Source organism: Nocardia nepalensis (assembly GCF_048910785.1).
In the GTDB taxonomy this organism is placed as follows: Bacteria; Actinomycetota; Actinomycetes; order Mycobacteriales; family Mycobacteriaceae; genus Nocardia; species Nocardia nepalensis.
In genome coordinates, this window is record NZ_JBKBET010000036.1 from 115343 (window position 1) to 173013 (window position 57671).

A 57671-nucleotide genomic window follows, 5' to 3' on the forward strand; every position below is an offset into this window, starting at 1 on the left:
AGACTGCCGTCTAACACGCCATTCGGTGCGTCATCCTCCCCTTGCGACGCAGCGAGCCTCTGTTTGCGAGCTTCGGTTGTAGGACCTTGCCGCGAGACACCCGTCCTGGGGCTAATCCTCCTGCACTGCAAAGCTTTTGGTGTGACTGACCGCTGTCGGCGCTCTCGCGATCGAGTTGGGGCGGCGTGTAGTGTGGCCAGCAGTCGGCGAAATGGGCGGGAGCGATTCGTGCGTGTCCACCACTTGAATGGCGGAGGAATGCGGCCCTTCGGGGGCCGTCTGATCGACGGTCGACCGGGGGTTTTTCGTCGGGCAGAGGTCGCGTGCCACTGCTTGTTGATCGAACATCCCACGGGACTGGTCTTGGTGGATACCAGCTATGGGGAGCAGGCAACCATCCAGCCCGAACTCTGGGTTGGGCAGAAGGTCATCCGACGCACCAACCCTGTTTTCGACCAGGTGATCGCCCGGCAAGTCGAAGCACTCGGATTCTCACGCTCCGATGTTCGCGACATCATCACCACACATCTGGACCTGGATCACGCGGGCGGACTCGCAGATTTTCCGGACGCGAATGTGCACGTCTACCAGGCCGAACTCGATGCCATGACCGGCCCGCACGGCCCCAAAGAACGATTCAGATATCGGCCAGTGCAGATCGCCCACGGCCCCAAATGGATCACCTACAGCGAGTCCGACAGCAGTGACGACCAGTGGTTCGGCTTCACAGCGGTGCGGGAACTGAAGGGCCTGTCCCCGGAGATCCTGATGGTTCCGCTGGCCGGACATACCCGCGGGCACGTCGGGGTCGCCGTCGACACCGGGAACGGTTGGCTGCTGCATGCCGGGGATGCGTACTCCTATCACGGCCAGATGGCACACCGACCGCGAATGCCATTGGGAGCACGCATCTTCGAGCAGTCGGTGGACACACTGCGCCCACAACGAGCAGAAAACCAGCGCCGGTTGCGCGAACTCGTGCACAATCACCGCGACACCGTGACGGTGTTTTCATCGCACTGCGCTACCGAGTTCCGACAGCTGCGTAACGGAAGACCGACGGCCCCCGACAGCACCGACTAGGGCTCGCCTGCACTGATCGAAAGCGCCACCGCCCACCACACGTCCGCTTGCCGGAACCCCACGTACGCACCCGCTTTCGGGACACAACAGCATGCTGTTGACCACGCCAGCTCATATCGGCTGGCCGCTGTTGTGAGTCGTCATCGGACTTAGGCCGCAGCAAGCGGACCATCGACCGGCGTCAGGTGGTAGGTCCACCACGGCCGGAACGGCACCTCGCTCACATCGATCGAGACCCACATCGGCCGCTCCTCGCCGGTGTCGATGTCCGTGATCACCGAGTACTCCAGGCTGCTATCCATCGACGCCCAACTCTGCGGGAAATCAGTGCCCCAAAGCTCATCCCAACCCTGTGCATGGCGGCACGCATCCACGACGGCGTCAACTTCGTGCTGCGCTACCAAACCGGGCGACATCAGTTTCAACGACTGCGTCAACAAGTGCACCTCGAGGCCCCAACCCCCCAGGACTTTTCGCGCTGCGGGCTCGTTCACCAACCACTCGATGATGTTTCGACCAGGAACCAACCCCGGAAAGGCCCTCAGGTACTTACTGTTCGCCGCCCGCACCTTGAACAGCGGCACTTCGTAGTAGCACGCAGGCCCTGGGTAGGCTTCCAAAATCCGCAGGTCACGGGTTCCGATCGGGTGATCGGCGGCAACGTGGGAAGGGATAAGGCTGGTACGCGTCAGAGCGAGGACCATCCGCCCCCACCAGGTCGGCAGTGCGAGCGCTCGGACGATCGCCTCGAATGATTCGATGCTCAGTGTGCGCGTGCCGTTCTCGGCCTTCTTGATCTGATCCGCACTCAGACCCACCAACCTGCCAAGATCCTCGGGCCTTTCCAGCCCGACCTCCATCCGACGCGTCCTCAACCACTGGCCGACAGCCTTGGTGATCTCTTCCAATGCTCGCCCCTTCCCTCCCCGGATCGCCGGGACACACTGTCCCCGAGTCGATCTTGACGATAACCGGCCAGTATATCGAGACTTTGTGCATACGCATTGTTGCGAACCCCAGGGCCATAAGCGATGTCATCGATCATCAGCAGTCGAAAGAAGCGCCAATGAATGCCGCGCAACACCCCCGCAACGCACGAACCGGCGACATCTCTACCCACCGGAACCAGCAGAGAAGGATAAACTTGGCGTGAACCGCAATACCCGCTCACACAGCGACCGCAGACGCAGACCTCAAGCCTGCATCCCGACCCTGCCCGACACACTGCGGCTGAACCGAGACCACCTGCGTCTATCACGAGTCGCGGCCTACAAACGCCACGGCGTCAGCCCGTCCTACCTGCGTCAACTCGAAGTCGGGGAGCGAGTCCCCAGCCCGGAGACCCTCGATAAGGTGATCACCGGCTACGGCCTCAGCCACGAACAAGCACGCCACATCCGCGAACTCCGTTATCCAGCAGAGGATCTCACCCCAACCGATAACCTCCGCCAGTCGGTACACGAGAACAACGCACTGAGGAACCACATCCAAGACCTCGAGGAACGGGGAGTGCTCGCGGCCTATGTGGACCCCATGTGGAACGTACTACTAGCCACCACGGAATTCCGTGCCGGTATGCCCGGACTCGAAGAGTCCGAATGCATTCCGGTATGGCTGTTCAGCCCGATCGCGAAAACGGTCGTCATCGACTGGCAACGCGAAGCAGCCCACTCCGTAGCCACCATCAAAGCCGTACTCGGCCGCTACCGCGACTCCGAACAAGCCCACCACATACTACGAAAGCTACGCCCCAACAACGCCTTTCACGACCTCTGGAGATCGAGCTGCAACGTCGCCTACGGCCGCGCCGCCAGCAACCCAGTCCACTGGATCCACCCCGCATCCGGCGCACCAACCTCCTACAGCCTCACAGTCGCCGATGTCACCCAGCCCCAACACATCCAGCTCATCACCGCGCTACCCAAACCGTACAGCGGACCACGGCCGCACTAACGCCGCCCGCAGTCATCGCGTTGGTGGCATCGTGGCCAACTATCTGTCCACCAAGTACCAACTGCTGCGAAAGATAACGGCCACCGTCACACCGGATGGTTCCACAGCATAGTCGCGAACGATTCGGCCGCATCAGGACAGGAGCAGTCAATCACCCAGCTCAGTCCGATGAGTTCTCCGCGTCCGGGACGCCTACCCAGGTATGAGGAAACTGATCTACTCGTTCGGCGTGTCCCTGGACGGCTATGTCAACGACCGCGACGGCAGCATCGACTGGACGCATCCGGACGAGGAGCTGCACCAGTTTCACAACGACAGGTACCGCGAGATCGAAATCTCGCTGCACGGTCGTCGCCTGTACGAGTTGATGGCCGAGTATTGGCCGCACGTGCCCGAGGACGCGCCGCGCATCGAGCGCGAGTTCGGCCGGCTCTGGACCGACAAGCCCAAGGTCGTCTTCTCCAGGACGCTCACCGAAGTCCACTGGAACAGCACCCTGATCAGCGAGAACGCGGTCGAGGAGGTCCGCAGGCTCAAGGCCGGGGGCGACGGCGTCATGGAGGTCGGTGGCGCGAGCCTCGCTGATGCCACACGGGCTCATCGACGAGTACTGGCTGTTCCTCTATCCGGTACTCGGCGGCGGCACGCCGCTGTTCCCGTTGCTGGACAAGCGAATCCAGCTCCAGCTGGCCGACACGAAGCACTTCAACAAGGTAATGATGCTGCTGCGCTACGTGGCCAACTAAGGCCGGTTCAACCGCCCAGCCCGTATTCAAGTGCGACCGTCTTAGAGTGCTTTCCACTCCCACGGCTTCGGGACGTACCCACGCAAGCAAGCAATTCGATGCTTCGCCTGTTGCGCCGCAACGACATTCGCTCCAGCGCGCTCCAGCGCGAATCCCACCCAACGTAGCTCTTGGATATCGGCGAAGAGTCTGAAGTCCGACCACCCCGTGATGTCCTGGCCGCCATAAGTGTTCACGAACGCCAGGTAGTCAGCCTCGGGAATCCGCGCGAAGTCCGTGTAGTCGACAGCGAGCTGAACAAGATCCCATTCCGGTCGGCCAACCGACACCTTGTCGAGATCCAGCACTGTCGGAACACCCGATGGCGGCACAGCCAGATTGCCTTGCCAGGCATCACCATGAATCACCGAGAGCCGTAGCGGATCCGGCAGCATGTCATACCGCTGGCGTAGCTCGTCGTAGCGCGTCAGCAACCACGTTCGGTCATCGTCGCTCACTGTGCCCGCGGTCGCCAACCGGGCGCGAAGATCACCGAACGGATCATATGTCGGCAGCTCCGGATCGGCCGGTGGCGCCAAGGAGTGGAGTGTTCGGAGCATGGCTCCGAGCTCAGCAGGCGTCGCTGGCCGATGGTCCGGGATGAGATGCCACCAGGTGACGGGTCGGTCGTTGACAACGATCGGTTGAGGTAGTTCCGATACCGCTGCCACGGTCTGGATCCCAGACCTGTTGAGCCACTGCGACACTCGCAGCTCCCGCTCGGCGTCCTTCAGGCTGCCGGGCCTCCCGATCCGCGCCACGATGTCACCAACCCGGTAAATGGCGTGGGATCCTTCGCGGATCACCTCTTGCTCATTCAGGGTGAGGTCGACTCGTTGGGCGGCCTTCGCCAGTATTTCCTCGGATGATGTTGCTGCGGTCATAACGCTGCTCTCGCCGCAGATCGGCGGGTGATGACTTCGCGCAGCTCCACGACGTCCCTCATTCGCCGGTGACGTGACGAGGCAACGGCCAATCGCTGCAGTTCGTTGTGGATGCGATGAGAGTCGAGCTGGCCGGCCTGCGTGGCGGCACGGATTCCAAGAGCCGCTGCTTCCTTGGGGTCGCCGAGCTGCATCGTAAGGGTGGCCAAGCGTGTCAGCGAAAACGTCTGGGAACGGGGGTATTCTGCGGCCTGAAGTTCGACGGCTCGCTGAATCCTGGGCGCCGCCAACTCGATTCGGCGTCGAGCTTGGGCGATTGGGATCAGGGCTTTGCCGGTGCTGCCGAGGTGCTCCGCCTCGTCGTAGAAGCACAGCCACGGGGCGTCAGTGGCAGGGGTGCGCTGGGTGAAGTATTCGTCGGCGCGTGCCACCTCAGCGAGTGCTTCGTCGGGTCGTGCCGTAGTGGCCAAGTATTGGGCGCGTAGGGCGCTGAGCATGGCGCGGGTTGTGGCGGAGAGTCGGTCGGATCGCACCTGGGCCAGCTCGATGAGCGACAATCCGCCATCAGCATTGCCGATATAGGCCATCTTGCGGGCCATGTCGGCGAGTGTGCTGGCGCGCAGTTCCCATGATCCGGCTGTGTCGGCGCACCATAGTGCGAGCCGGAACCTCCGTTCAGCCGCCGTGTGATCGCCGATGTCGAAGGCGGCGTATCCTGCGACGCTGCCGAAGTTGCCGATCGCTTCGAGCAGGGCCCGGCGGGTGCCCGGCGACGCTTTCGCATCGAGTAGTCGCGCGAAACGGCCTAGTTGTCTGCCCGCGACCAGGCTGATCGAGCCGCCGCCACGCAGGTTCTCCGCCGAAGCGATTGTGCGCGTGGCCGTTTGGACGTCGATGACCTCGGTCGTGCCGACACGGCGGATCGGCTTGTCGTCGGCGTTCGGGCCGAAATAGTGGGCAGGATCGATGCCCGGATCGAAAGGGCTGAATAGATTTATCGCGAGCAACCCGTCCGGCTGTGGCACCGCTTCGCGTCGCCGACGATTCGGTACGAAGCCCAGCTCACTGTCGGTGGCGTGCAGGATGGCGCGGAAGGCTTCCCGGTAGAGCTCGTTGGGCCACCGGACAGTGCCACGCTCATAGCGGGCGATGGTGCGGGCATCGAGTTCGCGCCGCTGACCGTGCTGACGCCAGATGTAGGCATTGACGGCCTCGGCCAGCTCGGCGCGGCCCATTACCTGACCAGGAGTCACCCGCGACGGTGTGGCCTCCCGTCGCCGCTGGAGTTGCACGTTCGGTTGCATGCGTCCCCTTACCGGTGTCCGTCGGTTGAGTCTATCCAGCCGCACCGACACCGAGCCGGGCGGATTATCTGCCCCGTAACTTGCCCTCTTTTGGAAGCGCCGCGTGCGTGAGGCTGGAACAACGGCTCCGATCTGGCGGAGGCGTCATGCACAACGTGATCAGTTGGGGGAACCAATGAGACCATGCGAATCGGCCCGAGGCGCTCTCGGTGCGGCACCAGCGTCGCGTATCGTCCGCCCGGATGTTGAATCTGGGTGGCGCGCAGCACGCAGTGTCGCTGACCGCAGCGCAACACTGCGTGCCGGTGTAGTGGGCCTCGGGCATCAGGCTGTCAACGATCACCTACCAGCGCTCGTAGCCTCGCATCACGTCGAGTTGGTCGCCGTCTGCGATGAGGACCCGAACGTCATGCGCGAGCAGCAAGCGTTGCATCAAGTGCCCGGCTTCGCTGATCACCGCAAAATGTTCGAGGCGGAGCCGCTCGACCTGGTGGTGGTCTGCGTGCCACACGACGCCGGTCGGGCGGTCATCGAGTCGGCCGCGGAGCACAAGGTCCACGTCCTCAAGGAAAAGCCGTTCGCCACCAGCCTGTTCGAGGCCATCGAACTGGCGCAGTTGTGCGAACGATCCGGCATCGAGCTGATGGTCACGCTGCAACGGCGATTCAATCCGATCTATACGAGCTTCCCGCAGCTCGCTGATCAGATCGGCGCACCGTTTCTGATCGACGCGCGCTACACCGTGCATGTCGATGACCCGTCCGAGGGCTGGCGCGGACAGACCGCCAAGGCGGGCGGCGGCTGCGTAATCGACATGGGCTACCACCTCATCGACCTGCTCCTGTGGTATTTCGGATTGCCTGACAGTATCGCCGCCGAGCTGTCGGTCGGTGCACGGCCGGACCGGCGTTACGACGCCGAAGACACTGCGCTCATTCACTTTTCGTACGAGAGTGGCCTCTACGGTTCGTTGCTCCTCTCGCGGTTCATCGGACCGAAGACCGAAGAGATCCGGCTCGTCGGATCTGACGGCGTCGTGCATCTGGAACGCGGCCGCATCCGCCGACTAACCAACAGCGGCGAGGTCATCGAGTCGCTGCATCGTGAACAAGCCTGGCCCTCGGCCGCGGCCTGCCAGATCGACTACTTCCACCGCGTCATCGACGGCACACGACCCAACCTCAGCGGTCCAGCCGAAAACCTCGCGCACATGGCCTTCGTCGCCGCCTGCTACGAAGCCGCACGCACCAACACCCACATCAATCCCAAGGAGCTCTTGTGACCTCACCACTCGCGCTGCTCGGCGGCCCACCCGTCATATCCGAAGCAGCACCGCACTTTTCATGGCCACCACTGACCGAGGCCACCAGCATCGCGATCCTCGGTCAGCTCGACGAGGGCATCTCGATCTACGACCGCTCCGGTGTCATCGCCCGACTCGAAGACGCACTCCAGCACTACTTCGGTGCCCGCTACGCCATCCTCACCAGCTCAGGCACAGCTGCGCTGTATTCGATGTACGCCGCCTGCGACATCGGGCCAGGCGATGAAGTGATCGTGCCCGCCTACACCTTCTTCGCCACCGCCACACCGCTGCTGCATTTGGGCGCGACCCCAGTCCTGGCCGATTGCGACACCAGCGGCAACCTCGATCCGGTCGACGTTCCGCGACGCATTACCGAACGCACCAAAGCCATTGTGGTAACGCATATGTGGGGGATGCCCGCACAAATCCAACGTCTGCGCACACTGGCCGACGCCCACGGCCTGCTACTGCTCGAGGACGCGTCCCACGCTCACGGGGCAAGCATCGGTGAGCAGAAGCTCGGCACGTTCGGGCGAGCCGCCGCCTTCAGCATGAACGGGCCAAAACCACTGTCCGCCGGGGAAGGCGGCTTCATCCTCACCGACGACGAGGAGGTGTATCACCGCGTCTTGCTGCATGGCCAATACAACAAGCGGTGTCGAAACGAAATACCAGCGCATTCGGACCTCAGTCGATACGCCGTAACGGGCATGGGACTCAAACACCGCATCCACCCACTAGCCGCAGCCATTGCACTGCAACAGCTTTCACATCTGGATGACTACCTCGCAGGCCGTCATCGCATCGCCGAGCACATCCACGACGAACTCCGACGAGAGCCGGGCCTGACCATCACCCGGCACGAACCGCACACCCAACCGGCCTGGTACGGACTCACGATCCTCTACGACAGTGAATTCTTCGATGACGTGCCGGTCGAGCGCTTCCACGCCGCGTTGCAGGCCGAGGGCTGCCACGAATTCGACCGACCAGGATCCACCTGCCCACTGAACCTGCTGCCTCTCTTCCAGGAGCCAGGTCCACTGTTCCCGGCCTTCACCGGCAAACTGGCCTACGCTCCTGGCGATTACCCACGAGCCGAAGAGCTCCACCACGCCACTCTCAAACTCCCCGTGTGGCATCGAGACGAGGACCTGCCTCTCGTCGACCGCTACATCGAAGCGCTCTACAAAGTCATCACCCACCACGCCGATTTGAAGGGATAGGACTCGATGATCGAGACCACACTGCTGGAGAAGTTGACGCGCGAAGCCGACCGGGATGAGGTGCAACAACTCGTCGTCGGCGCCGTCGTCCAACACGGCGGCAAAGTCCTACTGCTGCAACGCCCCGCCGACGACTTCATGGGTGGGATCTGGGAACTTCCTAGCGGCAAAGTCGATCCCGGCGAAACCATCGACCAAGCCCTGATCCGGGAAGTCAAAGAGGAGACCGGCCTCGATGTGACTGCCATCACGAACTACCTCGGCGACTTCGACTACCAATCCGGCAGCGGCAAGAAAAGCCGCCAATTCAACTTCACCGTCGACGTCGAGAGTGCCGAGCCCGTGGAACTGACAGAACACGACGCCTACACATGGACCAGTCTGGTGGACGAGCCACCGGTCACCGATGCCGTCAAGCAGGTCCTAGCGCGCTACCGGGAGAGCTGAACGGGCACACGCAATTCGGCCGCGCAGAGGGGTGAAACTGCAGTCTTCAAAAGCGCCAACAGCCCGCTCCTGAAACGGAGCGGGCTACGTTGATGGTGCATGGTCGAGCTACTGGTCATCTGCAGCGTCTTCGATCACCGGCATTACCTCGGTGTCGTCATCTTCGCTCCACCACCGCCGCGGCCTCGCCCGCGACGACGCACTCGTCGACACTTCGTCGCCGAGCTCGTTCTCGTCGGACTCCCACGGATCGACCCGCCTCAACACATTCCCTACCGCGTGCCGCCCCTGCAGCTCGGTTGTCTTCCGCCAGTAGCCCAGCAGGAAGCACAACACCGCTGTGAAGACGACTGAGCCGCCCCACGGGATGGCGACGAGCAGCGTTGGCATCCTTCAGGATTCGTCCTCGCAGACAAGCACATATGCCGCCTCGGCATGCACGACGCAGTCATCCGGATGGTGGTAGCGGTGGATCTTGAGGAGCTGCCGAGCACGCTCAGGGGTGAGTTCCATCAAGTGCACCTGGCACATGTACTCGGCCAGCACACCCTCGGCTTGAACGAATGTCCTATGGTCGAAGGAGTTTGTCATCAGCACTCTGCCTCGTCCGGCGATCTGTTCGCCAGCGGTGCGTCAACGTCTTCGGTGGCCGATCCCTCCGGCCGAATCGTCCTCGGTGGAAACCCCTCCCTCGCTGTCTCCGGCAGCCGCACCCGCCCGGCCCGTACGTCGGCGACCAGCTGGTCGAGCGCTTCGATTTGTCGATTCAGCTCCGCCGCATCATGTTCGGCGTGGGCGGATTGGTCCTGCCGCAGCGCCACCAGTAGGTACTTCCCGCCCAACCAGGCCACCATCTCGCCATACGACGACGGATTCGTGGGGGCGTTGGCGTCGACCGCAATCCCGCTAATGTGCCCACCCGCTTCACGGTCGATCAGCCACGTCAACAGTGAAAGGTGCTCCTCGGCCGGGGCACCCGTGTTGCGGCCATGCTCGTAGATGTAGCGCCAGATGCCGATGTACTGCCTGGCACAGCGCATGAGCACGGTGCCGGGTTCGTCTTCGCTCGTGAACACCCGCAGGAACGGCCCGGCATCCGGCAGTGGCTGGTCGGGCCGAGCCTCAACCGGTGGGGCTGAAAAGAGCGCCGATCTGTTCGGTGAGAGTCCGAATACAAAATGATCTGGTGGTTGATGGTCAGATGGCACAGTGGAGCGTCCCTTCACATTTCGCAGACAAATGGTGCTCGATGGTTGGCCGGTGCGGTCAGTCCCAAAGCTCGCCGCACGGCAAAGGCGGCAGATCGACGCGCACATCGTCATCGACCGTGACGACGAATTCGGGAAAACCCTGGGCCAGTTCATCGGCCACGTTCTGGGCTTGTTCGGCACTGGCTTGGTAATCCAAGTTCAGCGCTCCGGATTCGATGTGGATGTGGCGAATTCGGCGCGGCGGCGGTGCGACATGCGACTGCTGTGTCGTCACCACCATCACCGCAGTCTGTTCGGGCCCAGAACCATCCGACCGGCCTCGACCAGGATCTGCTGCGCGGCAGCCTTGCGCGGGCACTGCTTCGCACGGCAAGCAATATGGATCTGCATGATCTCGTGCGCTTGGGCAACCGTGAACGGCAGCATCGGCGCCTGATGGGCACCAGCGTCGCACAGGGCGATGAGTTGGTACATGGCAAGAGAATTCGTGGGCATCGCACATCCTTCTTCCGGTGCAATAAGCAGCAAGCTCAGGCGGTACCCGGCACCGGGGCTTTCGCCACCGGCCCCGGCTCACAGGGGCCAATGCGCCGCCCGAGGGGGTAACGGCGTCGGTCCGGTGCCGGGCACCGAAACCGACCGTAAAGCCGCTAAAACGCCAGCTGGGCGTGGAAATTTAGGTTTCCGTTTTATTTATACGAAAACCCATATATTCTGCGGGGGAACGGTTTTCAGCTAGACAGCTTGGGCAAATAAGCCGACAATCGGGGACGCTGGATATGTATATGACAACCGGCGAAGTCATCCGCCGGATCAGGAAATCTATCGGGATGACCCAGGCAGAGCTGGGAGATTTGCTCAACTTCTCTCAGCCCGCAATCTCGGGCTTGGAGCGCGGCGGCCCCGCCTCACACGACGTCCGTGTCCTGCGACTCGTCGCACGCGCGCTTCAGGTTCCGCTTGCCATACTGGTAGTGGAGTCGGACGAGGAGGCAGACGTGGACCGTCGCAACTTCTTCAGAGCAGGGGCACTCGGAGGCGCAGGCGCCGCCATGGTCGCGGCGAACGTGCCAGCCCACTCTGCATCATCCGGGATAAAGGTCGGTGCCAGCGACGTCGCTCAAATCACGGACAGTATCAACCAGATTCACGAGTTGGATCTGGTTGTCGGCGGTGACCGGCTCTGCCATCTAGCGGCTGGCCAGGCCCGCTACGTCCAGCAGCTGCTGGACAGCGGCAGCTACAACGAGGACACCGGCAAAGCGCTGGCCACAGCCACCGCAGAGATGATGACCGCCGCAGGATGGGTGCACTACGACGCGGACCGCCGAAACGCCGCCCGCCGCTATTACGCCGACGCAGCCCAGACGTCTGCCGCAGCAGGCGACGGGATCGCCACATCGCACGCGTTGCTCAACGCCAGCATTATCGACCTGGATACGGACGGGCTGGAAGGACTTCCCGGCCGTCAGCCACGTCCGCAGGACTCAGTACATCTGACACAGGCCGCGCAGGATGCCGCTCGTCGCAGCGGTGGCCCGAAGGTGCGCGCACTGACCACTCTTCGCGAGGCACAAGCTCTGGGTGCCGCTTCTGATATGCCAGCGATGGAGAAAGCACTTAGCCGGGCGCACCGCGCGTACGAGTCCGGACGAGGGTATGACCCCGACTGGGCATGGCTGCCCGAAGCGGAGTTCAACGGACTAGCTGGCATCTCCTACATGGAAGCTGGCGACTACGACAGGGCTGTGACTTACTTGCAGCAGGCTGTTGCCGGTACCGCGCAATGGCCCCGTGAGCGAAGCGTGTGGCAGCTCGACCTGGCACAGAGCTACATCAAGGCTGGCGATGCTGCCCACGGCTGTTCGCTGCTTACGGCGAACTTCAACAGCATCAGCGCGGTTGGGTCCGCTCGATTACAACGCAAGTTGGATGCAATCGCGAGTGCCGTACGGCCGCATGCCGCGGTCGCAGAGGTGAAGCAGTTCCTGGGGATGCGCGCAACACTCGCGTAATCCGGACGCACTGAGATCATTCCGACTTTGTCGGAGCGCCGACAGCTGCTACGTGTTCGCCTCCTTGTAGGACCTGATCGGTCTTCGTCTCAATTCGTGCGGGTTGCCGAGACAGTGGCCAATCCGCCGGGTTGGTCGGATCGCATCAAATGTGCCGCCTTCCAATCGATTCCGGACGGCGCGGCCTCGAGGACGCTGGCGAGCAGCCCGAGACGTGCTGCGCGCAGTGTTGAGTTGTCGGTCATGACGAGGATGTCGTCAAAGAAGTCCCGCAGAGCTACGGCTAATGGCGCGGCAGTCACGACCCACGCCGACAGCGGTTGGTGGCGGGTGTGGTCAAGGCTGCTGATTACTTTGATCAGTTGTTGCTCGGCCGGTGCGGTGAGCTGGGCTGGGTCGTAGCTGGCGGGAGAGTCTGGCGGCAGGATCCGGACGATGCGCTGCAGCCCCTCGACGAGCTCGGCGAATTGTGGGCCGTGGTGGCTGCGGGCGTTGTCGATTTCGGCGCGCAAGTGGTCGGCTCGTTGGGGGTTGCCTGCGGCGGGCCTGACGGCATCGATGACCACAGTGGGTGTGTCTTCGTCGCGGAGTCGTTGTTCGTAGCGGGTGATGAGAAGGTCCTCGGCGGTGTCGAGGGCAGTGTCGTCGACGGTGATGCCTTGCTTCCGCAGGGCGTTGGCGGCGGCTTTGAGTCCGTCTCGGTAGGTGAGGGTTTCGAGTTCGGGGTGCTCACGCAGGATTCGGACGATGCCGAGTGCGGCGCGGCGCAGTCCGTATGGGTCGGATGTGCCGGTGAGTTTGGCTCCGATGGCCAGCATTGAAGTGAGCAGGTCGAATCGGTCGGAGATCGCCAGTAGCGCGCCTGGCGAGGTCGTGGGCAGTTGGTCAGTGTGGTGCCGTGGAAGTTCTGTCTCGAATAGCGCTTGGGCAATGGCGGCGGGTTCGTCGGCCTTGGTGGCGTATTCGCGGGCCATGGTTCCGGCGAGGGAGGTCATTTCGATGACCATGTGGGTGGCGAGGTCGAACTTCACCAGTTCACCGGCTCGTGCAAGCGTCGCGGAGTCGCTGGCGGACAGGGTGATTCGTTGCGCGATTTCGCGACTGATGTCGGCGATCCGGTCGGCGCGGTCGGCCATGGTTCCGAGGCGTTGTTCGAAGGTGAGTTCGGTCAGCTGGGCTCGGAATTGGTCTGGGGTGGTATGGAGGTCGGTGTTCCAGAAGAACGCAGCGTCCTCGAAGCGGGCGCGCAGAACGCTCTCGTTGCCGTCGCGGACGACTTGGGGATCGCAGGTGCCGTTGGCGAGGGTGACGAACATCGGCAGCAGGGCACCGGAGTGGTCGCGGACGGGCAGGTAGCGCTGATGCTTGCGCATGACGGTGGTCAGGATCTGCTCGGGCAGTTGAAGATACTTCTCATCGAATCGGCCGAGGACGCCGAGCGGTGTTTCCACGAGGTTGGTGATCTCGTCGACCAAGTCGCCCTCGGTGGCGAAGTCGATGACCGCATCATGTTCGCCTGCGAGCTCGGCTGCCGTCCCGATGACCGCGTCGCGGCGTTCGGCGCGGTCGATGAGGATGCCTTCGTGGCGCATCACCGACTCGTAGTCGGCGGCTCGGTCGATGCTGATCTCGGGCTGCTCGGTGTGGCGGTGGCCGCGGGTGGTTCGGTCGGCGAGCAGTGCGCCCGCGGTGACGGGAAGCACCGTCGTGTCGAGCAGGGCCAGCAGCCATCGGATGGGGCGGCTGAAGGTGAGGAGGGGGTCGTTCCAGCGCATGTTCTTGTCCGACCGGCGCCCGATCACCACCTGCGAGAGCAAGGTGGTGAGGATATCGGCGGCGGTGCGGCCGGTGCGTTTGGTTTCGATGGCGAGGTATTCGATGCCATTGGCTTCGATGCGGGTCAGGTCTGCAGCGGCGGCCTGCTGGGCGTTGAGGAAGCCGTCCAACGCACGTGTGGGGGTGCCGTCACTGGTGTAGGCGGCGCTGGTCTTGGGGCCGCGTTGTGTTCGGACACTGTCGGGTTCGCGGTCGGCGACGTCATCGATGCGCACGACGATTCGACGTGGGGTGGCGTCCACGCGGATCGGCCCGTGGGTGAGATTTGTGTCGGCGAGTAGCCGAGTCAGGTCTTGTTCGACGCTGGTCGCAGTGGCGTCGACGACGTGCGGTGGCAGTTCCTCGGTTCCGATCTCGAACACCAGAAGTCCACCACCAGAGGGGATTTCAGCGGGATCGATTGGGGGTGTGGCGAGTGGGAGGGGTTGGTAGAGGCCGCGCGGGTGCTGGGCTTCGGCGCGCAGCTCGGTCCAGAGGGCGGCGACGGCGCGGGATTGATTGCGCATGGTGGCGAACCGATTGGCGCGTTCGGTAGTGGAAATAGCGCCGCGGGCGTCGAGGACGTTGAAGGCGTGGGAGCTTTTGAGCACGAAGCTGTGTGCCGGGATCGGCAACCGCAATTCCAGCAGTCGTTCGGCTTCGCGAGAGTAGATGTCGAGCAGTTCGCGGGTGGCGTCGATGTCGGCGTCGTCGAGGTAGTAGCGCGACATCTCGTATTCGGATTGTCCGAGGAATTCACCGTAGGTGACACCGGGCGCGTACAGCAGGTCTTTGAAATGGGTGACCTTCTGTACGGTCATGAGGATGCGTTCGAGGCCGTAGGTGATCTCGACGGGGACGGGGTCGAGGGTGTGCCCGCCAACCTGCTGGAAGTAGGTGAACTGGGTGATCTCCATGCCGTCGAGCCAGACTTCCCACCCCAATCCCCAAGCGCCGATGGCGGGTTGGGCCCAGTTGTCTTCGACGAACCGGACGTCATGTGCATCCAGATCGATGCCGAGCGCAGTGAGTGACCCGAGGTAGAGCTCTTGCGGGTTGCCGGGTTCGGGTTTGATGATGACCTGGAACTGGGTGTGGGTTTGCAGCCGGTTGGGGTTCTGGCCGTAGCGACTGTCGTCGGGCCGGACCGAGGGCTCGACGTAGGCGACCTTCCAAGGTTCCGGGCCCAGCACGCTGAGCAGGGTGGCCGGATTCATCGTTCCCGCACCGACTTCGGTGTTGAACGGTTGGGCGATCACGCAACCATGACCGGCCCAGTAGTTCTGGAGACGGAGGATCGCTTCTTGCATGGACAGAGTCGGCTGGGACCCTGCGCGGAAGGATGCGGCGTCGGCCATCGCGCGATCCTATCCGCTGATCCGGGTGTTGGATGCGCTGCCCAGAGTTGGCATTCCCAGTCCTGTGACCTTCCGTGGGTTGAAGAAGCTCGGCAGGTGGCAGCCGCCGCGGCACGCTTCGGCGACCGCGCAGCCCGCGCAGGTATCGCGCATGGTCACGGCCGCGTGGACGTGCTCGGTCAGCGTCGGCCACAGCTCGGCGACGCGTTGCTCGGCGAGGCGGCCGAAGTAGACGTTGCTGTGTGGACAGTTGCGTAGTTGTCCGTCGTAGCTGACGCTGGCCCATACCAGCCCGGATTCGCAGTGGCCGACGATCTGTGAAAACCGCAGCGCCAGAGTGGGGTCATCAGCATGCAGCGGCGTGTCGGTGTCGCTGGTGCACAGCTTCTGGGCGCACGGCCACGCCACCGTCATGCCGGGGCATTCTGTGGCGGTGAGGTGGTCGATTTCCCTCATCAGCGGCAGGGTTACCGACACCGGGACTCCGTAGCGGTCGTCGTTTCGGCCGGTCGGTACGTAGCGCATGACGCCGAACTCGCGGACGCCGATGCTGTGCACGTCGCGGATGACATCCATTGCGCCGCTGATGTTTTCCTTGACCAGAGTTAGTTCGGCAACCACGTTGATGCCCGCGTCCTGGAGCAGACGCATCGCGGTGATGGCTTTGTCGTAGGCGCGGGGATGGCCGGTGAGTAAGTTGTGCTGGTCGCGGTCGCCATGGATGGATACCAGGGCGCAGCGCACGTTCGCGGACGCGAGGCGGGTGGCGCGCTCGGCGGTGATGAAGTGGCCGTTGGTGAATATCACCTGGTACAGGCCGAGTCGGCCACCGTATTCGAAGATGTCCATGGCGTCGGGGTGCAGCAGCGTCTCCCCACCGCTGTAGCGGATGACGAAGCAACCTTTCTCGGCGCATTCGTCCAGGATCGCGGTGGCCAGGTTAGTGGGGATGTGTTTCTCGGGTAGCTCACGTACCGCGCGTCGTAGGTCGTGGTCTGACATCGTCGGATCGATTTTCCACACGTTGTAGCAGAAGCCGCAGTTCCAGTTGCAGACGGCGGTCAGCTCGAGCTCGAGACGTAACGGGAAATCCAAAGTGGTGTCGAACCGCTTGTCGATCTCGTGCACTGATCCACCGTGCGATTCGGACTTGGAACTCTCGGGTGTGGTGAGAGTGGTGGCGAGGGCGTCGAGGTCGGTGGCGACGACATCGGCATCGGCGTTGTACCGATGGCTGATGTTGCCGATGACGGTCGCTCGGTCGGCGCCGGAAAAGATCTGCGCCACCATGTCTTTGGCGACCTTGTTGCGCAGTCGATGGAATGTGCCGGAGTGCGGGTCGAACAACAGACCCAAGTCGCGCCGGTATCGCAATGTCGCGGGAAGGGATTCGATCGCTGTGGTCATCATGCCGCCCTGCTCGCGGCAAGTGGAGTCAGTTGGTCGAGCACTCCACGGACATCGGCTCTGACTTGGGCCAGTGGTGCCTGATATTCCGCCGCCACGATGGCAGCAATAGCCTCCACGTCATGGCCGTCGTAGGCGAGATCGACGACTCGCTCTGCGGTCGCGTTGCTAACACGTATGCACCTGTCGGTTTGCCACTCGTGCAACAGCTTCAGTTCGCGGTTGTAGCGGTAGTGGCGCAAGATCCACTGCGGGCTGCCTGCCTCGGCTTCGTCGATCGCACGATAAATCGCCGTTGCCTCGTAGAGATGATCACGCACAGAAGGCCGTCGCAGTAGCCGCTGCGCGTACTGGCCGACGTTGTCGTCGGCAATCTCGATCCGCCAACCGATTATCTGCTGGAAGTACGTCGACAGCAGGACATCGGCCAAGCTGAACTCCCCGACTACGAAGGGGCCGCCGCTGTTGTCGAGTAGCGCGGCCACGGTGTCGCACACCCAGTGCGCTTGTTCGATCGCTTCCGGGTCCGGTTGCGATGGACGTTGTGGGCGAATCGCTTTCGCGTAGGTGGGCCCGTTCATGAGCAGCGGGAGATCGTGTGTAGCCCATGCGCACACCGACCGGATGACCGCGCGTTGCGCCAGGCTCGCCCCGGTCAGACGCACTCCCGATTCCGGGGCGAGTTCATCCAGGTATTCGGCGATCGACACCACGTCGGTGGCGACGGCACGCGTGCTGGTGTCAACCAGAATCGGCACGCGCGGTAGCAGTTCCGCTACCGACCCGGCGAGTACTTTTTCGGTGTCGAATAGCTGGAGGTCGGTGAACCGGCACTGGCAGCCAACCTGTGCTTCGCGTTCTTCGGGGATGTCGCCGACGATCAGCACTCCGTCCGGCGTTTCGGTGGTCGGCCAGTCCAGCTCGATTCGACGCTCCTCGAAGGGGAGACGCTTCTCCTGCAAGGCGATTCGGCCCCGCATCGACCAGCCCGAGAAGTGCAGGTCCCCGACATAGAGGATCAGCATTCAGATCTCCTTCGGTAGCTTTATCACGGGAGCCGAGGCGGAGGCGACATCCGATATTTCGTATCGCCCCGCCCGGCTCAGCTGCGATCAGTTGCACTGACGGCTGATAATTTCCTTGGTCTCCACCTTCGGCGACTCGTACTCATCGACATCGGCGGCCGCGGTCTGTTCACGCATGACTTCTCCTCCCTTCCAACACATCTGAGGGGCACGCACGTTCGAGTCTTCTCTGCCTGCCCGCGCCGAGCTATCCCGTCTACCGGCCGTATTTCTGGACACTCGTACCTCGGTGTGGACAGATCCTGGACAGCGGAGATTGTCGCCGGCAGAGATGGTCGACGTCGCTGGCATTGGCTGTGGACATATCGTGGACAGATGGCGCATAGTGCTCTGCCCTCGGTCGACCACGTGAAGGAGTGCTTGATCAAGCTGCGCCAGGGGCCGGGGCTGTCGCGGCCTACGACACTGCTGACCGCGCTCGACGAGCCGGTTCGCGCCTACCTCAGTCGCGGGCATAACTGTGAACCCGGCTCCGCTGCCCAAATCGCGGTGTTGGCCGACACGATCAGCGCCGCGATCGACCGACTCGCGGACGACGAACGACTCTATGCCCAAGTCGATTTCAATCTGCTCCCCGAGCACCGGTTCACTACACTCACCGACCGCCAAGAATCGCTCGCCAACCGCCAGAAATGCGCCACCAAGACCATTCGACGCCACGCCGCCCGAGCCCTCGACACCCTCGCTTACCTGCTGCTGGCGTCGCCAGCCGATCTCGTTGTTCAATCGCCGACTCAATCCGGAGCCTCGTCGGCGAAGGAGGTTGAGCGTGGCGACCCCGCTCACGCGGTTCGCACCTTCTGGCATCTGGACCCCGGTGCCCGGGTAGATATCGTGTGCTCTGAGATCCCGCCCGACGAACGCCCGGAGTACGCCTCGCCCGCCGACCGTAACTACTTGCGGTATGCGAAGTTCGCCGATCTGGACACGCTCATCTTCGTTCGAACCCGCCTAGGCCAACTAGCGCCGACAGTCGTGGTCCGCGACTTCGCGCCCTCGGAACATTTCGACACCCACGCTGACGTACTGATCGTTATCGGTGGCCCACCATGGAATGCCAAATATCGAGAATTCCTGCCGCAGTTACCATTTCACTTCGAGCCGCATCCACTCGGCGAGGACGACCCGCTCGTCGTACCCACCCTCGGCGACCTCACACTTGCCCCACGCTGGACTGCCCATAGTGAACTGATCGAAGACCTCGCGGTATTCACCAGACTGATCCTGCAAGGCACCACGGTTTTCCTGCTCGGCGGCTGCCTCACGCTCGGTGTTCTCGGCGCGGCCCGCTGTCTGCTCGACACCGAGCGCGCTCATCCGAACGCTCGCTACCTCACCGACCGAATCGGAGACGACGACTTCGTGCTGGTCACCGAAGCCCGCCGCATCGGCGGAATCACCGACGTCGCCGACTTCACCGTCATCGAGCCGCTCCTACTGCTGTCGCGAGCCGCTGGAGAGGACTTCGGCGTCGTCATCGACAACACTAAACGCTTTACCTGCCAACACAATCCACCCAGGCACACCCAGTGATCGAAGAAGACTCCATCGCCACCTACATCGTGAACCTCCCACGACGATCTGACCGACGAGCCTGGATCCAAACCCACCTCCGAGCCAGCCTGCCCGTGACCTACACCTCGGACTGGGACACCGTCTTCGACGGCCACGAGCTCACCCTCACCGACCTACATGGCCGGGGATTCAAGCTCTTCGACTGGCAGACCGACTCCGACAACCCATGGTGGAACAGACCCCTCAAGTACGGCGAAATCGGCTGCACCCTGGCTCATCTGGCGTGCTGGGCCCACGCTGCCGAACACAGCAACGCGCCCTACACCCTCATTCTCGAGGACGACGCCGTTCTCGATACCGACTTCACCGATTTCCTCACCACCGGCTTGCACAGCCTCCACCAACAGGCCGTGCCATTCGATCTGCTCTACCTCGGCCGATATCCTCTTGAGCCCGACGATCCCGCCCCAGCGCCGGGCTTCGTCCGCCCCGGATACAGCCACTGCAGCTACGCCTACCTGCTCACCCGCCGAGCCCTCTCCACGGTCTTGGCGTCCAGGCTCGCGCAGGCGATCGTCCCCATCGACGAGTTCCTGCCCGCGCTGTACCTCCCGCACCCGCGGCCAGATATGCGAGCTCGGTTCCCACCCCAACTCGCCGCCCTCGCCTTCGATCCACCCCTGGCCACACAACGGCCCAAGACAGAAGCTGGGAGCGACACCGAGGACTCCGCCTTCATCAACACCAGCCGGGCCGAGACTTCCAGTGCTCGATGAGCGGGCCGAGTCGTTTGCCGGTCCATTGTCCGATCGGAGTGTGCGTATCGACCTGAGTCACAATGTGTTCGGGTGGAACGTCCTTGGTCACCACGGCACCCGCCGCGATATAGCTACGAGGCCCGATCCGCACCCCACCGATCACCCGTGCGCCGAACCCGACGACGGAATCTTCCTCGATAACCGGCGATTCCTCATCGACACCCCACCAACCCAGATCCGGGCGGGTGTACTCGTGCACCAGGTCGCCCATCACAGTTGACCGACTTCCGATAACCGTGGCATCGCACACGAACCCAGCCACGCACGCATCCTCGCCGACGTGCACTCGGTCGCACACGTATGCGCCGTGAACCACTCTCGTCCGGTCACCGATGACGCAGCCGTAGCCGATGCGGGAACGATCTTCCAGCACGCAGTCCGCACCCAGCACGGTCCCCTCGTTCACCACCACCTGGTTGAACAGCAGGCAACGGTCTCCGACCACGACAGGTTCGCCGATCGTATGCTGCCCACGTTGCGCGTCGCGGATGCGGGCCTCCTTCGGGTACCCGAGTGTGCAGTGTTCTCCGACGATGACGGCTTCGCCGAGCCGGATCGGCGCATACAGTTGCGAGATCTTCACGCCCGTCACGACATCGACTGTTCGGCCAGCCAATCAACGGTTGTACCGATCGCTTGGTCTTCGCGCTCCCGCGAGTCGAACCCGTGATCTGAACCAGCAATGGTGTGCAGCGTGGTATGCGATCGCGAGTGCGCGGCCTCGGCGGCGATGTCGTAAGACACTGCTGTGTCGTGGTCGCCATGCACGATCAGCGTCGGCACGTCCACGGCGAGGAAGTCTTCCAGCGGGTGGTAGTGCGCGAACTCGGTGAACAGGACACGGCCGAGCTGGAACGTATCGTCGATTAGCAGAAAACCGTTGTCGGCCAAGTGTTTCTGCCCAATGGCACCGAAATTCTCCTCACCCCACGCCAGCTCCGGAACCAGAAAGGTACGCCGCAGATCCAGCACCGGATTCCACAACACCAGCCGATAGAGGTCCTCAAGCCATGACATCGACAGCGCCGTGGAAACGGCGCCGAAGCTGGCTGCCACAATCGACATCGGTTGCCCGACGAATCGCTGCCGGACCGCGGTCACCGCGGCCTGCAGATCCAGGCACTCACCAGCGATCGTCACTCCTTGCTGAGTTCCACCGCTGCTCCCGTGTCCGCGGAAGGAGAACCGCGCGACATTGAAGCCCTGCGATACCAACCGCTGCGCCAATCGGATGAACATTCCCCCGCCCTCATCCATGTCGACGGTGATGCCGTGTACCAACAGCACCACTCCGAGCGCGGGCTCGACCGCGGTGCGGTGGACCGCGAAGTCCAGCCGGATGCCGTCGACAGAGGTCAATTCGAGGCGTTCCATCGGTCAGCTCCCGTTCACTCGGCCCCTGGCATCGACCACAGGCTGTCCATCGTCTCGTGCGACACCGCCGCGTTCAACTCCGCCGCCGACGCGAATGCCATGTTCACAATCGTGCGTCGCCCGCGCCGGATCGGGTGCACCCGATGCAACGTCGTGTTCGTCCGCATCAAATACACATCTCCCGCGCCGACCATCAACTTGTGTACCGCTCGATCCTGCACGAGCCGGGCTACCTCTGGCTGCGTCTTGTCCCAGACCGTGTCCGGGATGCACTCCACGAACCCACCGTCGCCAATCGGTGGACATTCCGCCACCCACACCAACGCGAAACTGTAATCGTCCCAATGCCATCCATGCGTATCACCGGCACGCTCCAACCTGGTGATCACGAACTGCTCAGGCTCGTACGGACACCGAAATACCGGTCCCCCGGTCACCGCCGACAGCAGCTGTGTCATCATCGCGGAGTCGTAGATCGCCTCGATCACCGAACCTTCGCGGGCGATATCGGCCCGAGTCACGTTCCGCATCCGCCGCGGCGTGTACCCGGTCGCGGCGAAGACGAGATCACGCCGGACACCCGCGTCCTCGACCAACCGGAGAGCTTCTGCCGCGACCGCCGACCGTAGCTGAGCAGGTATCAGCCGTGACATCGCGACGTAGCCTGTGCGCTCGAACTCTCTGCACTCCATAGTGATCCCCGCATCATCGGCCAGTACCTGAACGCCGCACCCGCCCAATTCTGCCTGCGGCCACACCCATCGCTGATCCGCTACCAAGTCCCCTCCACATGTTCGGTCGCCGCACTTCTGCCGCCACGCGTCATCCATACACTGGGCTCCTGGGCGGGGAGTGTCCGATAAATGGCGGATCTGGTCCCGGTGTTGGTTAATTACCGGTTGGGTTGATCCGGCCTTCGAAGGTGATCGCGAACGCGTTCAATGCGGGCTTCCACCTCATCGCCCATCGTGCCCGACCACGGCCAGCGGGGTCCAGCGATCGCGTCACCAGATACAGGCATTTGAGGGCGGCTTGTTCGGTCGGGAAGTGTCCGCGGGCGCGGATCGCACGCCGGTAGCGGGGCGTTCAATGATTCAATTGTTATCTGCAGTGTCTCCAAGGGTGTCTTCGATGTGGAGCACGTGCTGTTGAACTGCTCAGTTCTGCGTGCTGGATGTGGTTATCTACCGCGGTCCAGGAGGCAGATCTCAGGGAGGCGGAGTGCTTGTTACGCGGGTGGTTTCGCCGGTCTCGTCGCGTGAGTCATGGACCGTTCTCGGTGATGACGACCGACCGTTGGGGCCGGTAGAGCGGTATCTGGCGTATTTGACCGATATCGAGCGGTCCCCGAACACGGTCAAGGCGTATGCCCACGATCTGAAGGACTGGTTCGAGTTCCTAACCTTCCGTGGCCTGGATTGGCGGGAAGTACGTTTGGAAGACCTCGGTGGGTTCGTCGGCTGGCTGCGACTGCCACCTGCAGCGCGAGACGGCGGGGTCATGATGTTGCCGTCAGTGGCGCACCATTGCACGGAATCGACTGTGAACCGCAAGCTTTCGGCGTTGAGTGCGTTCTATCTCCACGCCGTGCGCCATGGCGTTGATGTTGGTGACCTGCTGGTGTCCTGGCAGCCGGCGGGTCGCGGCAGGGGCGGCTGGAAGCCGTTTCTGCATCACATCAGCAAGGGCGACCCGGTCAAAGCACGAACCATCAAGCTGAAGGCGCCGAAGAAGCTGCCGCGCGTGCTCGATGTCGTTGAAGCGCAAGCGATCCTGGATTCCTGCGGGCGTTTGCGGGACCGCTTCCTTTTCGCGGTGCTGCATGAGACCGGTGTCAGGATCGGTGAAGCCTTGGGGCTTCGGCACGAAGACATCGCCGCTGCCGAGCGCGAGTTGACGGTATGTCCACGGGACAACGACAACGGAGCTCGCACGAAATCATCGACCTCGCGCAGCGTTCCGATCAGCGCCGAGCTGGTCCGGTTATATGCCGATTACCTGCATGAGGAATACGGTGATCTCGACAGCGACTATGTGTTCGTCAACCTTTGGGGGCGCCCGCACGGGCGCCCGATGACCTACTCGAACGTCTATGACCTGGTCGGGCGTCTGCGCCGCCGCACTGGCATCGACTTCGACCCGCATTGGTGGCGTCACACCGCCGCGACCCGTCTACTTCGAGATGGCGTCCCGATCGAGGTGGTGTCGCGCATCCTTGGCCACGTCGACATCACCACCACCGAAACGGTTTACGGGCATCTCACCGTCGAAGACGCTCGCCGAGTGTTGGAGCGGGCGGGCTGGTTCAACGATCAGGAGGTGCGCTGGTGAACAAGCCTGTCACGAAGTCCGCACCCGCCGCCGCGCCGGGGATGCTGGCGAAACTGATGGCAGCGGTGAGGCCCGAATTCCGCCGCACCACATTGCAGTTCGCCGCCGAGGATCCTGTGTTCGGTGGAGGTCGATGCCGCGTCGAACAATGCGAGCGAACTGCACGCTCGCGCGGGTTATGTCCCGGTCATCATCAACGCTGGGCCGACGCCGGTCGGCCCGATCTCGACGTTTTCGCCGCATCGACCGACCACCGTTGGGCGCGGCAGCGTCCGAACATGCGCTGCCGGGTGCCTGGCTGCGGTTACGGCTGCGCGCGCGGCGGAATGTGTCAGCTACATGCCCAGCGATGGGTTCGGGCGGGTCGCCCCGACCTGCAACAGTGGTTGGCCGAACCGCTGCCGTTCAAGCGGCCCGCACCGGGAGTGACCTGCGCGATCACGTGTTGTGACCTCTGGCCGAAGGCGCAAGGCCCATTCTGTCATCCCCATGCCGCCACCTGGAAGGTCAACGGACGACCCGATATTGGCGAGTTCGTTCGACGCTTTGACGACATCCAGATTCCGAGCGGGGAGACTATCCGGCTCGATGAACTCGAGGTCGGGATGCGGCTGGAGATGCAATACGTCTTGCAACACCGTCACGACCAGCGCGAAGGCACCATCACCCCGGACACGGTGATGAGGGTGGTGCGCCTGCTGGCCAACTCGACGGCGTCGTCGCTACTGGACCTCGACGAATCCGCCTGGCGCGCTCTGGCCGGCGAATGCTGGCCACGTGACACACGATCTATCGGTTTCCTGAACTACGCTCGCCGCGTCGTCGAGGATCTCGCCGAGCCGACCGGGTGGGAAACCGAGTATCCACGCGATGTCTGGCGCATGCACCGGCTGGGTTTCGATGGTCGAAGAATGTTGCGGTTCAACGGTATTGCTCAGCCATGGCTGAAAGAATTGGCCAAGCGATGGGTTCGCTGGCGGTTGTCGACCGGGCTCGGGCTCGAAGCCGGCGGCGGACGCCCAGTCCTGGCGATCACCCGATTCTCCCGATTTCTGGACCGCGTCGGCGTCACCGAGATCGCCGAGGTGACTCGGCCGGTTCTGGAGCGATATCTGGCTGACCTGCGCGGCGAACCCGGCGGCCCTCATCGCCAGGGCACCCAAATTGGTCTGCTCAACGGCTTGTTCGCCGCCATCCGCCAACATCGTTGGGACACAAGACTTCCCGCCGAAGCGTCCTTCTTCACAGAGGACTATCCCAAACGCGACGAACGAGCACCCCGAGCGTTGCCCGACAACGTGATGGCCCTGCTCGAACAGCCCGACAACCTCGACCGCTGGGACAACCCCACCTACCGGCTGATCACGCTCACCCTCATGCGCTGCGGACTGCGGATCACCGACACGACGCGCCTGCGCGGCGACTGCGTCGTCACCGACGCCGACGGCGCACCCTATCTGCGCTACTTCAACCACAAAATGAAACGCGACGCCCTGGTCCCTATCGACGAGGAACTCCGCGAACTGATCAACGGGCAGCGACAGCGCGTTCTCCAACGATGGCAGGCCAGCACCCCGTGGTTGTTTCCGCGCCTAACCAAGAACATCACCGGTGAGCACCCCATCGGCAGTTCCACCTACCGGCTGGCGCTCTATCGCTGGCTCGAGCACTGCGATATCCGCGACGAACACCGCGCCCGGGTGCGCCTGACCCCGCATCAATGGCGTCACACTCTGGGCACCCGGCTCATCAACCGTGACGTCCCCCAAGAGGTCGTCCGCAAGATCCTCGACCACGACTCGCCGCAGATGACCGCGCACTACGCCCGCCTGCACGACACGACCGTCCGCCGGCACTGGGAAGCGGCCCGAAAGGTCGACATCAACGGCGACACGGTCAGACTCGACCCGGATGGTCCGCTGGCAGAGGCAGCCTGGGCCAAACAGCGGATCGGCCGCGTCACACAGGCCCTGCCTAACGGGTTCTGCGGTCTGCCGGTCCAGAAGAACTGCCCGCATGCCAACGCGTGTCTGACCTGCCCCATGTTCATCACAACACCGGAATTCCTTCCCCAGCACCGCAATCAGCGTCAACAGGTTCTGCAGATCATCGACGCCGCCGAGGCCCGCGGCCAGCAGCGCCTCGCCGAGATGAACCGGGGCGTGCTGACCAACCTCAACCAGATCATCGGCGCCCTCGACGACGAAACCCGAAGCAACACGAAGGCGGTCCCCGATGCGAGTTGACAACACCGCACACCTGATCACCGCCGCCCAACGCCGTCACGAGCTGACCCGCGCCAAGGCCATCCAAGCTCTTCACGAGCTCGATCAAGCAGGAACAGCGATCACCTTCGAAGCGGTCGCCCAGCACGCCGATGTCTCCCGCTCCTGGCTTTACAGCCAGCCCGACATCAAAGACGAAATCCAGAGAATCCGCGCCAGCCAAGGCCCAAACATCAAGGCTGCCATACCATCTCGCCGGCGAAGCAGTGATCAATCGCTGCGTCAGCGGCTCGACATCGCCAACACCCGCATCCGCCAGCTCACCGAGGAGAACCAGAAACTTCGCCGCCAGCTCGAACAGACCCTCGGACACCTTCGCGCCGAGCGATCAACGAAACCAGCTGCACAGCATCGCAATCCGATAACGATCGGACCGTGCTGAAAGGTCGACGCAGCGGCTACGCCGCTGCGTCGACAACACCATCCAAAACACGTCCGCGCTGGCCACAGCACCACACCGACCTCGGACTAGAGATAACGATCGCGTTGGTGGAGCATATGATTCGTCGTATCTCGACGTCGTAGTCGAGGAACGGCACGAACTCTGTCCATGCGTTCTCCCACAACCGCACGATCGCCGGGTACTGCCCGCCCCATTTGGTGGCGAACTCGCCGAAGCGTTCGGCGGCGGCCGTTTCGGTCGGGGCGGTGTAGACCGGTTTGAGATCGCGGCTCATCTCGGCCCAATACTTGCGGGATGCGTAACGGAATGTGTTGCGCAGCAAGTGAATTACGCACGTCTGCACGACAGTTCGTTCCCACACGGTGTTGATGGCCTCCGGCAGCCCCTTCAGGCCGTCGCAGACCGCGATGCACACATCGGTCACACCGCGGTTCTTGATCTCGGTCAACACTTGAAGCCAGAATTTCGCGCCTTCACCGCCGTCGCCAGCCCACAGTCCGAGGATGTCGCGTTCCCCGGCACAGGCCACGCCGATGACCACATAGATGGGCCTGTTGGTGACCTGACCATCCCTGACCTTTACGTGGATGGCATCGATGAAGATCACCGGATACACCCGCTCGAGCGGCCGGTTGCACCATTCGGCCATCTCACCGATCACCTTGTCGGTGATCCGGGAGACGGTGTCGCGTGAGACCGACGCGCCATAGATCTCCTCGAAATGGGCCGAGACCTCGCCGGTGGTCAACCCTTTCGCGGTCAACGACAATACGATCTCGTCGATACCGTTCAGGCGCCGCTGCCGCTTGCGCACGATCTGAGGGTCGAACGTCGAGGCGGTGTCGCGAGGGACGTCGATCTCGACCGACCCGATTTCGGTCAGCACTGTCTTGGACCGAGTTCCGTTGCGGGAATTGCCAGTTCCGCGACCGACCGGGTCGTGCTTCTCATAACCGACATGCTCGGTCATCTCCGCTTCCAGGGCGGTCTCGAGCACGGTCTTGGTCAGCTGGTTCAGCAACCCGCCCGGGCCGACCAAATCCACGCCCTGCTCCTTGGCCTGGGCCAACAACTGCTCGGCCAGCTTCTTGGTGTCCACAGCCTCTTTCGCCACGGACTCGATGGTCTCCGACATCAGTCGATCCTTCCTGCCGAACCATCAGGTTCGGGCCAGTCAGACCGAGATCAGATCCGCCGAAGATCAGACAGTCCCCCTGGGCGTGATTGATGAGTATGGTCGCTCGGGTGGGGATACTTCCAGAGTCGGTAAAAGCCGCATTGAATCGCACTGTGGAGACCTCGGCGGGACGTGGCGTCGTGGTGGTATGTGGATTTCCTGGCTCTGGAAAGTCCACGGCCGCAGCGTATCTCGCTGTGCGGTCGCATGCGAGCGTGTTGGACAAGGACAGTTTCGCGCCGCGCCTCGAACAGGACGTGATGCGGGCTTTGGGTGGTGATCCGTTCGACCGCGACAGCGATGTCTATCGATCGGTGGTGTCTCCCGGCATCTATGACGGGCTGGTCCGTACCGGGCTCGGGATCGGCATCCGGCATCCGGTGGTATTGGACGCACCGTTTCTTTCAGTGATCCGACAGGCGGCTGATATCGGTGTTTCACTGGCGCAGCATCTGCGAATGAAGGTATCCGTACCGGAATCGCTTACGGTGCAAACGATATGGATCGACAGCTCAGCTGCGCAAATCAGGGAGCGCATGATCGCCCGCGGCGCCGAGCGCGACGCACCGAAACTCGCCGACTGGGATAGCTATCGGTCGAAGGTCCTCGACAGCGATCTGCGCGAAATCGCGCACACCGTGGTGGATGTCGTCACCAACAACTGAGTTGTGGCAGTGATCGACAGACCCGCGCGTCTCCAATGACGGCTGGAGCGCAGCAGCGCGCGGCCTCACAATGGTGCGATGGGGAGATCGCGGGCACCGCGAAACGAATCATGTGTGGCCAACCGCCGCGGCAGCCTCCGGGGTCGTAGCTCCAGTCGGATCCCGTGCTCGCGCAAGATCAGTCGCACCCATGCCTGTCCGAGTTGGACGCGCAGATCCTCTGGGGCGATGCCTATGTCGCGCAACGTCGCGCGTTCTTCACCGTCCATACCCGGTTCGACGGTATCGGGCCGCGCGTGGTTCCGGGCGGCATGTGGATGTCCGGTGTCCGTCCTGGCAATCGCATGCTCGATCCGGCTGTCGAGTGGTACCAGCGCGGAACCGGGCGGTTGCGCGCTGCGTCATATAGTTCAGGGCGAGTTGCATGACGGAGGGAGGCGGGGGTGTCCGGGGAACTCCAGGTCGAGGTGGACCGGTTACGTGAGGCGGCGCGGTTTACTGCCGGGAAAGCACAAACCATCCGAGACGAACTCAGCAAACTCGACGACACGATCGGCAAAGAGCTGCTCGTCGACGGCTGGCACGGAAAAGCGGCCAGCGCCTACGACGAGTCGTGGGTGGAATGGAAGCACGGTGCCGAGACGGTGATCGCCGCGTTGGAGCAGTCCGCGGCGAGCCTGTCCGAGGCTGCGATCCAGTACGAACTGCGGGATACGACGAACAGTGACGCGATTACCGGGTTGCAGGGGTTGGATCTGCCGTGACCAGTGAGGACAGCTACCGGGTCGATCTGGAGCAGCTCGATGCCGCGATAGACACGATGGACAAGTTCGGCCGCAGTGTGGAGGACTGGCTGGGTGAGGTCGATCGACATATCGCTGATTTGCATCTGACGTGGTCGAGCCAGGCGGCGTCAGCGCAGCGGGTGGCGCACGAAAAGTGGGTGGCCGGGGTGAATGAGATGCGGGAAAACCTCGACGAACTCCGCGATGTCGCCAAGACCGCGCACCAAAACTACAGTGCCGCAATCGAAACCAACACCGGAATGTGGCCCTGATGGCGCCTCCTGTGCAGGTGGATCCGCAGGGGTTCACCAAGGCCGCCGAGGTGTATGAGGGCGTGCACAACGCGTTGACCTACAACGTCGACACGTTGAGCAAGGTGTTGGCCGGGGCCGGTGGGAGCGCGGGCTCGGACAACGCCGGGCGGAAATGGACCAACGACTACGACCCGGCCGCGTGGAGCACCGTCGACGCGCTGGGTGATCTCGCGTTGGCGGTCGGGCAGATGCATGACCTGCTGCAGTTCACTGCTGCTAACCACGCCAACGCGAATTCGCAGTCGGCGCCGGAACCGAATCCGAATGACCTGGTATTTCCGCCGGGAACGCTCAAGGTTTACAACCCGCCCGAGCCTCCGGCCGCGTATGGCGGCCATGACGCGGAGCCGACGGGCTGGTCCTTAGTCCGTGACTGGGTTCAGGGCGAGGTGTGGCCGAACGGTCACCCGGATGTGCTGCGCAAGATGGCCGCGGCGTGGCGGACGATGGCCAATGGTCTTCGTGTATCGGCGGCCCCGTTGCCGACAGCGCGGGAGCTGATCGAGGCGCAGCAGAGTCCGGAGACCGAGCAGGCGCTCGAGCAGGCCGACATCGTCAAAGGTGAGTTCGAGTCGCTGGCGGGGGTGTGTGAGGAACTCGCGACTTCCTGTGACTCGTATGCGAATTCGGTTGAGCAGACCAAGAGCGCGATCAAACGCGCACTGGTCGAGCTCGTGGCGTTGGTGGCGGTGGATCAAGCCTTCGGCTGGATCGCGGCCCCGTTCACCGGCGGCGGATCGGCATTCGCGGCCCAAGGCGGGATGGCGATCGCGATCAGCGTCTACGGGGCGCGCATCGCGACGATGATTCGCGCCCTGGTGGGTGTGGTCGAGACCGTGCGCGTTCCGGTCGCGGTGTCCCAAGCCCTCGCCCGCGGCTCGGAAGCGTTGATCCCGCTGATCGAGGCGCGACCGGCACTCGCCGCCGCGGATGGTGCGGTCGCGCCGGGGCCGTTCACCTCGTGGGCGAAGCTTCGCCGCCCGAATCTGTGGAAGCCGACCAAGGACACGATCGTCAACAACACCGAAAAGTGGCGAAGACCTGGCGATGCCACCGAGGACTTCTATACCGTCAAGTCCGAGCCCCGAGTCAAAGTGCCGATCGAGAAGAACTACGACAAACACCCCGAGATCACCCAGCTACCCAAGGATCCGAAGGGCCAATACTACATCGACGAAGCCAACGGGGTCCGATACCCGGTCAAGCCGGGCTGGGACTTCGGCCACAACAGCGGCTATGAGAACCGGAAACTGATCGCCGACGCACAAGCCAACGGCTGGACCCAGGAACAGCTGGATAAGCAGGTCAACAGCCACCCTGACTGGTTCCACATCGAGGATTCAACCGGAAACCGAAGCGGTAGAAGGGAACTGAAGTAGATGACCCAACGCGACGAATGGGGCCGTACCCCACTGCATTACGCCGCCCTGCATGGCGATCTCGACGCCATCGAGCACCTGCTCGCCACCGAGGACGTCAACGTCCGCGACAACGACGACTGGACCCCTTTGCATTTCGCCGCACAGGAAGCCAACCCTGCGGCCGCGGAACGGCTGCTCGATGCCGGGGCCGACGTCGACGCACTTACCGCAAAAGGGATGCCCGCGATCTACTGGGCTGCCACGGCCAACGGCGGCGACCCTGTCGCCACGATACGGCTGCTGCGGGCCCGCGGCGCCGATCCTACGAAACCGACGATAAAGGACGACTATTTCCCGCCTCAGAGCCCCTTGCACTTCATCAGTGAGACCACCAATAAACCCCACATCAAAGCCGAGTTCGCGGACCTGCTGTGACCGATGCCCCTGACATCGACGCCGCGATCGAGGAAATGAAAACCAAAGCCACGCAAGTACAAGCAGCGCTGGCCAAGATCCGCGGCAGCGGCACTGCCGCCAACGGCGCCATCACCGCGATCGTCGACTCGGGCGGGCACCTACGCGATCTCAAGCTCGGCCGCGGTGCCCTGCAATGGGGAGACAAGCTCGCGAGCATGATCCTGCAAGCGACCGCCGCCGCCGAGCAAGACGTAGCGGCGAAAGTAGAGCGAGCGATGCGTCCGCTCACACAAGACCACCGGGTCGAGGCCGGGTTGCGAACGATCCGCGAAACACTCGGCCAAGCCGAGCCCACGGCGCTCACCCCGACGGCGATGACTGAAGAGGAAATCCAAGCCGCCGACGACGCCTACTACGAGCGCATGAATCAACAAGGCTGGAGCCGGTAGTCACGTCCGCCTGGTACCTGCTGCGACCCAAACACAACGCCTTTACGCGGCTTCGTGCCGACAAGCGGATCGGTGATCTCGATCAGTCATCGCCGGGCGGTGGCGGATCGTAGGCCCGCGCCGGGTCCGCCAGATACTCCAGATCGCGCAGCCGCAAGACGACGGCCCATCCGACATCGCCGGGTTCGTACCGGAGTCCAGGCGTGTGCAGAAAATCGACCACCTGCTCGACTTGCTCCCGCGACGGCGGCGAGGTCATTTCGGCGCAGACCGCCCGATAGACCTCGGCGACCGTGAGGTCGCTGCCTGGCGGGATCGCGTCAACGACCACTGTGACTAACCGTTCGATGGTTGGGTCCATACTGTTCCTCCTGTCCGGCAAGAGCACCTGCGGTCGAGCGGCGGGGTGTAGACCACGGCGCTGTATCGGCGGCAGGCGTGTGTTCGGTGCCCGCTCCGACCGGGCGCGACGCATGGGGTCCAGCCGACAAGGACTCTGTTGGCGCCGAGGATGTGGCCCGCTGAGCAGCGCACGGGCGCGGGCTCGACCCATCCGCGTTCGGTGCGGACGAGCTGATCGGGCGGTACGACTTTGCCGTCGACGGTGTAGAGCAGACGGGCGGTCATCCATCAAGAATACCGCGCGGTTCGAACATAATTTCGAATACTATCCGGTTTGTTCTCGTGTCGGTGCAATCCAGGCATCTGTGGCGACAAGGCCACAGTTGTCACCGATCGAACCCGGTGACCTTGGAGTGCAGACTGAGGTACAGGTGGCTGTTGTCACTGGGGACAGGTCAGGCGAACTATCGCATAGGCCGGACCGCAACCGAGGGATCTGGGAGTCGAGATATCTCGGCAAAGACCATTGCTACCAAGGAGAATTCGATCTGGGTGGCTGCTATGTCAGGCGATCGAGCGCGGAAATCGCGCCTTGGTGGCCGACGTCGGCGGCGCGTTGGAACCAGTACTCGGCTTCGGGCGAGCCGAAAGAGTTCACCATGACCCCCAGAAGGTAATTCGCGTCAGGGTGGCCATCGTCAGCGGCCCGACGCAACCACACGCCCGCCTCGCTCGATCTGCGATTGAGCAGCAGTACACCCAGGTTGTGCATGGATTCGGTGTGGTCCTGTGCGGCAGCAGTTCGCCACCAATGCTCGGCTTCGTCAGCATGTCCGCTGCCTACAAGGTGCAACGCAAGGCCGTTCATCCCTTCAGGATTGCCGAGGGTCGCGGCCTTCCGCCACCACCGCTCGGCATCGGCATTACGGCCCTGTTGCTTCAACAGGATCGCGACGTTGTCCATCGCGTACGCATCTCCGGCGGCTGCGGCACGGGTCCACCATCTCTCGGCTTCGCTGAGCCGACTTCGCTCATGCATTAACCAGCCGAGACGAGACATAGCCTCACGATGACTGAGTTCCGCGGCACGGCGAATCCAGGCTTCTGCCTCGTTGGCCTGCCCTGCTTCCCGCAGGTGCATGCCGAGGGCGTACATGGCGTCAGGGTCGCCAGCATCGGCCGCGCGACCAAGCCAGGCCTGCCTCGCGACATGATCGCCGCGCTCGTCGGCGAACATCGCCATGAACGTCATCGCTTCAGCATGGCCTGCCTGCGCCGCTCGGTGCAGCCAGTGTTCAGCTTCGTCGAAGTCGCTCCAACCGCCCAATCGCACCCCGAGCCGGTACATTGCGTCGACGTCACCGGCGTGCGCTGCGCTTCGTAACTCGGTGTGGTCCCCAGCGACCATTTCCCCTAGCTGCGTAATGCGGCGGGAGCCGCCAGCCTCGCCAGCGCGACACCAAAGCTCTACAGCCTGCTCCATGCGCCGATTCAGCATCGCATGCGTCCCGACGGTGGCAAGGACACCAGGCTCTGCATCCCGAGTTCCCCGGTGCCAAAACGACTTCGGAATCGGTCGCGCGGGCCTGAGGTCATCGCCGTTGTCGGCGGCCACAAGATATTCGAAGGCCCGGTAGGCGAGCGTTCCGTTGTGGAGGCGAGTTGTCACTAGCGGAGCGATTCGGCCGGCACCTTGCGGGCGTTGCCGTGCGACCCCGATCGCGGTGAGTATGTCCTCACCGCTCATCTCAAGGTCCGGGCGCAAGTCCTCGATTGTGTCGAGTGCCAATTCGAGCAACGCGGACTCCGGCACTGGATCGACGCGCCCGATCCGCGCCCAATCGACAGCTACCTCAAGCACAGCACGTAGAGCCGGATTGCCATAAAGTGCGTCGTCGTAGCGCTGGAGCATATCCGGTGCGCCCGAGAGGATCTCGCCCAAACCATACCCGGCCAGATTCAGTTGCGGGTAGGCCGCCGCCGCGGCCGCTTGCTCCTCAGGGTCATCGCTGGTCGGCCGTAACGTAATCTCCTCGGCCTGTTCGAGCACCATTCGGATGTCGTAGCTGAATTCACCAGCATCCCCGCGCAGCAGCCGCCGCTGGTCGTTGCGGAGGGTTGCAACCACGACTGTAGGAGAATTGCGCGCCAGCAAACGATTCAGCACCACAGATGTCAATCCTTGAGTGCTCACCAAGAACCGCTCGACGTCGTCGAGCCACACAACAATCGTTGCCGTGCTGTCGAGAAAAGCCCGGCAACCGGGAACACGAAAAAGCGATTCTGGTGTCGGAACGAGGATCCTGGCCTCAGGCATGCGAGTCCGGACCGCTTCGAAGAGGCTACGGGTTTTTCCCGCCTTGGACGGCCCGCTTACGATCGCCATCCGCTGCCCGTGCAACGCGGCCGCGAGTCGCTCGTCGACGTTGCCGCGCGTGCGGCATACGTACGGATCGGTGGTTCCAGTGCTGCCTATCTCTCCGTAACACGATGGTGTGGCACCGAGCTTGTATGGATCGAGGTCAGCGATTCTCGGTAGGTCACCGTCGTCTGCCAAACAGCAGACCAACTGTGCCAGATCCGCCTCAGAATCGTGTGCCGCACCTCCCTGATTGATCGTCAGATCTCGCCCAACAACAATGTGCGACAGCGATATCGGGCCGCCATGGCCGTGCTGCGCAGCGGAGTGTCGCTCTACCGCGGCGCCGGAGGAGGGTGAGGCGGTTCGTGTAGTCCAGTGTGGACACCGACGATGGAGAGCTTGCCATCGACCGTGAGATCCTGCGCCTCTAACAACGCGCCCGCTGATGTGCTGTCTCTGATCTCAGCTTCGCCAAGCTTTGATCGCAGGAACTTCACTGCGGTGACCTGCGGCGGCGGCGCAGTATGGGCGGCGTCACGGCTGTGGTCGTCATCGATGAGCTGCACCAACCGACGCAACCGGTGCAGTAGCTCCTCGTCATCGCCTGCACCTGCATGTTGCAGTTCCTGGGCCAGTTCGGCATGCTGCGCTTCCAACTCCGGTTGGGCTTCGACGCCAGTCAGATCCACCGAATGATATCTGCGAGTTATTAGTTCCCGCACCGACCCGTAGGCGTCGATCACCGCCTGTTTGGAGGTGTCGGTCAGGCCAGCGGCCGCTCCCGCGGCGATCGCCGCGGCCATCAAGGTCACCGGGTCCACTCGCCAAACCTCCTGTTGGACAACCTGCTTAGACAAGAACCCCACTGAACCAAGTTTCCGCCGACAACGCAACTGTAGGTTCGGGGCTGAATATACCTCTGCTGGCGAGGTTTTCGGCGAGATGTCTACTGACACGGTGACTTCCCACTCCGCGTCGGTTGGAGTGCTGACCGCATCCGCGGGGATGGCCGACGGCCGAGGCGGCAGCGTGGGGTGTATATCCGTACGACAGCGACCCCGCAAGGTACCGCCCACTCGCCCGCGCGCTGAGCGTAGAGGCGCCGGATCGCGGAGACAGGGCCTGGCCGGTTCGCTGGCGCTCAGCTCGGCTAGCGCACGCGACGAGTACCTTGCGTGCGCAGATCCAGCGGAGGTCGGGGGAGCGCCCGCTTCCGACTGAACTTCGGCGGGGTTACTGCCGACGCGCCCGGGATTGCTTATCGCACCTTCGGTGACCAGTCAGCGGCGAAGGTCTCCATCTGCTTAAGGACTACGTCGAGCGCTTTGTCTTCCCCTTCCGGCGGATAGTCGTACTTGGCTAGCAGTCGGCGGATCCGGGTGCGCAGCTTGGCCCGCACCGGTTCCCGGGTGAGCCAGTCCTGCGGCAGGTTGCTTTGCAGGTCGAGGACAAGGGCTCGGGCGATCTCAGCGAGGGTGGCGTCACCGCCATTAATGAGCTTGGCCATCCCGTCCTTGGCAACCGCGTCGTAAAAGGCGAGTTCGGCGGGATTAAGAGCCGGTTCGAAGCGCTCACCGCGCAGGGCCTCCTCAGAGATCTCCTTCATGAGTTCGGCGAGCTTTGCGATCATCACCGCACTGCTGTACTGCTGGCTCATGTACCGCTTCATCAGATCGTCAAGCTTCTTCGAGAACTGCTCTTGACTGACGATGTTGTGCCGAGTGACTTCGCGCATCTTCTGCGTCACCAGTCGGCGCAATGCCTCAGCAACCAGGTCCGGCGTCTCAGACCCCGAAAGTCGATGCAGCTGTTCCTGATTGATGTTGGTGATGTCGACATGGCCGATACCTGCCTCTTCGTAAAGGTCGGTGATGTCGCTGGCGTTGACGACGGAGGCGGCCAACTGCTGTAGGTAGATTCGCACCTCGGCGGTGATGGGCTGGCCGTTGGCTTCGCGGTCGGCGGCATCGAGTTTCACCATCCATGCCCGCACTTCACTGAAGAACGTGATGTCTCGCTGCCAAGCCCCCAGATCCGCACAGCGTTCGTCCAGGTCGCGCGCAGTGGAGCAGATCCGGTAGAACCGCTCCAGCCGGGAAACGCACTCTTTGAACCGGGCCGACAGCGTTTTCTCGCCAGGCTCGACAACATTGCCGGGTGTGCTCGGTGCCCGGAGGTAGTTGGACACCGACCGCAGCGCACGCTTACGCGGCGCAGCATGGCTGGTGTCGGCGAGTAGCTGCTCCCACTGTGTCGGACGCAGCAGCTCCCGGATGGTCGTGAGTTCGTTCTTGACCTCGGTAATAGCACGATCTGTATTCGCACCGAGTGTTCGATCCTGTTGATCGGCAGGCGAATACACCTTCAATGCGGCGGTCAGATTGTCGGTGAGGGGCGCGTAGCCGACGAGCAACCCGTCCTCTTTGCCGCGGAACCGACGATTGACGCGGGCAACGGCCTGCATCAGGTTGGCGCCCTGCATCGGGCGGTCCATGTACATGGTGTGGATGGGTGGCGAATCGAATCCGGTGAGCAGCATCGAGTGCACGATCAGCAACTCGAGTTCATCGTCGGCGTCCTTGATACGGTTCCGGATCACCTTCTGCTGTGATGTCCGCAGTCCGTGGGCACGCAGATGCGCGGGGTCACTGGGATCGCTGTGGAACACGATCTTCATGATGCCCTTGTCGATTTCGTCGCTCGCCCACGGGCGTCGCTGTTCTAGCGCGTCGAACAGTCGCACACAAATCTCGCGTGTACCACACACCACCATCGCCTTGCCGGGGCCGCCGATCTGCGGTTTCATCAGTTCTCGCCGTTGCTCCCAGTGGGCGATCAGGTCATCGGCGAGGGTGGCGATGCGGTCCGGGGCACCGTAGATGGTGTTCATGGCGGCGGCGTACTTGATAGCCTCCCGCCGTTCAGCATCGTCCAGGTCAGCGGTCAGCGAATCGGCCTTCTGGTCGAGGGCGTCCGGGTCGATATCGGGAGGCAGAGCCACCCCGATCACCCGCGGCTCGTGGTACACGCGGACGGTTGCCTCGTCGTCTACGGCCCGCTTCAGGTCGTAGATGTCGATGTACTCGCCGAATGTCTCCTGGGTGTCGGCTTCACCGCTGATTGGTGTGCCGGTGAATGCGATGAATGTCGCGTACGGCAGCGCATTGCGGATGTGTTTGGCATACCCGTTGACAGTCTCATAGTGCGAGCGGTGGGCCTCGTCGACAATGACGATGATGTTTCGGCGGTCCGAGAGCAACGGATGCTCAGAACCCGCTTCCTTCTCCGTCTTGGTTCGGCCGAACTTCTGCAGGGTAGTGAAATAGATGCCACCGACGCGGTTGTTGCCGAGTTCAGTGCGCAATTGCTCGCGGCTGGTTACCTGTTTCGGTTCCTGTCCGAGCAGGATCTTACTGTCCTGGAAGGTCTCGTACAGTTGGTCGTCGAGATCATTCCGGTCGGTGACGACAACGATTGTCGGATTGTTCAGCGCCGGGTGTCGTGACACCAGTGCCGCGGTCTCCACCATCTCCTCGGATTTCCCGGCGCCCTGGGTGTGCCAGACCACGCCAGCTTTGCCGTGAGTGCGAGAGGCTTCGACGATGGAGTTCACCGCCTTGGTGACCGCGAAATACTGGTGCGGCTTGGCGATTCGCTTTCCCTGCGGGGTGAAGTTGACGAAGTTCGACACCAGCGACAGGAAACGATCCGGCTGGAACAGGCCGCTCAGAGCCAGGTCCAAGGCTTCCGCACCGTTGTGGTCGGCGGCTGTCGTATCGATGCGCGCGCCGAAATCGTCAACATTCCACGGCGCGAAGTGCTCGTATGGGGTGAACGCAGTGCCATATTTGGCAGTGATGCCATCCGAGACTAAGCAAAGGACGTTGTAGCGGAACGCGATCGGAAATTCGTCAAGGTACGTCTGTAGCTGCGCATGGGCGTCCCGCAGGGTCGCGTGCTCGTCGGCGGCGCTCTTGAGCTCGACCATGGCCAACGGCAACCCATTGACATACAGGACGATATCGAACCGTCGACTGTAGTCACCGTCTAGAACCCGCACCTGCCGCACCGCGTGGTATACATTCCGGTCCCGGTTGCCGAAGTCGACGAGATGCACTGTCGGCGTGTGCTCAGCGCCGAAACCATCGGTGTAGGTGAGCCTGATCCCAGCGGTCAGGTCGTTGTGTGCCTGTTTGTTCTCCGCATAGGCATCCCTTGAGCTGGGATCGGTTGCCAGCTGGACAGCATCCCGTACCGCGGACGGCGGCAGGTCCGGATTGAGCCGCTCGACCGCCTCGCGCAGCACGCTATGTAGAACGAGCTCGTCCCAGTCGCGGCGATACCCGGACCCAGGGGCCTGCTCCTTTCCCAGTGCGTGCTCCCAGCCGAAATCGGCAAGCGACTCCAATGCATCTGATTCCCACTGATTTTCGCTGATCTTGTCGTCGTCGAACGGGATGGAACCGGTGAAACTCATACAACGTTCTCCACGATTTGCTCCGCGTCACGGATGCGGAGCTTGCCGGAAATGAGTTGAGGGAGGAGGGCGTCACGGATGGTAGCGAGGGTGCGGGATTCAGAAGCAGCGCTCAGTACTCGATTGACGAGCGGGCCAACAAAAACTTCAAAATCAGACAATCGGTCAGCCGGTGGTACTACCACCGGAATCCCTTTCATCGCCGTCGAATTTATCCCAGGAATTGCCGCACCCGTTCCGCGCCGCCGCATTTCTGCCAGGATCGGAGTGGACGAGAGCCAATAATAGCCGAAGTTTTGCCCTAGATTGCGGTCCAGCCTGACGCGGTACACATGCTCATTGATGCACATACGCTCGAAGGGGTACCCGTTGCCAAACATGCTGACATGCGGCCTGAAGTCACCCGGACGCCCGCCGTCTTTGTACACAAGAACATCGCCGCTCTTCAGAATTCCTCTCGCCATTTTGGAGTAGAAATCTTCAGGCACATATTTCACCTTCGAGAAGTCGAATTCACCCAACCTGATGATGCTCTCGGCCCCAATGCTCGGCACTCCTGAATCGATTCCAGCAACGCCGCCCTTCGGCCGCCTCCCCGTTTCAATCACCTCCGACACTGCGCCCAGGTCTGAGAGGCGCCAACCGTCGGGTAGTTGGTCATTTGTAGTCACGCAATCCAGGGCGCACCCGAAATACCGCTCGAAAGCCGCTGAACCAAGGCGTTCCGCGGTGTCGACTATTCGATCATTGGACGAAATCTTGTCGTCCAATGCCCCAAGAACCGATGCAATTGCATTTTGATCCAGCAGTGGCGGCCACAGGATTGGCACCGGATGAACATGATTTCGGTTCAGCGTTGGGTTCGAGGAACCGACATCCATCGCCAAAAAATTCAGCGTCGTCAAGAAGTAGTACACGAACCTGGGATTATTTCCTTTAAAGTCTTTGACCCATAGAGTCGTGTCATGTGGCCAGAAGTCACAATCTAGGTAGAACACTTTACCGAGTGTTCCCTTGCGACCCATTACGACACCAGGCGATGTTACCGCCGCTGTATCGTGAAAGCTGGACACTCCACCTGAAGACACGACTGGAACATTTCCCGCACGCTGCGTTGCGCGGGTGATGTCGAATCCTCGCTGCAAGGTTATTACCTCGCCGACAGTCGTCCTATTCCACTCAGCCACAAGCCCTGCCCAACTGCTCGCGCACGACAGCTTCCAGCCGTGAGGATTCATCGAAAAGCTCGAACAGTTCCTTGGTCAACCTCTCGAGCCGCTCCTCCACCGGCTCGGCCTCAGGATCCTCTGCAACTTCAGTTGCCCCTACATACCGCCCCGGCGTGAGGATGTAGTCGTGTTGAGCTACTTCCTCAAGCGTCGCGCTGTAGCAGAACCCAGGTACATCCTCGTACGAAATTCCTTTATCTCTAGCAGATTTCGTCCCCCGCCAGGCGTGGTACACATCGGAGATCTTCTCCAGATCCTGGTCGGTCATCACACGTTCTGTGCGATCCACCATCGTCCCCAAGGCACGGGCATCGATGAAGAGGATCTCGTTGCGCCGTTCCGCCAGCACCGCCGAACCCTGTGGCGACTTGTCCTTGGTCAGGAACCACAAGCAAGCCGGGATGGCGGTGGTGCGGAAGAGGTTGGCGGGCAGGGCGACCATGCAGGACACCAGATCCGCCTGGACCATGGCGGTTCGGATCTCGCCTTCGCCGGACTGTTTCGAACTCATCGAACCGTTGGACAGCACCACGCCTGCCGAGCCACGGTCACCAAGTTTGGACACGATGTGCTGCAACCAGGCGTAGTTCGCGTTCGACTGAGGCGGGGTTCCGTAGCGCCAGCGGGGGTCGTGTTGCTTGCGGGCCCAATCCGACATGTTGAAAGGCGGGTTCGCCATGACGAAATCGAACTTCAGGTCGGGTAGCTTGTCGTCGTCGAAGGTATCGGCCCAGATGTCGCCTACGCCCTTGGGGTCCAGGCCATGGATGGCGAGATTCATTTTCGCCAGCCGCCAGGTGCGTTCGTTGGCCTCCTGACCGTAGATGGCGATATCGTGACTGTGATCGCGGCCACGGCGGCGCTCGAGGAATTTGGCGGACTGGATGAACATGCCTCCAGAGCCACAGGCAGGGTCGTAAACGCGCCCTTCGTACGGCTCGAGCACTTCGACGATCAACCGGACAACGCTTTCAGGCGTGTAGAACTCGCCCGCCCGCTTACCCTCGGCGCGGGCGAACTTCTCCAAAAAATATTCATACGTCTCCCCGAGGACATCCTTGGCCGGCCGGTCGCCGTGGCCGGTGAATCGGGCGTCGCTGATCAGGTCGACCAGTTCCTTCAACCGCTTCTGATCGACGTTGTCACGGTTGAAGATCTTCGGGAGCACACCGGTGAGCGGCTTGTTCGCCTTCATCACCTCGTCCATCGCGTCGTCGAGTAGCTTTCCGACACCGCCCTCAGCGCTGGGGGCGTTCTTCGAGATGTAGTCCCAGCGTGCGTTTTCCGGCACCCAGAACACATCGCGGCCGAGGTATTCGTCGCGGTCCTCCAGAAAACGAAGTCGTCGCTGTTCGGACAGCTCGGCGAGATCGGGGTCGGCGGCCAGTTCAGCGCGACGCTCGGCGAAGGCGTCCGAGACGTACTTCAGGAACACCAGCCCCAGCACGAACTCCTTGTACTGGGCCGCGTCCATGGAGCCGCGTAGCTTGTCGGCGGCCTTCCACAGGATGTCTTGGATCTGGCGGGGGCTGGACACGGACATACCAGGCAGTTCGCCTTGTCCGGTGGCGCGTTTACGGGGAGGCATCGGTTCTACTTTCTGTTAGCGGTCGAGGGTGAGGCTGCCGTCGGCAAGACCGGCGATGGTCAATTGGCGTACTTCGCGCAGATGGTCGAGCTGTGTGCGGAGGAGGCGCTCGCGGCGATCTAGGTCGGCCAGTGCCGCATCGAAGGCCCATATCTCCTGGACGCTGAGGTCGGGGAGTTGGTAGTCCTCGATCCTGAGCCCGGGACGAACAGCGCTGGGGCTGCGAGCGATACCTCGCGCCGCTCCCAGCAGAGCCGCCAGGACACGCGGCGTCATCGCACCCTCGGCAACAGGGCTGATACGCAGTACACGGGCCGGAAAAGCCACCACATTGAGACCTTCGTAATCAACGATGAACCCCGGCTCAGGTGCCACCGTGTAGACAACGTCGCCGGGCTCGGTGAGCACCACTCGGTCGTACTCGGCCAGCGCGAGCCGGTCGATGCGGTGACTGCCGATGACGCATTTGCCGGTCGCCTCCTCCGAGCCGAGCACCACGTGATGTCCGCGGTCCTGAATATCCTCCTGCCGCAGCCGATGCCCCTGGACTCGGCGCACCCGACCGGCAGATATCAACTGCGCCAATGTTGTTCGTCGGACCGGCGGACCAGGGCGATGGTGGATGCGACCGCTGTACGGACCACTCTCCAGATTGAATGCCTGGGCAGCGTTGACCGAGTCGGCCCACCTGCCCTCAGCATCTGCGATCAACGCTGGCCGCTCGGCAACGAGCCGAGTGAGCGACTGCGCTACAGGAGGGCCCGTCGGGAGCAACGAGCCGCCGAACACCCGGTCGAGTTCCTCGACAGCGACTACCCGGCCGTACCGTGGATCGTGACCGTCGGCCGGGCGATAACCCTCGGCACGCCACAACACCAAATCTTCGGCGAGGCCGACACAAACCTTCTCGGAGAGTGGTTCCGAACTGATGTCGGCGAGAAGCACACGGCCGGTTGCCGCGGATACTCGGCCGCGCGAGACCATCCACAGAGCGCAGCGATACCCCGGTCGGTACGGCAGAGATCCCGCAGGTAGTGCGACCACTGCGTCCACCACACTGGTCAGCAGAGCGGAACGCAGCTTCGATTCTTCGGTCCCCGTGAGCTCGTCGACCATCGCGTCCGCCGGGCCGACCACCAGACCGATCGATGCCTGGCCGAGTAGATCCGTGACTCGTTCCACCTCGACCAATGTGTCGATTACTGTGCGACTCTCACCCGGTTCGTACGGCAGCACGGTCACGATGACATCCGGATCCGCCAGCCGCTCCTCCACATTCAGACCGACCTGGATATCGAGCCCGAACTCTTCGACACCAGCCAGCAACAGTCGACGCCGGGTGATCCGGGCCAGCCGGGAATCGGTTTCGGCCCCGAGTGCCCGCAGCCCTGACCGATCGTCCGTAGCGGTGACGAGCGTCGCAAGAAGGTCGCCCACACCGGCATGGAAATCGGCGACCGTCACCGACTCGTCCTGGTTCAGCCGTTGCGGGATCTGGGCAACAATTGCCAGCAGGCGCCGCAATTCCGGCGCAACAGTGTCGGCGACCAGCTTCGACACCCGAAACCTGGATCGTGCTTGGAGCAATACTTCGAATGCTCGGTGCTCGGAACTGGCGTCCACGAGGTCATCGGCGAATCGAGCCAGCGGCAACAACTCCTGTCCCGCAGCACGGATCTCTCGCAGCACATACTCGTCCTCACGGTCAATTCGCTCCGCACGGTGCAGGAGGGCGCCAGCTGGGTCGACAGACTTCATGTCTACAAGCTGTCTTCCGTCGACGAGGTGGCGCAGACAGATCAGAGCCCCCAGCGTCTCCACCGCTGCAAAGGGATCTGCCGCCGACACCACCGCTGCGATGCTGTGCAGCAGGAGGTCGGTTTTCAGCTGTTCTGGCTCGGTATTGCCCAAGCCGGTAGTGACCAACCAGTCGACAACTTGTTCACCGCTGAACAAGGGGCGGCCGCTGCGGGTATCGATCGGTACGGGAAAGTCCACATAGCGCCGCCGCCACGTAGATACGACGGGCCGCTTGACCTGCGCCAATTCGGCAATCTCCGGCATGGAGATGCGCGTGGTGGGCACATCGATCGGCTGCTTCATCACGCACCTCCTCTCGTGGTTGGTTGAAGCGTAAAGCGTCACATCTCGCACGGCAATGAAGCTGCTGATAACCCTAGCTATCAAGGAACGGAGCTGACCCCTTGCCACACCGATGCTCGTTCCTGATAACCCTGGTTATCGGACTTCTCCTCGACAGCACGGTCTTCCCTATCTCATCGTGTTCTCGCAGCCCACACAGAGGAGGAGTTCACCATGAGCATCACCTACGGCCCTACCGTTCGTGTCGAAAATATCCACCCCGTTTGGCGGCAGTGCACCGACAGCTTGCCCTGCGCGCTGGGCCACGGATTTGGTCGAACCCCCACCGTTGATCCGCATGGCCCGGTGTGAGTCGGGGAAGGTGCAGTACTTCACCTACACCCATGCCGATCTCGCGCTGGCCGGCATCGACCAGACCGATCCGAACCAGCGCGAACTGCGGGTGTACCAGTGCCCGCAGTGCCATGGCTGGCACTTGACCAGCCAAGGCAAGCGTCATCCGATCGGGACCACAAAACCAGTGGCATACGTATGCCTTTCGCGGCCTACCGCTGGCCCTGCGATTTCTACACCAATCAGAACATCAGCCGTACCCCAGACCGATGTCAGCTGCTTCCCAGCTGACAGAAATCGAGGAGAACTATGCAAACCAACGCTCATTTCCGCGACCAGAACACCACGCTCATCATTGAGCGCCTCACCCTCCGTGACAAAGACGTCCTCCGCGAAGCCCAGCGGTGGACAACCGGCGAACGTGGGCCCATCGTCGATGATGTCGACACGCTCGCGACAGCTGACCTGTCCACGTTCATCACCGAGGTGGTGAAATGCGGCGCAGTCGCCCTCGCCGCCACTGGACAGGCAAATGAGACTCGCGAACTCGAGCGAATGGTGAAAGAGGTCGGCACGAAGGCCGCCGAATCCGTCACCCGGGCAGCCGAGCTCACCGACAAGGCCGCGAAGGACGCCTCCCAGGTCGTGACGAAGACCTTCGACTCCGCCAGGAAGGCCCTGTCCGAGGCAGATGCCAACTGCCGCAAGGAAATGCGGACCGCGGTGGATGACGCGACAACCCGAATCACCGAACAGGTGAACCGTATGTTCGGCGGGTCGAACCCAGAGGTACTGGCCCGCTTGCAGCCGGTGCTGCAGCAGTTCAGTGCCGACCTGTCAGCGAAAGCCGCCACTGGTACCCAAGAGCTGATCTCCACAGCGACCAAGCAGTTCGATCTGGAAGATCCCGCCTCGCCGATGGCCAAACACGCGGCCGCGCTCGACGAGCGGCAACGTGAGCTGACCAAGTTGATCGCATGCAACCACGCTGATCTCGCCAAGAAGGTCGACGAGGTAACAGTCGCGTTGAAAGTCCGTGAGGCGAAGGCCGATATCGTCCGAATGACCCCGTTGAAGGGTGATTCGTTCGCCGCTCGCGTCCACGCGTTCCTCGACCCGATCGCCGCCGGTCTCGGTGACGAGTACTGCGAGACCGGCAGCATCGTGGGAGCGATCCCCCGCTCTAAGAAGGGTGACGGCTTGTTGACCACAGCCGCTGGCGCACGGGTCGTACTCGAAATGACCGACTCCCACCGCAAGGGCTGGATCGACTACCTCGACGAAGCCGAACGCAACCGCCAGGCCGCCGCAGCGCTGGGCATCGTCCGGACCCCGGAGCAAAACGGTGGTGAAACGATCCGGGTGCTCGGTCCTCGCCGCGTGGTACTGGCCTTCGATCCCGACTCCGACGAGCCAGACCTGTTGCGCGCCTCAATCATGCTGCTGCGTGCCGCAAGCCTGATGGTGGTCGCTCGCGGCGGCGGTGAGCAGTTGGCCACCGCACAGGAAAAGATCCGAGACGCCCTCGCCCAGTTGGAGAAGCTCGCGACGGCGAAGAAGTCCGCAGACGCCATCCGCAGGGAAGCCACCAAGATCGAGAAATCAGTGACCGACTTCGTTTCCGGGGTCGAACTGGTGCTGGCGGAGGCTATGACGGCACTGACGATCAGCGCCGGGCCGACTCTGGTGGCATCGGTCGAAACGGACGTCGCGTAGGCAGCAGGCAGGGCTGAGTCATCCAATTCCTAGCTGGCGCAGCTTCGCTTGCCGCGACGAGCACAGATCCGACAGACCCCTCACCACCACAATTCCTGGCGTGCGAGGAACAGACCGAGGCAGGCATGCTCGGTGATTCTTCATCGGGATGCAGAAGCACGTAATCGACTGCCAGGGTGAGGTTCCTTCAGTTAGGAGTCAAGGCGTGGACGGTACCGTTACCGGTCTACTACCAGTCCAGCTGGAACACCCGGTTGGTTACGGGAAGTCCGTATGGATGTACGCACCCGCCAAACCCTTGCCTCAGCAGTTTGGCCCGGCCCACGAAACGTTGCAGGGTGACAGTCGGGGGCATCTGATGCTGAGGAATCCGGTGACTGAGCTCGGTCATTTGGCCGACTGGCCAAGATGGCGATCTTGGCGCTCAATTCGTCACGCGCAGAACAAGATCAGCGATACTCGTGAAACCGGCGGTGCCCCAGTCTCGTGACCGGCATTCAGGTCTGGGCTCGCGTGCGCGAACGCGCGTGATCCGATCAGATTCGACGCATCCCCGCACGGCTACAGCTAGACTGCGGAAGTTTCGTCGGGGTGGTTTTCAGTTGAAGTCTGTTGTGTCGGACGAGTTCTCAACTATTCGCGTATTCGACATCCAACTCTTGGGGGTTACATGACCGACGACCGAGACGATGAACGGTTGCTCTACTTGCTGGCATCGGGCGTTGTTGCTGCACACAAACAGATTTCGGCTGGCGCGACGCTCAAGGTGCCGTATCCCTATGCGCTGCAACGTGCTCTTGACCAATTGACACTGCGATGCGTATTGGCTGAAGAGGAATCAGGCTCGGAAGGTGAACCCTCATGGGTCCCTGCCGGAGTACCGGAACTCCTGCAGTGGTGTGAACACCCGTTGGGGCGGTGGCCGGTGCCGATCGGCGGTGAGGAAGTCGCTGGCGATGTGCTGCTGGATCTGGGTGCGCCAACACGGATATGCCACGAGTGGGCACTGTCCACGAGCGATGTCGAGGGCGAGGTGTTCGAGAACGCCATCGTTGCCGATGTCCGGCGTAAATGCCGAGCGGCAGGACGGCAAGATTCCTATGTCGCTTTCCGACGGTTGGTGATCAGCACCCCGGTCCTGACGGAGCTGGAGTTGCAGGAGCGGCTCATGGAGCCAGAGTTGCGGATCCTCGCTGAGACGGTGAAGGAGTGCTACCCACCCGCCCCGGCCGAGTGTCGGTTCGGTGATCGGGTGATTCCATGTGTGGACTGCGGCAATCTACTGGTGCGATTTCGTGATGACGTGTGGTGCGTCAACGATAGGTGTACACGACGATCCGCTCCTCGCGAAGGAGAGGGCCTGCCGATCGCTAAGGGAGTGCGCTGGCTCGCGGCGCCCATCCGCACTTTCATCGCCGCACCCGGTCGTGCCGAGTTGAGACTCGAACAGAGCCTGTCCGACTTGGGTGTCGAGGTCGAACTATGGCCGCGCTGCGACACCTACGACCTTCGGATCGTATTTCCCGACGAGCATGTCTGGGCGGTCGACGTGAAGGACTGGTCCAACCCGGTGCGGCTGGCTAAACAGTTGGGGCCCATATCTTCCGATCCGCCCTGGCATCGAGCGTTCTATATCCCGTCCCGCGAAGCTGTCGCGGCCACACCTGGCTACCTGAAGACACTTCGCGAACGCTCACGGACCGGCTTGCGGGGAACGGGCGTCACGATCGTCTCCGAACGCGGATTGGTGAACAGAGCGAAGGAGAGGCTGGCGGCCGATGCGTGACCGGACTGCATGGCGAGCGACCCTGATGCGGCAGTTTCAGGGGTTGTGGGACAAGGACGAGCAGGGAATGGAACTCGGGGCCTTCCTCGATGTGGAACTCGGCATCACCCTGGTTCAGCGGGTATGCCCGAACGAGCCGGTCACTGCTGCGCATGAGCTACTTACCGGGTATCCGCTGCTCGAAGCGCTCGGTGCGGGCACTGATGAGGTAACGGAGAGCAGTATCGCCGTGGCCCGGCATCTGTTGGGGCCGTTGCGTACCCGCCGCGATTGGGAAGCGGGAATCCGGTCGTACCGCTCGGTCGCGGAAGATCTCCGGGGATATCGGATCGACGACGACGGTCACGCAATTGCGCGCTCGGTCAGCGTGGCCGACCGCCGTTTCTCCGACTACGACAAGGCTTTGGATTCCCCTCCGGAACTAAGTCGGCAGACTGTGCGGACCGCACCCGCCGGCCACTACGTGACAACCTCGCGGGGACGCCCGGTGTCGGTGGAGATTCCCGAGTCGCTGACGCTGCTGTCGAAGCCTTCCGGCCATCAGTTAGCCGCTCGAGCGGATCGGAAACCTCTGACATTCACGTGGGAAGAACTGGCCACAACTGCTGCGGCGCTGGACGAACGGGAGGCGGATGCCGCGCTTGCTCATGCAGGGAACTGGGTTCGACTGTTCGCGCGGTTGCAGCTCCGAGTGCGTGACCACGACGGATTCGTCGACACCGAGCAACTCACCATCGCGGGAATGCTGCATCTGATCGGCATGGTCGGCGCGGGCAAGAGCACGTTGATGAAGCTCCTGGCCGTCTGTGCTGCCGAACGTGGGCTGCAGGTGACACTGGTCGAAGGTGACGTGTTGTCCTGTCTGCGGACATCGGCCTGGCTTCGCTCGGTGGGAGTATCGGCGGCGCCGATCGTCGGTGCTTCGTCACAACATCGGCACATCAACAGGATGCACCAGGTACATGCCGCGAACGCCGCGGACGGGATGGCGTTGACCGGGTTCGAGCCCGCTGCTGATCTGCTGTCCACTGCCTGCGGCCTCGACGCCCTGCGCCCGACCACCACGCCATGGGAATTCCAGGACGCGCCGTGCCGCGACAAACTCACTGAACCCGCCGAAGGCGATACCGCCAAGCGATTCAGCTGCCCGCTGTGGGGACAGTGCCAGCGACACAGCAGCAGCCGCGCAGCCGTCGATGCCTCGGTGTGGGTCGCCACACCGGCGAGCCTGGTGTTCAGCCGAGTTCCACAAGAGCTCAACCATGAGCAGTTGCGCTATCTCGAGTTGGTTTGGCGGCGTAGCGATCTGGTGATAGTTGACGAGGCGGACCGGGTGCAGGCACAGCTTGACGAGATGTTCAGCCCGGACCAAACCCTCATCGGACACGACGACGCGTGGTTGGAAAGAGTGATGGACCACACCGAACGCGAGCTCCGTATCCACGGTCGAGCGCAATTCTCGGATCGGAAGGTGCGTGAGTGGGTGACCACGGTCAACACCGCTCGCACAATTGCGAACCGGCTCTATGCGCTGCTACGGCGCAACCCTCTACCCCGCGGTACCAGCACGATGCTGAAATGGATTGGCAGGGACTGCTTCACCGAATGGACCCTGGCGGACAAACTCGTTCGCACATGGACCGGCTCCGATGCCCCGGACCCGAACGACGAGTCGTATACGACTGTCCGCACCGCGCTCGACCAATTCCTCCCGGACCCGTTGGGGCGGCGTGGGCGCGCACAGTCTGCGCTGACGATGGAGCTGGTCGAACTTGCCAGAGCCCTGGTGAATCTCGCAGACGAGGAGGAATGTGCTCGCCTCGCCACTCGCTGGCTGCGCGACGCCACGCTCCCCCGACCGGTAGACGAGGCGGAGGTCGGCGAGATGGCCTTGCGGCTCGAGTTCACCATGCTGTTGGCGGTGCTGTCCAACACGCTCAACTCCCTCCTCCGCGGTTGGCGAGCGGTCGACACGTCACTGAACTTCGATGCCGTCGGAGGACTGACATTCCAACGACCCCCTGAGGACTACACCCCGGTCGTGCCTGCACCGCCTATGGGTGCGATTCTGGGCTACCAGTACCAGCGAGATCCCGAACAGCAGGATCGCATGGGCACATTGCGCTTCTTCCGGTGCGCTGGCGTCGGCCGATGGATCCTGCTCAACCTGCACCGGCTGTTCACTCCGGACAGTTCCACCGGCCCGGCTGTATTGCTCATGTCCGGAACGAGCTGGGCCGGTACCTCGCCGCGATATGACGTCCAGAATCCAGTCGGCGCCATACTGCAAGCCCCACCAGAAGAACTCCGCGCGGTAGACGAGAGCAGGTTCTTCCTCCACTCCGTCAGAGACGAACATGGCAATGCCATCGCAGTTTCGGGCCTGCGCGGACTGCAACGACGTCTTGCTCTGCAGCGAATTCTGCGTGAGTTGGCAAGTCAGCATCGCCCAGGTGATCCGAGCCGGTTCGAGAAAGAACTCGCCGAGTTACCACCGGAGCGTCGGCGTATCCTGCTTCTCGTCGGAAGCTACCGGGAGGCCGAACAGGTCGCCCAGGACCTGACCGATATCCGCAGCGACTGGCGTGGGCGAGTACTGCATCTGGTTGCTGACCAGACAGAGTTCACCGGCTACTGGACGCCCACACTACGGCGTGGAGATGTCTCGCGCCTCGCCGATACCGAGGCCACCTTCCTCGTCGCCCCATTGCTGGCCATCGAACGCGGCCACAACATCTTGAACCCGGCCGGTAAGGCTGCGATCGGCTCCGCCTACTTCCTCGTCCGGCCGCATCCACGACCTGACGACATCACCTACCCTGTGCAGTCGATGAATCGCTGGGCTATCGAACGAATCTCCGAATTGAGATCCGCCCGCTCCCCCTACAACGCGACCGATTTGCACGGGCTGGGCCGGGAATTGCGCGCACTCGGATATCGGCTCTGGCAGACCAAACTCACAATGCCGCTCGTCTACGGCTCACTTGATCTCACGACCGATCGGCCCGCGTTGGCGTGGACCCAGTTGGTCACAATCTGGCAGGTGATCGGACGGCTCGTCCGCGGCGGTTGCGCGGCCCGAGTCCACTTCTGCGACGCCAAATTCGCCCCCGACCCCCAAGATCCGCAGGCCAGCCTACTTATGGGTATGCACCGTGCACTCGACCACTACCTCGGCGCCGATGCCGAATGCACGCCGGCCGACCGCGAACTCGCCGAATCCCTGTATGGACCATTCCATCGTGCGCTCGCACGCATCCCAGGAGTCATCGATGCCGAAATATACTGAGCTGCAACACACAGCGTTCGTGATACGTCCACAGCAATTCCGCGAGCTGACCAGCAACTTCCACTCGATTCGCTTCCCGCGCAGCTGGATCGACCCCATCACCGATCTCATGCAGTCCGGTGACTCACGCCGGAAATCGGTACCTATCGCTTCGCTCAATCGTGCGATGCTCGCCCTGGTACCCGACATCGCCGCGATCGGACGGGGCGTCGGACGCCCCGACTACGCCGGGGATTGGATGTACAGCACCGCGCCTACCTCCGAGCGAAGCCTCGAACTGATCCTGCGTGCCTGGTTGCAGACCGTCGTCACGCCGAAACATGCCGACGAGGCAAGCAAACTGTGGGAAAGGCTGCCGAAACACGACATCAAGTGGCAATCGGCCGACCTCCACGTGCTCAATCACCTCGAACACCATGAGATCGCCGCAGACACTGCAGCTGCGACCGAACATATCGCCACAGCACCGAAAGTGCTTCGTCACCTGATCCCGGAATCCCTCGCCGCCGAGCTGCTCCGGCGCAGCGACCGGCCGGACGGGTTTCCGGTGGGCTTCCGGCGCTGTCCCACCGGCGATGCAGGAAGTGTCGAGTTGATCAGCTGGCCTCCCCAGGAAGACATCGACAGGCGCAACCAGCGGTGGCCGTACTCCCATCGGGTTCGGCTGAGTCTGCAGTCCATCCCTTTTCAACCCGAACCGAGAGTGCACGTCAGCGTCGGCATCCGCCGATGGTGCCCCCGCACACCGAAGACCAACGGCGACAGCGTGAATGCCTACATTCTGTCGAAAGTCCCATGGATAGACGGACTTCCGCAATCGCGCAGTTTCCGCATCGCCCCGACACGCTGGCGAAAAGATCCCGGAGGTGATGGCTTCGGATGGCATCGAGAGCTCCACCATCTGTTCGACAACATCACCTTCGACAACATTCCGATCGACCCGTACAAACTCGGCGCCGATCCATTGACCTACCTCGATGCCAGCGACAACGACCTGGCCGCGGCCCTCGTCTACAACACACGCGCCGGCTACGACCACCACATCGGGTCGGGTGCGACTGCACGAGACCGCAACCGCATCAGAGACTGGATTGCCGACGTGCTCGGCGACATCATCACACCGGTTCCCGCGCTCCAGCCCGTGTCGATCACGCTGCCCGCCATCACCGACCCCGCGCCCGCCGAGGTACGCCAACGCATCGCGACAGCTCTGAATGGACAGCCGCTGACAGTCGAAATCCACTGGGACACTGCATCGATCCGGGATGCGGCGATCCAAGCCGTGGTCGACGATCTCGGACTGGATCCGGCTGGGCCAACACCCCAAATGAATTGGGCCACCGAGGAACTCGACATCGAGCTTCGTACCCGGGAAATCGGTTCCTTGGCTGCACCGTTAGAGGTCGACTTGTCGATTCGTGACACCTCAACCCGCAATCGCAGGGCTGCACAACCGCGAGAACAGGCGGTGCTGGACCAGCTCGGCAACACGCCCGGCGCGCTAGCTTTCATCGAGCTCCGGAACCGAGACGGTTTCAAGCTGCCGGGGAGCGATCCCAAAGCCGCGCTGCGGGTCGGATTCGCGCGATCGGGTCGCTTGACCCAGTTCATGACCCCGGGGAAGGTGCCGCCGACCGACGAAAAGGCATTGGAGAAATACCGTAAAGCTCTCGAGGCGAAAGCCAAGCTGTCATGGCGAGACCTCCGTCGGCAACTCGTGGGTAGTCTCCGCCCGGTCCGCTCCCAGGTGAACAAGCTGACCTTGCCGCACCCGACCGACACCGTCGCGATCTACATGCTCCGCCGCAACGCCACCGACCACAGCTGGGGACGGCGCCAGCAACTGCCCGTTGCGATCTGGACCAGCTCCGACACCCCGGCCGTTTGGGGACGCACTCTCGGCGGCCCATGGGAGCTCTACCCGGATCTGCTCCGCAGGCTCGCCACCGGAAGCGCCCTTCGCATACCCGAAGTGGACGAGAAGCAGGTGCAACGATTCGTCCTCGACGAAGTCATCGCCACCCTGCACGCCGACCGACCGACACTGCTGCTGACCTGGTCTCAGAACCTTCGCCTGGACTGGCAAAACCTACAGATCAGCAAGGCACTGATCGACCGGCTCGCAGTGGGCGATACCGCCGCCGACCACCTGGCACCCCAGCTGCGTCACGTCATGCTCCGGACCGCCGACGGGGACGAGACCCCGGAAGTGTACGGAGAGACAGGAGATGTGGTCGGCCTGCCATCCGGGCTCTTCCGCTACCCGGGCTCGAACCGCGTCTTCGCCAGCATCGCTTCGAAACCTGGCTCGGCCAAGACTCTCGCCCGGCCTATGGGGACCAGAGCAGACGACATCCTCGATCAAGAAGGTCGATCGCTGCTGGATACCAGACGTTCTACTTTCAACCCTCAATGTGTCGAGCTGACAGTCATGCGACAACACCCCGACGACGATCCAAGAGTATGGGCCGCAGTAGCGCATGCGCAGCGACGACTCGCGGACACCTACGGTGACACCCTCTTGCTCCCATGGCCGCTCCACTTGGCGAAGAAGGCCACAGAGTATGCCATCCCCGACCTCGCGGAAGGGACCTTCTCCGATGAGATCGACGACCAGGAGGGTGCGGCATAATCCAGGCCGCCCAACAGCTCGGGCCAGTCGAGAAGCCGGGCGTCGAACGTCAAACGGGATAAGCACCCACGATGACCAGGCATTTTTCAGTTGCCCATGTTTTGTGTGCCCTGCCCAGGGCACGAACCTACGACAAGGCCAACTGCAGGGGATCGACGCCCATGCGATGGCGAAACTGCACTCTCGTCCGGCCGGTCCTGCCGCGTCGAGCCGATCCGCCACTTCTTGCGCAGGAACGCGCCCTGCAGCCCGGCCCGCCGCATCAGCCGCTCGACTCGCTTGCGACCGACCGGAATGCCGCGGCGGCGCAGCATCGCGTGCACCCGCGGTGACCCGTAGGTGCCACCCGAACTGGTGTGGATATCGACGATCTCAGCCAGTAACTGCTCGTCGTCCAGCCGTTGTTGTGACGGTTTCTCGGATTGTTTCATCCACCCGTAGAAGGTCGATGACGCGATGCCCAGAACCCGTAGTACGAGACCGACCGAGTGCTGCGGATGCTGTTTCACGAACCGCACGATCACTTCCGGGTCTGGCCGATCTCCGAGGCGAAATACGCACTCGCATCACGCAATATCGCGTTGACCCGCTCGAGCTCCGCGACCCGCTTACGCAGCCGCTTGTTCTCCTCCGCCACATCGGTCGTCGGCATGTCATGGCGTTCACCGGCATCGGCTTAGGCCTGGCGGATCCAGTGTCGCAACGCCTCATGGTGGACCCCCAACTGCTGAGCGAGCTTGCGGATCGTCGGCTTCGGATCCGACTCCCGATACAGGCGCACCGCCCGCGCCTTCAACTCGTCGGGGTACTTCTGGGTACTTCTTCGGTGCTGCCACGAATGACTCCTTCCGGGTCCCATAGGACCACGCTCAGAGCCCTCCGAGAAAGCGGGGGAACCTCACCCCAGACATAACCCATTTATGTGGAACACCCGATCGGGGTCGCCAAATTCAACAGGCGCCCGTTGATGCCCGCCAACCCACCGGCCCTGGGCCGGTCGGTTCCTGCGGCCAGCGCGCACCGCACCACGGCAGATCTGCCGAATTCAACGCATGTGTGTTCGAGTGCACTCGAACACCGAGGCTGACCTGTGGTTATCGCTCACGACCTGCGGCATCTTCTGGCAGATCTACAGGGATCACCATCGTCCGATCGGCTACCCCCGCCTGTCCGTGGCCATGAGAAAGTCCCCACTGGTGGCCATCTGTAGGTCCCCGCTGGCGGCCAGGTAGAAGTCCCCGTTTCCCCTTGCTCGTCGTGTCAATGCCCGGAGCTCGTGGCCTGGGCGGTGACGGTGATAGCGCCAACTGTCATCCGTCACTGCCCAGGGAGTTCCATTGAAGTCTGCGAGGGAGCGAATGGACATTATTTCCGCCTATCGAGAGGTCGGAACCTATCGAGGGGCCGCCGAGTTGTGCGGCACCACGCACAAGACCGTGAAACGCGTTGTCGAACGCGCCGAAACCGGCGGCGACCGGCCAGAACCGGTGGGAAGGGCCCGCAACTACGACCACGTGCGTGACTTGGTCGTCGAGCGGGTCGAGAAATCGAAGGGCCGGATCTCGGCCAAGCGACTACTCCCGGCGGCGCGGGCTGCCGGTTACGAGGGGTCGCCGCGGAATTTCCGGCGGCTGGTGGCCGATCAGAAAGCGTTGTGGCGCAAGGATAATCATCGAGGTCGGCGTCCGGCGATGTGGTCGCCTGGTGAGTATCTGGTGATCGATTGGGCCCAGGCCGCGCCGGGGTTGCAGTTGTTCTGTGCGGTGCTGGGGTTCTCGCGGTGGCGGTTTGTCGCGTTCGCTGCCGATCAGAAGCAGTCGACGACGCTGGCGTTGATCGCCGAGGCGTTCGCCGCGATCGGCGGTGTCCCAGCGAGGGTGCTGGCTGATCGGATGGGTTGTCTGAAAGGCGGTGTGGTCGCGAACGTGGTCGTCCCGACTGCCGAATACGTCCGGTTTGCAACGCATTACGGCTTTTCCCCGGATTGGTGCCACGGCAATGATCCGCAGTCCAAGGGCATCGTGGAGAACCTGTGCGGGTATGCCCAGCGTGATCTGGCGGTCCCGTTGCTGACCGAGGCCGCGACGACGGGCCGAGCCGTGACGCTGCGGGAGGCCAACGCGGCGGCGAAAGTGTGGTGCGCGGAGGTGAACTCGCTGGTGCACTCGGAAATCTGCGCGGTCCCTGACGAACGCCTCCTCGTCGAGCGGGAGGTATTGGCTCCGTTGCCGTCGCTGCGGCTCGAGATCGGCGCCCCAGCGGCCATCCGCACCGTCGACCGGCTCTCGTGCGTGCGTTACGGGTCGGCGCGCTACTCGGTGCCGAACCGGCTGATCGGCGAAAAAGTCGCGGTCATCATCGATGTCGGTGCGCTGCTGGTGCTCGAACCGGCCAGCGGTGTGATCGTGGCCGAGCACGAACTTGTCGCACCCGGTGAAGCATCGATCCTCGATGACCACTACGACGGACCCAGGCCCGCACCCAACCGCGGACCACGACCGAAAACTACTGTCGAGCAACAGTTCTGCGCGCTCGGTGACGATGCCGAAGCGTTCCTCGTCGGTGCGGCCGCGATCGGCAACACCCGCCTGGGCTCGGAGTTGGAGATCCTGCTCGCGCTCGGCGCCGCCCACGGCCAGACCGTATTGGTGGCGGCGTTGCGGCGGGCGGTGGCGTTCAACCGGTTCCGCGCCGCCGATGTCCGTTCCATCCTCGCCGCCGGCACCGGCACCCCGCAGCCCCGCCCGGCCGGTGACGCACTGGTGCTGGACCTGCCCACCGCACCGACCCGCTCCCTCGACGCCTACAAAATCACCCGCGACGGGAGCGCCTCGTGACCACGACTCGATCGAAAACTGTTGCTCCCATGTCGATCCCGGATTTGGCTGCCGATCTCGATGCAGGGCTACGGCGGTTGAAACTCGCTGCGGTCCGCCGCACTGCACCCGAGGTCCTGCAGATCGCGAAAACCCAGCGCTGGACTCCCGAGGAGGTGCTGCGCACGCTGATAGGGGCCGAACTGACAGCCCGCGACGCCTCCAACATCCGCAATAGGCTCAAGGCCGCCGCGTTCCCGGTCGCCAAAACTCTCGACAGCTTCGACGTCGCTGCATCATCGATACCGCAGACGACCTACGACTACCTCTCAAGTCTGGAATGGGTTCGCGCGCAACACAATCTCGCGCTGATAGGACCGCCCGGAACTGGCAAAAGTCACACCCTGATCGGGCTCGGCCACGCCGCCATCCACGCCGGGCACAAGGTCCGATATTTCACCGCAGCCGACCTTATCGACACCCTCTACCGCGGGCTGGCCGACAACACCGTCGGCAAAATCATCGACAGCCTCCTGCGCGCGGACCTGGTGATTCTCGACGAGATCGGGTTCGCCCCACTCGACGACACCGGCACCCAACTGCTGTTCAGGCTGGTCGCGGCAGCTTACGAACGCCGCTCACTAGCCATCGCCTCACATTGGCCGTTCGAGCAATGGGGCCGGTTCCTACCCGAACACACCACCGCCGCCAGCATCCTCGACCGACTCCTGCACCACGCCACCGTCGTCATCACCGATGGCGATTCCTACGGCATGAAACACCGAGACAAACGAGGTGACCGCCCCTGAACTGAACACCCCACCCCGGCAAGGGGGTGGGGACTTCACCTGGCCACCAGCGGCGACCTACAAGTGGCCATTGACACCCGCCACGCTGCTACTCACCGGGGCCGCAATGATTCTCCGCAGGCACTGCCCGAGGAGCCGATCCACGGCCCACTACCGACACCACAGCCGGTGGCCCGTGTCGCCGATGGCGATGTCGTGTACGGGATGCCTACCGTCGGAGAAGCCGGACGAGTCAACGATCGCCATGTCCTGGGTGCGTTGGGATGGCTGCCAGGAACGTGTCTGAGGATCCGGCCGATCGACTGGGTCCTACTGATCCGACCAGCATTCGACGGGCAGACGCACGTCACTTGCGGGCGTATTCTGGAAACTGAACTCCTTCCCGAGCTCAGATTCAAGATCGACCGCAGACGACA

The 57671-nt window shown here is 62.8% G+C and carries 46 protein-coding genes and 4 pseudogenes; 24 read left to right on the forward strand and 26 right to left on the reverse strand.

What is annotated here, in order from left to right; translation table 11 throughout:
* The first annotated feature begins 258 nt into the window (after nt 1–258).
* Complete coding sequence (locus tag ACHQ4I_RS30290; RefSeq protein WP_420775296.1) at nt 259–1083, forward strand: MBL fold metallo-hydrolase; 825 nt, start codon at nt 259–261, stop codon at nt 1081–1083.
* Nucleotides 1084–1232: 149 nt separating this feature from the next.
* Here ACHQ4I_RS30290 and ACHQ4I_RS30295 read toward each other — a convergent pair whose 3' ends face one another.
* Nucleotides 1233–1991: a helix-turn-helix domain-containing protein gene (locus tag ACHQ4I_RS30295; protein ID WP_420775297.1), complete on the reverse strand. Its 759-nt coding sequence runs from the start codon at nt 1989–1991 to the stop codon at nt 1233–1235.
* Between the two features lie 241 nt (nt 1992–2232).
* Between ACHQ4I_RS30295 and ACHQ4I_RS30300 the strand changes: the two genes are divergently transcribed.
* Nucleotides 2233–3036 (forward strand): MmyB family transcriptional regulator, encoded by an 804-nt coding sequence (locus ACHQ4I_RS30300; RefSeq protein WP_420775298.1) that lies wholly within the window; start codon nt 2233–2235, stop codon nt 3034–3036.
* Nucleotides 3037–3238: 202 nt separating this feature from the next.
* A pseudogene (locus ACHQ4I_RS30305) lies at nt 3239–3782 on the forward strand (dihydrofolate reductase family protein).
* 41 nt (nt 3783–3823) lie between these two features.
* Here ACHQ4I_RS30305 and ACHQ4I_RS30310 read toward each other — a convergent pair.
* Complete coding sequence (locus ACHQ4I_RS30310; RefSeq protein ID WP_420775299.1) at nt 3824–4705, reverse strand: phosphotransferase enzyme family protein; 882 nt, start codon at nt 4703–4705, stop codon at nt 3824–3826.
* Entirely contained in the window at nt 4702–6009 is a 1308-nt protein-coding gene (locus ACHQ4I_RS30315; RefSeq protein WP_420775300.1) for an NsdA family TPR-like regulatory protein, read from the reverse strand. The genes ACHQ4I_RS30310 and ACHQ4I_RS30315 overlap by 4 nt, the downstream gene beginning before the upstream one ends.
* 175 nt (nt 6010–6184) lie before the next feature.
* Between ACHQ4I_RS30315 and ACHQ4I_RS30320 the strand changes: the two genes are divergently transcribed.
* The 3 genes from ACHQ4I_RS30320 to ACHQ4I_RS30330 are packed head-to-tail and all read left to right on the forward strand — an operon-like array spanning nt 6185 to nt 8988.
* Nucleotides 6185–7291: a Gfo/Idh/MocA family protein gene (locus ACHQ4I_RS30320; RefSeq protein WP_420775301.1), complete on the forward strand. Its 1107-nt coding sequence runs from the start codon at nt 6185–6187 to the stop codon at nt 7289–7291.
* Nucleotides 7288–8541: a DegT/DnrJ/EryC1/StrS family aminotransferase gene (locus ACHQ4I_RS30325; RefSeq protein ID WP_420775302.1), complete on the forward strand. Its 1254-nt coding sequence runs from the start codon at nt 7288–7290 to the stop codon at nt 8539–8541. The genes ACHQ4I_RS30320 and ACHQ4I_RS30325 overlap by 4 nt, the downstream gene beginning before the upstream one ends.
* Before the next feature lie 6 nt (nt 8542–8547).
* Complete coding sequence (locus ACHQ4I_RS30330; RefSeq protein WP_420775303.1) at nt 8548–8988, forward strand: NUDIX hydrolase; 441 nt, start codon at nt 8548–8550, stop codon at nt 8986–8988.
* Between the two features lie 108 nt (nt 8989–9096).
* Here the strand turns inward: ACHQ4I_RS30330 and ACHQ4I_RS30335 are convergent, their stop codons facing one another.
* The 5 genes from ACHQ4I_RS30335 to ACHQ4I_RS30355 are packed head-to-tail and all read right to left on the reverse strand — an operon-like array spanning nt 9097 to nt 10694.
* Nucleotides 9097–9378: a hypothetical protein gene (locus ACHQ4I_RS30335; protein ID WP_420775304.1), complete on the reverse strand. Its 282-nt coding sequence runs from the start codon at nt 9376–9378 to the stop codon at nt 9097–9099.
* A 3-nt stretch (nt 9379–9381) separates the two neighbouring features.
* Nucleotides 9382–9579, reverse strand: coding sequence for a hypothetical protein (locus ACHQ4I_RS30340; RefSeq protein WP_420775305.1), 198 nt, complete (start codon nt 9577–9579; stop codon nt 9382–9384).
* Nucleotides 9579–10214, reverse strand: a complete 636-nt coding sequence (locus tag ACHQ4I_RS30345) for a hypothetical protein (RefSeq protein ID WP_420775306.1) — start codon at nt 10212–10214, stop codon at nt 9579–9581. The genes ACHQ4I_RS30340 and ACHQ4I_RS30345 overlap by 1 nt, the downstream gene beginning before the upstream one ends.
* Before the next feature lie 40 nt (nt 10215–10254).
* Nucleotides 10255–10479 carry a hypothetical protein gene (locus tag ACHQ4I_RS30350; protein WP_420775307.1) on the reverse strand — a complete coding sequence of 75 codons (225 nt, stop codon included), beginning with the start codon at nt 10477–10479 and terminating at the stop codon, nt 10255–10257.
* Nucleotides 10479–10694, reverse strand: a complete 216-nt coding sequence (locus tag ACHQ4I_RS30355; protein WP_420775308.1) for a hypothetical protein — start codon at nt 10692–10694, stop codon at nt 10479–10481. Before ACHQ4I_RS30355 ends, ACHQ4I_RS30350 begins: the two co-directional genes overlap by 1 nt.
* 290 nt (nt 10695–10984) lie before the next feature.
* Here ACHQ4I_RS30355 and ACHQ4I_RS30360 point away from each other — a divergent pair, with 290 nt between their 5' ends.
* Nucleotides 10985–12214: an NsdA family TPR-like regulatory protein gene (locus tag ACHQ4I_RS30360; protein ID WP_420775309.1), complete on the forward strand. Its 1230-nt coding sequence runs from the start codon at nt 10985–10987 to the stop codon at nt 12212–12214.
* 89 nt (nt 12215–12303) lie between these two features.
* Here the strand turns inward: ACHQ4I_RS30360 and ACHQ4I_RS30365 are convergent, their stop codons facing one another.
* The 3 genes and pseudogenes from ACHQ4I_RS30365 to ACHQ4I_RS30375 form a co-directional block, all read right to left on the reverse strand.
* Nucleotides 12304–15387 (reverse strand): glycine--tRNA ligase, encoded by a 3084-nt coding sequence (locus ACHQ4I_RS30365; protein WP_420775310.1) that lies wholly within the window; start codon nt 15385–15387, stop codon nt 12304–12306.
* Nucleotides 15388–15480: 93 nt separating this feature from the next.
* A pseudogene (locus ACHQ4I_RS30370) lies at nt 15481–16797 on the reverse strand (radical SAM protein); the annotation flags it as partial.
* Nucleotides 16794–17819, reverse strand: coding sequence for a glutathione S-transferase family protein (locus ACHQ4I_RS30375; RefSeq protein ID WP_420775311.1), 1026 nt, complete (start codon nt 17817–17819; stop codon nt 16794–16796). The gene ACHQ4I_RS30375 and the pseudogene ACHQ4I_RS30370, both read right to left, overlap by 4 nt.
* 375 nt (nt 17820–18194) lie before the next feature.
* Here ACHQ4I_RS30375 and ACHQ4I_RS30380 point away from each other — a divergent pair, with 375 nt between their 5' ends.
* Both ACHQ4I_RS30380 and ACHQ4I_RS30385 read left to right on the forward strand, forming a co-directional pair.
* Nucleotides 18195–19412 (forward strand): hypothetical protein, encoded by a 1218-nt coding sequence (locus ACHQ4I_RS30380; RefSeq protein ID WP_420775312.1) that lies wholly within the window; start codon nt 18195–18197, stop codon nt 19410–19412.
* Nucleotides 19409–20170, forward strand: a complete 762-nt coding sequence (locus ACHQ4I_RS30385) for a glycosyltransferase family 25 protein (protein WP_420775313.1) — start codon at nt 19409–19411, stop codon at nt 20168–20170. Before ACHQ4I_RS30380 ends, ACHQ4I_RS30385 begins: the two co-directional genes overlap by 4 nt.
* Here ACHQ4I_RS30385 and ACHQ4I_RS30390 read toward each other — a convergent pair.
* From ACHQ4I_RS30390 to ACHQ4I_RS30405, 4 genes and pseudogenes are all read right to left on the reverse strand, one after another.
* Complete coding sequence (locus tag ACHQ4I_RS30390; RefSeq protein ID WP_420775314.1) at nt 20133–20804, reverse strand: DapH/DapD/GlmU-related protein; 672 nt, start codon at nt 20802–20804, stop codon at nt 20133–20135. The two genes, ACHQ4I_RS30385 and ACHQ4I_RS30390, sit on opposite strands and share 38 nt — an antisense overlap.
* Complete coding sequence (locus ACHQ4I_RS30395) at nt 20801–21586, reverse strand: alpha/beta hydrolase family protein (RefSeq protein WP_420775315.1); 786 nt, start codon at nt 21584–21586, stop codon at nt 20801–20803. The genes ACHQ4I_RS30390 and ACHQ4I_RS30395 overlap by 4 nt, the downstream gene beginning before the upstream one ends.
* 14 nt (nt 21587–21600) lie before the next feature.
* Nucleotides 21601–22416 (reverse strand): HalD/BesD family halogenase, encoded by an 816-nt coding sequence (locus ACHQ4I_RS30400; RefSeq protein WP_420775316.1) that lies wholly within the window; start codon nt 22414–22416, stop codon nt 21601–21603.
* 58 nt (nt 22417–22474) lie between these two features.
* Nucleotides 22475–22685 (reverse strand): annotated as a pseudogene (locus ACHQ4I_RS30405) (transposase); the annotation flags it as partial.
* Nucleotides 22686–22807: 122 nt separating this feature from the next.
* On the opposite strand from ACHQ4I_RS30405, the gene ACHQ4I_RS30410 reads away from it, so the two are divergent.
* The 3 genes from ACHQ4I_RS30410 to ACHQ4I_RS30420 are packed head-to-tail and all read left to right on the forward strand — an operon-like array spanning nt 22808 to nt 26584.
* Nucleotides 22808–23917, forward strand: coding sequence for a site-specific integrase (locus ACHQ4I_RS30410; RefSeq protein ID WP_420775317.1), 1110 nt, complete (start codon nt 22808–22810; stop codon nt 23915–23917).
* A gap of 56 nt (nt 23918–23973) precedes the next feature.
* Complete coding sequence (locus ACHQ4I_RS30415; RefSeq protein ID WP_420775539.1) at nt 23974–26163, forward strand: tyrosine-type recombinase/integrase; 2190 nt, start codon at nt 23974–23976, stop codon at nt 26161–26163.
* Nucleotides 26153–26584, forward strand: a complete 432-nt coding sequence (locus ACHQ4I_RS30420) for a DUF6262 family protein (protein ID WP_420775318.1) — start codon at nt 26153–26155, stop codon at nt 26582–26584. Before ACHQ4I_RS30415 ends, ACHQ4I_RS30420 begins: the two co-directional genes overlap by 11 nt.
* Nucleotides 26585–26681: 97 nt before the next feature.
* Here the strand turns inward: ACHQ4I_RS30420 and ACHQ4I_RS30425 are convergent.
* Nucleotides 26682–27740 (reverse strand): annotated as a pseudogene (locus ACHQ4I_RS30425) (IS256 family transposase); the annotation flags it as partial.
* Between the two features lie 98 nt (nt 27741–27838).
* Here ACHQ4I_RS30425 and ACHQ4I_RS30430 point away from each other — a divergent pair.
* From ACHQ4I_RS30430 to ACHQ4I_RS30455, 6 genes are all read left to right on the forward strand, one after another.
* Nucleotides 27839–28447: an AAA family ATPase gene (locus ACHQ4I_RS30430; protein ID WP_420775540.1), complete on the forward strand. Its 609-nt coding sequence runs from the start codon at nt 27839–27841 to the stop codon at nt 28445–28447.
* 443 nt (nt 28448–28890) lie between these two features.
* Nucleotides 28891–29211: a WXG100 family type VII secretion target gene (locus ACHQ4I_RS30435; RefSeq protein WP_420775319.1), complete on the forward strand. Its 321-nt coding sequence runs from the start codon at nt 28891–28893 to the stop codon at nt 29209–29211.
* A complete protein-coding gene (locus tag ACHQ4I_RS30440; RefSeq protein WP_420775320.1) occupies nt 29208–29504 on the forward strand; it encodes a WXG100 family type VII secretion target in 297 nt (98 codons plus the stop codon). Before ACHQ4I_RS30435 ends, ACHQ4I_RS30440 begins: the two co-directional genes overlap by 4 nt.
* Entirely contained in the window at nt 29504–30925 is a 1422-nt protein-coding gene (locus ACHQ4I_RS30445; protein WP_420775321.1) for a WXG100-like domain-containing protein, read from the forward strand. Before ACHQ4I_RS30440 ends, ACHQ4I_RS30445 begins: the two co-directional genes overlap by 1 nt.
* Nucleotides 30926–31342 carry an ankyrin repeat domain-containing protein gene (locus ACHQ4I_RS30450; RefSeq protein ID WP_420775322.1) on the forward strand — a complete coding sequence of 139 codons (417 nt, stop codon included), beginning with the start codon at nt 30926–30928 and terminating at the stop codon, nt 31340–31342.
* Nucleotides 31339–31773 carry a YbaB/EbfC family nucleoid-associated protein gene (locus ACHQ4I_RS30455; protein WP_420775323.1) on the forward strand — a complete coding sequence of 145 codons (435 nt, stop codon included), beginning with the start codon at nt 31339–31341 and terminating at the stop codon, nt 31771–31773. The genes ACHQ4I_RS30450 and ACHQ4I_RS30455 overlap by 4 nt, the downstream gene beginning before the upstream one ends.
* Before the next feature lie 82 nt (nt 31774–31855).
* Here ACHQ4I_RS30455 and ACHQ4I_RS30460 read toward each other — a convergent pair whose 3' ends face one another.
* The 7 genes from ACHQ4I_RS30460 to ACHQ4I_RS30490 all read right to left on the reverse strand — a co-directional run bounded on the left by ACHQ4I_RS30460 (nt 31856) and on the right by ACHQ4I_RS30490 (nt 43874).
* Complete coding sequence (locus ACHQ4I_RS30460) at nt 31856–32134, reverse strand: hypothetical protein (RefSeq protein ID WP_420775324.1); 279 nt, start codon at nt 32132–32134, stop codon at nt 31856–31858.
* 540 nt (nt 32135–32674) lie between these two features.
* Nucleotides 32675–34501 (reverse strand): tetratricopeptide repeat protein, encoded by a 1827-nt coding sequence (locus ACHQ4I_RS30465; protein WP_420775325.1) that lies wholly within the window; start codon nt 34499–34501, stop codon nt 32675–32677.
* 308 nt (nt 34502–34809) lie between these two features.
* The gene (locus ACHQ4I_RS30470; RefSeq protein ID WP_420775326.1) at nt 34810–35298 is read right to left on the reverse strand and encodes a hypothetical protein; all 489 of its coding nucleotides are present in this window, start codon (nt 35296–35298) and stop codon (nt 34810–34812) included.
* A 437-nt stretch (nt 35299–35735) separates the two neighbouring features.
* Entirely contained in the window at nt 35736–38954 is a 3219-nt protein-coding gene (locus tag ACHQ4I_RS30475) for a type I restriction endonuclease subunit R (protein ID WP_420775327.1), read from the reverse strand.
* Nucleotides 38951–40192: a restriction endonuclease subunit S gene (locus tag ACHQ4I_RS30480; RefSeq protein ID WP_420775328.1), complete on the reverse strand. Its 1242-nt coding sequence runs from the start codon at nt 40190–40192 to the stop codon at nt 38951–38953. Before ACHQ4I_RS30480 ends, ACHQ4I_RS30475 begins: the two co-directional genes overlap by 4 nt.
* The gene (locus tag ACHQ4I_RS30485) at nt 40134–41771 is read right to left on the reverse strand and encodes a class I SAM-dependent DNA methyltransferase (protein WP_420775329.1); all 1638 of its coding nucleotides are present in this window, start codon (nt 41769–41771) and stop codon (nt 40134–40136) included. The genes ACHQ4I_RS30480 and ACHQ4I_RS30485 overlap by 59 nt, the downstream gene beginning before the upstream one ends.
* A 15-nt stretch (nt 41772–41786) precedes the next feature.
* Complete coding sequence (locus tag ACHQ4I_RS30490) at nt 41787–43874, reverse strand: hypothetical protein (RefSeq protein ID WP_420775330.1); 2088 nt, start codon at nt 43872–43874, stop codon at nt 41787–41789.
* Nucleotides 43875–44516: 642 nt separating this feature from the next.
* Here ACHQ4I_RS30490 and ACHQ4I_RS30495 point away from each other — a divergent pair.
* The 4 genes from ACHQ4I_RS30495 (at nt 44517) to ACHQ4I_RS30510 (ending at nt 53630) form a co-directional block, all read left to right on the forward strand.
* Nucleotides 44517–45923 (forward strand): Fis family transcriptional regulator, encoded by a 1407-nt coding sequence (locus ACHQ4I_RS30495; RefSeq protein ID WP_420775331.1) that lies wholly within the window; start codon nt 44517–44519, stop codon nt 45921–45923.
* A gap of 670 nt (nt 45924–46593) precedes the next feature.
* Nucleotides 46594–47709, forward strand: coding sequence for a restriction endonuclease-related protein (locus ACHQ4I_RS30500; RefSeq protein ID WP_420775332.1), 1116 nt, complete (start codon nt 46594–46596; stop codon nt 47707–47709).
* On the forward strand, nt 47702–50998 hold the full coding sequence (locus tag ACHQ4I_RS30505; protein WP_420775333.1) for a pPIWI_RE_Z domain-containing protein: 3297 nt from the start codon (nt 47702–47704) through the stop codon (nt 50996–50998). The genes ACHQ4I_RS30500 and ACHQ4I_RS30505 overlap by 8 nt, the downstream gene beginning before the upstream one ends.
* Nucleotides 50982–53630, forward strand: a complete 2649-nt coding sequence (locus ACHQ4I_RS30510; protein WP_420775334.1) for a pPIWI_RE module domain-containing protein — start codon at nt 50982–50984, stop codon at nt 53628–53630. Before ACHQ4I_RS30505 ends, ACHQ4I_RS30510 begins: the two co-directional genes overlap by 17 nt.
* A gap of 86 nt (nt 53631–53716) precedes the next feature.
* Here ACHQ4I_RS30510 and ACHQ4I_RS30515 read toward each other — a convergent pair whose 3' ends face one another.
* Genes ACHQ4I_RS30515 through ACHQ4I_RS30525 form a run of 3 tightly spaced genes read right to left on the reverse strand, consistent with a single transcriptional unit; the run spans nt 53717 to nt 54489 of the window.
* Complete coding sequence (locus ACHQ4I_RS30515) at nt 53717–54139, reverse strand: IS3 family transposase (protein ID WP_420775335.1); 423 nt, start codon at nt 54137–54139, stop codon at nt 53717–53719.
* An 11-nt stretch (nt 54140–54150) separates the two neighbouring features.
* Nucleotides 54151–54282, reverse strand: a complete 132-nt coding sequence (locus ACHQ4I_RS30520; RefSeq protein WP_420775336.1) for a hypothetical protein — start codon at nt 54280–54282, stop codon at nt 54151–54153.
* A 24-nt stretch (nt 54283–54306) separates the two neighbouring features.
* Nucleotides 54307–54489: a transposase gene (locus ACHQ4I_RS30525; protein WP_420775337.1), complete on the reverse strand. Its 183-nt coding sequence runs from the start codon at nt 54487–54489 to the stop codon at nt 54307–54309.
* A gap of 478 nt (nt 54490–54967) precedes the next feature.
* Here ACHQ4I_RS30525 and istA point away from each other — a divergent pair, with 478 nt between their 5' ends.
* Together istA and istB are read left to right on the forward strand one after the other, a co-directional pair.
* The gene (istA, locus tag ACHQ4I_RS30530; RefSeq protein WP_420775338.1) at nt 54968–56467 is read left to right on the forward strand and encodes an IS21 family transposase; all 1500 of its coding nucleotides are present in this window, start codon (nt 54968–54970) and stop codon (nt 56465–56467) included.
* Between the two features lie 29 nt (nt 56468–56496).
* Complete coding sequence (gene istB / locus ACHQ4I_RS30535) at nt 56497–57255, forward strand: IS21-like element helper ATPase IstB (protein ID WP_420775339.1); 759 nt, start codon at nt 56497–56499, stop codon at nt 57253–57255.
* Nucleotides 57256–57671 lie beyond the last annotated feature (416 nt).

Bases quoted from the DNA above. Each gene is read 5' to 3' on its own strand.
- ACHQ4I_RS30500 (WP_420775332.1), top strand. From the start codon at position 46,594: ATGACCGACGACCGAGACGATGAACGGTTGCTCTACTTGCTGGCATCG.
- ACHQ4I_RS30490 (WP_420775330.1), bottom strand. From the start codon at position 43,874: ATGAAGCAGCCGATCGATGTGCCCACCACGCGCATCTCCATGCCGGAG.
- ACHQ4I_RS30365 (WP_420775310.1), bottom strand. From the start codon at position 15,387: ATGGCCGACGCCGCATCCTTCCGCGCAGGGTCCCAGCCGACTCTGTCC.
- ACHQ4I_RS30330 (WP_420775303.1), top strand. From the start codon at position 8,548: ATGATCGAGACCACACTGCTGGAGAAGTTGACGCGCGAAGCCGACCGG.
- ACHQ4I_RS30340 (WP_420775305.1), bottom strand. From the start codon at position 9,579: ATGACAAACTCCTTCGACCATAGGACATTCGTTCAAGCCGAGGGTGTG.
- ACHQ4I_RS30360 (WP_420775309.1), top strand. From the start codon at position 10,985: ATGACAACCGGCGAAGTCATCCGCCGGATCAGGAAATCTATCGGGATG.
- ACHQ4I_RS30315 (WP_420775300.1), bottom strand. From the start codon at position 6,009: ATGCAACCGAACGTGCAACTCCAGCGGCGACGGGAGGCCACACCGTCG.
- ACHQ4I_RS30505 (WP_420775333.1), top strand. From the start codon at position 47,702: ATGCGTGACCGGACTGCATGGCGAGCGACCCTGATGCGGCAGTTTCAG.
- ACHQ4I_RS30430 (WP_420775540.1), top strand. From the start codon at position 27,839: ATGGTCGCTCGGGTGGGGATACTTCCAGAGTCGGTAAAAGCCGCATTG.
- ACHQ4I_RS30475 (WP_420775327.1), bottom strand. From the start codon at position 38,954: ATGAGTTTCACCGGTTCCATCCCGTTCGACGACGACAAGATCAGCGAA.
- ACHQ4I_RS30290 (WP_420775296.1), top strand. From the start codon at position 259: ATGCGGCCCTTCGGGGGCCGTCTGATCGACGGTCGACCGGGGGTTTTT.
- ACHQ4I_RS30380 (WP_420775312.1), top strand. From the start codon at position 18,195: ATGGCGCATAGTGCTCTGCCCTCGGTCGACCACGTGAAGGAGTGCTTG.
- ACHQ4I_RS30395 (WP_420775315.1), bottom strand. From the start codon at position 21,586: ATGGAACGCCTCGAATTGACCTCTGTCGACGGCATCCGGCTGGACTTC.
- ACHQ4I_RS30465 (WP_420775325.1), bottom strand. From the start codon at position 34,501: ATGGCGATCGTAAGCGGGCCGTCCAAGGCGGGAAAAACCCGTAGCCTC.
- ACHQ4I_RS30495 (WP_420775331.1), top strand. From the start codon at position 44,517: ATGCAAACCAACGCTCATTTCCGCGACCAGAACACCACGCTCATCATT.
- ACHQ4I_RS30480 (WP_420775328.1), bottom strand. From the start codon at position 40,192: ATGAATCCTCACGGCTGGAAGCTGTCGTGCGCGAGCAGTTGGGCAGGG.
- ACHQ4I_RS30520 (WP_420775336.1), bottom strand. From the start codon at position 54,282: ATGCCGACGACCGATGTGGCGGAGGAGAACAAGCGGCTGCGTAAGCGG.
- ACHQ4I_RS30375 (WP_420775311.1), bottom strand. From the start codon at position 17,819: ATGCTGATCCTCTATGTCGGGGACCTGCACTTCTCGGGCTGGTCGATG.
- ACHQ4I_RS30415 (WP_420775539.1), top strand. From the start codon at position 23,974: ATGGCAGCGGTGAGGCCCGAATTCCGCCGCACCACATTGCAGTTCGCC.
- ACHQ4I_RS30485 (WP_420775329.1), bottom strand. From the start codon at position 41,771: ATGCCTCCCCGTAAACGCGCCACCGGACAAGGCGAACTGCCTGGTATG.
- istB (WP_420775339.1), top strand. From the start codon at position 56,497: ATGTCGATCCCGGATTTGGCTGCCGATCTCGATGCAGGGCTACGGCGG.
- ACHQ4I_RS30460 (WP_420775324.1), bottom strand. From the start codon at position 32,134: ATGGACCCAACCATCGAACGGTTAGTCACAGTGGTCGTTGACGCGATC.
- ACHQ4I_RS30400 (WP_420775316.1), bottom strand. From the start codon at position 22,416: ATGGATGACGCGTGGCGGCAGAAGTGCGGCGACCGAACATGTGGAGGG.
- ACHQ4I_RS30350 (WP_420775307.1), bottom strand. From the start codon at position 10,479: ATGGTGGTGACGACACAGCAGTCGCATGTCGCACCGCCGCCGCGCCGA.
- ACHQ4I_RS30355 (WP_420775308.1), bottom strand. From the start codon at position 10,694: ATGCCCACGAATTCTCTTGCCATGTACCAACTCATCGCCCTGTGCGAC.
- ACHQ4I_RS30320 (WP_420775301.1), top strand. From the start codon at position 6,185: ATGAGACCATGCGAATCGGCCCGAGGCGCTCTCGGTGCGGCACCAGCG.
- ACHQ4I_RS30450 (WP_420775322.1), top strand. From the start codon at position 30,926: ATGACCCAACGCGACGAATGGGGCCGTACCCCACTGCATTACGCCGCC.
- ACHQ4I_RS30335 (WP_420775304.1), bottom strand. From the start codon at position 9,378: ATGCCAACGCTGCTCGTCGCCATCCCGTGGGGCGGCTCAGTCGTCTTC.
- ACHQ4I_RS30310 (WP_420775299.1), bottom strand. From the start codon at position 4,705: ATGACCGCAGCAACATCATCCGAGGAAATACTGGCGAAGGCCGCCCAA.
- ACHQ4I_RS30525 (WP_420775337.1), bottom strand. From the start codon at position 54,489: ATGGGACCCGGAAGGAGTCATTCGTGGCAGCACCGAAGAAGTACCCAG.
- ACHQ4I_RS30420 (WP_420775318.1), top strand. From the start codon at position 26,153: ATGCGAGTTGACAACACCGCACACCTGATCACCGCCGCCCAACGCCGT.
- ACHQ4I_RS30445 (WP_420775321.1), top strand. From the start codon at position 29,504: ATGGCGCCTCCTGTGCAGGTGGATCCGCAGGGGTTCACCAAGGCCGCC.
- ACHQ4I_RS30510 (WP_420775334.1), top strand. From the start codon at position 50,982: ATGCCGAAATATACTGAGCTGCAACACACAGCGTTCGTGATACGTCCA.